Origin of the sequence: Cellulophaga sp. BC115SP (assembly GCF_009905545.1) — a bacterium.
Taxonomy (GTDB): Bacteria; Bacteroidota; Bacteroidia; order Cytophagales; family Spirosomataceae; genus Flectobacillus; species Flectobacillus rivi.
Window position 1 is genome coordinate 1 of the sequence record NZ_JAAALB010000048.1, and the last position, 43,854, is coordinate 43,854.

Below are 43,854 nucleotides of genomic sequence, written 5' to 3' on the forward strand. Positions count from 1 at the left end.
AGCTTGGTAACTACAAAACTCTTGCTTCCCTTTCTTTTTACCTAATTTGTCCCATTTTTTAGTAGGGTAGAGTACTCATTTTGTATACTTACTTATTTTTTGGAAGGCATTTTTCCTACTTGCTAACCTGAATGCTTAAATTTATAGCTAATGAATAATACACTAAAGCACATCAATGAAATAGTCCTTACACAAGGATCATTAACAAAAGAGGGTATTAGTTCGATTCCTACCGACACTGAAAAGTTAATATTTTGGGATTTGTTTGACAATTTTGCTCCGTTATCTATTGACAAACAAAGAGATTTTGCCGATTTGACAGAAGGGATACCTTGGTCGTTTAATCTCGAAAAAGGTATCATTATGTTTGAGGATTATACTTTCCCAATGCAGGTGTATGGTTCTTTTTCAAAATCGAGTGGAACATGGCTATGGGCTTGGGAAAATCAGCATTTACAACAAACACCTAAAATCATTGCCAACGCAGTTCTGTTAAAACAGCTCGGAGAAAGATTTGATATTTCACACCTTACGGTACCTCAGTATGATTCAAATCAGAATGAACTTTACGACTTGGGCTTAATTGCTTGTGGAATGTTTGGTCAAGATGGTTATTTCTTAGCAGATTATGGCCAAGGTATTATGCTGTTAACAGTGACGTTTTCTGATGAAATTAAGGAAGAATTTGAGGAAATTGGCATTGAGCGAGAGGTAACCGTTATAGGAGAGTTTTTGGAGCAATATGAGGTATCCAACCAGATAGATGCAATTGAGGCATATCTTTATCTGAAAGGTTTTAATGTCACCATTGCTAACAAAGAAATGTTTGCCGAGGCTGATGGGAAATTCATGAAGATTGGTTTTAACGAAGATAATTTCTTAACATCGTTAGATACTGAGTTATAAAAAGGCATTTAATTTAAAAACCAATGACTACAAACTCGCCATCTGATATACAGGAAATTATTCAACAAATTATCAAGTTTAGAGACGAGCGTGACTGGGAGCAGTTTCATGATGCACGCAACCTAGCGATGTGCCTCAATGTAGAAGCCTCTGAACTTTTGGAAGTATTTCTATGGAAAAAACCTGAGGAAGCCAAAATTGAAAAGATCGAGGAGGAACTTGCTGATGTCTTTTATGCGGCTTTTTTATTAGCTGAAAAATATGGTTTTGATGTAAAAGAAATCGTTACTAAAAAGCTCATGAAAAATGCTGAGAAATACCCAATCGAAAAGGCATTGGGTAGCAACAAAAAATATGATGAGTTATAAAAAAAACGGCTAGCAATTGCTAGCCGTTTTCTGATTATTTAGCGTTGGTTTTTAACCGAATTGTGGTAAATGAATACCCACCAATTGCTAAATCTACATTTTTCCCTGATAATGTAATGGTACTTTCAATTGCTTGAATCTCATTTGGACGTTCTAGCGTATTGAGGGCTTCTAGATTTTCATTTTCTAGTTTTATCAAATCAGCAGCTTTGGGTAATTTACTGAGCCCTTCAATTTGAATAGAAATTTGACGTTTGTCTTTGGATTGATTTACAATCTTAAGAATCAATTCTTGACTATTTTTATCAATTACGGCAGAAGCAAACAAACTGTCTTGTCCTGCCGAAATTTGTTTGTCTTTATATAGCATCGAAACCGTATGTGTTCCTTTGTAATTACTATAGATTTTTTGAACATGATAATTGGGCGTAGCCATTGATTTTAGATTATCGACCCAAATTAAATTCGGTGTCCATTGCCAACCATCAATATGTGCAAACAAAGGAGCATAAGACGCCATCTGTACAACTCCAGCATTTCGCTCCATACCTGTCATAAATGCCGCTTCTGATAATGCGGTAAGCCAGTTGTTTTTATTTTCAGGACTAACCATTCCAACACTTTGCGAGGCATATTCACCTGCAAACACTTTGGTTTTAGTCTTCTTGTCGTAGCTGTCATATCTTTTGGCATTAGCAAAAAACCATTCTGGACGACTATAAAAATGTTCGTCGACAAAACCAACCTCCATTTTTCGTAGTGTTGGATTCAAGTAATCGAAAAGTGGTCCGTTAGGTAACGGTCCTGTACTACAAACCAATTTGATATTGGGATAAATAGCTTGAAGTTTTTCCTTGAAAATCTCTAATCTTTCAATGTATTGCGTGCCCCAGTTTTCGTTGCCAACACCAAGCATTTTTAGATTAAAAGGCTTTGGGTGTCCAAGATTAATACGAACTTTTCCCAAAAAGGTCGTTGAATCGCCGTTGGCAAACTCAATCAAATCGAGGGCATCTTGTATATAAGGCTCAAGCTGATTTAATGGTGCTAACTCTCCAGAATTAAATTGACAAGCCATTCCGCAGTTGAGTATTGGTAAGGGCTCAGCACCTATGTCTTCTGCCAACTGAAAGTATTCCATAAAACCTAAACCAAAAGTCTGGAAATAGTCAGGAGCTAGTCGATGTGCCATTTCATAATTCCAACGATTGACAATCAGTTTGCGATTTTCGATGGGACCTAATGTTTTTTTCCATTGGTATCTAACCGACAAATCATGTCCTTCGACAATACACCCGCCAGGAAATCTAATAAATCCAGGTTTCATGTCGGCTAACATTTGTACCATATCTGCTCTTAGTCCTTCTTTTCTTCCTTTCCAAGTATCACTCGGAAAAAGAGAAATCATATCTAAATCAATTTCTCCATTACCTTCAAACCATATATTGAGTTTGGCTTTGGCGTCGGTTTCATTGGCGGTAAAACTAGTTTCTAGTTTTTGCCATTCGTTACTGGTATCATTGGGCGAAATTTTAGTTTGTCCTATTACTTGCCCGTTAGATGACACCAATTCTATAACTAATACCGTATGGGCAGTTTTCTGTCGATAAAAAACAGAAAAATCATATCTGAGTCCTTTTTTGATACCCATTCCTCTGAAACCTTCATTCGAAATACCAAGACTTTGAGGGTTCGGGTTCTTTAAGTTGACATGAAGATAACGTGGGTTTGTCGATGCTTTTTCAGGTTGATTTACAATCGTAATTTCGCTCCCAAGATAGAATCCTTGTAGCGTATTGGGACTGGTTATTTTCCATCCCATGAGTGGTTTGAAAAATTCAAATGAACGATTTTTTACTAATTCAGCATAAATGCCACCATCAGCGCCCATATTGATATCCTCAAAAAATATCCCCCACATAGTGGGAGATACTTCTGATTCAACTTGGCTGACGTTTACCTTAAAAGTAGGTTCTTGCTTTTGAGCGATACATTCGAAAGCAAGAAAGAAAGCGATAAGTTGTATAAATTGTTTCATTGGATAATAATTTAGGTAAATATAAATATTTTATTGTATTAAAGTGATACAATAATAAAAACTTTCTTTTGTCACTTATCAGTGCTTACTCCCTACAAACCTGTGTAGTCTGTTCTAGGATTTGAATAAATTAGTGGAAAAAAGATGCTACGAAAATTACACTTCATTTTCCTATTTAATTTACTCTCTTTGACAATCCTTGGACAAACCAACCAATGGATACGAATTAATCAATTAGGATATTTGCCCAACTATCCCAAAGTGGCAGTTTGGGTCAGTAAAGACATACAATTGCCAAGTAGGTTCGAGCTAATTGATGTTAAAACGCAAAAAGTCGCCTATCAATCAAAAACGGTAGTTTCAACAGGCGCTTACGGTCCATTTCAGTCAACAGCTAGATTAGATTTTTCAGGGTTCAAAAAAACGGGTAGTTATTACCTAAAAACGCCTAGTGCTCAATCTCCTGTCTTTCGGATAGATGCGGAGGTTTTTAGAGGCTCTGCTGATTTTATCCTGAAATATATGCGTCAGCAACGAAGTGGATATAACCCTTTTTTGAAAGATTCTTGCCATCGAGAAGACGGATTTATCGTTTATCATCCTGACCCTAAAAAAGATTCAACCCATCTTGATGTGTCTGGAGGCTGGCATGATGCTTCGGATTATTTGCAATATGTGACGACCTCTGCCAATGCTACTTTTCAGATGTTATTTGCCTATCAACAAAATCCTAAGGTATATCAAGACCATTATGATGCGTGGGGAAATGCAGGAAAAAATGGAATACCTGATATTTTGGATGAAGCCAAATGGGGCTTAGATTGGCTAGTAAAAATGAATCCTGCACCTCATGAGTACTACAATCAACTAGCCGATGATCGTGACCACCGAGGCTTGAGATTGCCCAATCTCGACAAAGTACAGTACGCTACAAATCAAGGCTTAGCGCGCCCTGTGTATTTTATTACAGGTAAAATCCAAGGATATAAACACAAAAACCGTACAACTGGAGTGGCTTCCTCTGTTGGGAAGTTTGCCTCTACATTTGCCCTAGGAAGCGAAATTTTAGCCAAATATTATCCTCAATTTGCCGAATCCCTAAAAGCAAGAGCCTTGGATGCTTACACTTTTGGTAAAGAAAAACCTGGGGTATCTCAAACAGCGCCAGGAGGAGCACCCTATTTTTATGAAGAAGACAACTGGGTTGATGATATGGAATTGGCGGCGACACAATTAGCCAAAATAACCCAGAAATCTGAAATTTGGCAGGAGGCATCCAATTTTGGTCATCAGGAGCCTACTACGCCTTGGATGGGTGCAGATACCGCACGACACTATCAGTGGTATCCTTTTGTCAACTTAGGACATTATTTCATGGCAAAAGAAGCAAAGGACAAGGCTTTTGCCAGTTATATAGAGCTAGGTTTGGAAAAGGTTTTTCAGCGAGGGAAAAATACCCCATTTCTCAATGGCGTGCCCTTTGTGTGGTGTTCCAACAATTATGTGGCAGGTATTTTAACACAAGCGATTTTGTTTCGACAACTGACTGGCTCAACCAAGTATCAGGCTATGGAAATGGCGCTATGTGATTGGTTGATGGGTTGTAACCCATGGGGAACCAGTATGATTTGTGGATTTCCGACGTCTAAACTCTCACCGACTGACCCTCATTCGGCTTTTACGCATCTATACAATTACAAAATTGATGGAGGCTTGGTCGACGGTCCTGTTTATGGCTCTATTTGGAGTAAATTGATAGGGATAACCTTATATCATCCAGATGAATATGCAGATTTTCAATCGAAACTGGCAGTTTATCATGACGATTTTGGCGATTATTCTACCGATGAACCTACGATGGATGGAACCGCTAGCTTGTCTTTTTTACTTTCTTTTTATGAAAAAGAAGGACAAAAATTACAACCTCAAAACAACCTTCAAGCACTGGGGGGAATTGTACGAATGGATACTACCAAAAAAGAGATATATCTGTGCTTTACGGCACATGAATTTAATGAGGGAGCTTCGACTATCCTGAGTGTTTTACAGAAAAAAGGGATCAAGGCCAACTTCTTTTTGACTGGTGATTATTTGAGAAATCCATCTTTTCAAACTACTGTCAAGCAGATGATTCAACAAAAACATTATGTAGGACCACATTCAGATAAGCATTTGTTATATGCGCCTTGGGAAAAACGGGATTCGCTATTGGTTGATAAGACAACCTTTATGAATGATTTACAAAATAATTTAAACGAGCTCAAAAAGTTTGGATTGTCATCTGCTCAAATCAATTACTTTATGCCAGCATACGAATGGTACAACCAAAGCATTAGCGATTGGACAGCTGAAATGGGATTGAAGCTTGTCAATAATACAGGAGGAACATCTTCACAAGCAGATTATACTACTCCCGATGCTAAAAATTATTTGAGTTCAGAGGAGATTTATCGGAGAATTTTCAATTTTGAAGAAAAAACAAGCACAGGGTTAAATGGAGCTTTGTTGCTTACACACCTAGGCGTAGGAGAGAAGCGAACCGATAAATTTTATGACAAATTGGAAAAGCTAATTTCTGAATTACAAAAGCGAGGGTATAAGTTTGAAAAGCTAAAATAAGAGATTCATCTTTTCCAAAATAGGGTGTGACTCAAGTCGCACCCTATTTGTATTATACTTGAATCATTATTCTTGCGAGCCAATTTTGCCGATTTCTTTATCTAAGGCAAATTTTCCTGTAGCGCTTTCTACATCAATCAAATCAAACAATTCCAAGGCACGACGAGCATTTTTCTCTTCCTCTCTTTGTTCTACCACATACCACATCATGAATTGCTCGGTTGCGTAATCGTTTTCTTCACGACATTTTGCCACAATCTTGTTGATAGCATTTGTGACAGAAATTTCGCTTTGAAGTGCAGCCTCAAATACACTTTTAAATGAAGGGTATTCTTGAATCACTTCGCCAATAGTCGGTGTGATTGCAGTACCACCAACTTCATTGATATATTTGAAAAGTTTTAAAAAATGTTCACGTTCTTCCTCTGCTTGAGCATAAAGATATTCAGCAGATTTCTCAAATCCATTGCGGTCGAGCCACGAAGCCATCGCCAAATACTTTTGCGAAGCTTCGGCTTCCATTTTACATTGTGCGTTTAGAGCGATTTCTATTTCTTCTTTCAAAGAAGTTCTTTGTCTCATTAAATCTTTCATCTTCTATGTAGCTTATTTAGTTGTTACAATATTAGCAACATATTGTACAAAAAAGTTTTAAACTTGAGGAATTTTGATAAAATTTGGAATTATTCTAATTATATTAGACCTCCAGCCAACAATTGCCTCTCTATTTGACCTTATTGCCAAAGATATATACCAAATAAGTTTTGAATAAACCACTAAGTAACAATACCTTATTTTAATTGTATGAGAACTAAAGATGAATTAAAAGAAAAAATGATTTTGGAAAAAGCGCTAACAATGATTTCCAAAATTGGTCTTTCTGGATTAAAAATGAGCCTTCTCGCCAAGGAAGTTGGCGTTGCAACTGGAACAATTTATATCTATTTTAAGGACAAAAAAGACCTAATCAACAACCTTTATGTCTATTTGGTCAAAAAGGAAACAGAGCTTTCTTTTGAAAACCTCCCCAAAGATGTGCCATTCAAGGATAGGTTTAAGGCTGCCTTGAGAAATTACATCAATCGTGTAGCTACTCATCCAGAAGTGCAAGTGTTTTTTGAACAATATGCTCGTTCTCCTTATAATGAAGGCGATAACGAAGCCATAATTGCGGAGGAGGATAAGGCACTAAAGCCCCTTTATGAATTAATAGAGACTGGACAAAAAGAGTCACTAATCAAAAACTTTTCCTCTCATCTAATTATAATGATGTTGTGTGGAGCTGTAGGTGAGCTTTCATGTCAGGTACACAACTTGAAAGACGAGGAGGTGACAGTTTGTATTGATATGATGTGGGACGCTATTGCGATTCATTGATTTGTCACGAAAGATGATAAAGAATACATCAACCCAATTAAATTCCTTAAAAGTTTAAATGGGTTGATGTGTGAATACTGAAAATATATTGCCGAATGTCTATTTTTTATTGCCAAAAGCACCCACCGAGTTAATTATTTCTTTGTGCTTTATTGACGATAGTTTTTACCACGTCGTCTAGCTCCTGAGCCGAGCCTTTCAGGTCTGTTAGTAGCTGCATAGTTTCCTCATCTAATGCTGCTTCCGTCACTTCCAAAAAATCAACAATACCAAGAATCTTGGCCAATGGCTGTCTTACTGCATGAGATTGAAACCAGGCAATTTCTTTCAGCTGGTTAGATTGTTGGTCGATAGTTTCCATTTTCTGAGTTAGTTCAGAAATGTCTTTTGCAAAACATGCTACTCCTGTAACGTTACCTTGATGGTCATAAATGGGATTGAAATTTACAATGGCTCTCAAGCGTTTTCCAGAAGGGTGGTAGGTAGCCAAGTCCTCAATTACAGAGTGTGGTTCTCCTTTCATACAACGTTCATAATAGGCGTACCACTTTGCTTTAATGGCTTCGCCAAGGGACTTACGTGCGGAAGAAGTATCTAAATTGATAGGGTTACCAACCAAATCTGATAACATATCAACATAAGCTTTATTGGCAATGGTCAAGTTATACTCTTTATCAACCGACCAAATCAATTCGGTTGTAGCGTTAATAATGGCTTCTAAATTCTTTTGCATAGTGGCAATTGCGAGACTGTGTTCTTTTGCAAGAGTTATGTCACGAATATACACTGATATTCCTTCATTTGAAGGGTATGCGGTAGATTCTATCCAAATATTTTGCTTTGAAAGGTATGTTTCTAGAAATAAAGAGGTATGCTTTTGACTAGCCTCCTCAATCATGGTGGCTAGTTTGGGAGATAAGTCTTGTAATAATACTAAACAATTCTGATTCAGAACTTCCTCTTTAGCAATACCTAAAATACGTTCTGCCGATGCATTCCAATAGTTTACATTCCATGATTTATCTACCGAAATGAATCCATCAGTGATACTTTCTAGCATATTTCTGGTTTGCTCGGCATTTTTCAGAATCAAGTCCGTTTGAGCTTTTAATTCCGTTACATCCCGCCCAATTACAAAAACTTGTTTGCCATTGGGGTCAGGCACTGCCACCCAAGCAAAGTGACGATAGGTACCTGCTTTGGTCCGATACCTATTAGCATGTGCACGAATAATTTCCCCTTGGTAAAGCTTGGCAATTTGATGGGATGAAGTTTCGAGATCTTCAGGATGGATCAAGTCTGTAAACTTTTTAGACTTTAATTCCTCCGCAGAAAATCCTAGTACATTGGTAAAGGCTGGGTTAGTTTTTACTAAATAGCCATTTTTATCGGCGATACAAATTAAATCTGCTGAATAGTCAAATAGGTTGGAAAGTTCTTCTCTAGCTTTGACTTTTTCGATAAGATTACCCAAACCTGCAGCCACCTTCGATAAAACTCCAATGAGATAGGAATCGTATGAGACTTTTTGGTCGGTCATTAATATAATAATGCCAACAATCTGCTCGCTGTTTGGAGCTTCGAAAATTGGAATCGAAACGGCAGTATAATCAAGTTTGGGGTCTAAAAGCTCTTGGCGACTAAAACTTTCATGATGATATAAGTCGCTAAACCAATAGGCAGATCTACTTATCCAAGAATTATTGGAGATACTTTTTTCTTTGAAACCTCTCGTTCTGTTACGAGAAGCTTCCGCGAAATTTACAAACTGAGCATTATTAGGATTGGCTGATGCACTAGCAAGAAATAAAACCTGATTTTGAGAATCGGGAAGCCAAAATTCTACATTTTCCCAACCAGTAAATAAGCGAATATTGTTACTAATGGCATTGAGCGTAGATTTGAGTGTAAACGAATCTTTGATAGAAGAGAGAATCCTACTGTTTAATTCATCTTCTCTAGCTTTGAGTTCAGATTCAGTAACATCATTAAAAATATGCAGATGAATCCCTTCTCTGATATTGGCGAGTGCACGCCAAGAGGCAATTTTCGTATCATTATGGCTTGATTTTAACGAAATTTTACCTTCATGCTTTCCAATCGTATGAAATTTTTCCCATAAACTTACAAAAGGGGTATTGAACTCAGGCTTGACAATTTCCTCTAACGATTTGCCTTGAAGAAATGCTTTCGAAGCATTAAAGAGTTCTTCGGAAGCGCTATTCGACTCTAGGATTTTTCCCTCACTATCAGTCAGTAAAATAGCATCGGAAGAATGCTCAAAAATGAGGAAGAGTTGTTTTGAGGCAACGTTTTTTTCTTGTTCAGCTTTGACTTTCGAAGTCACATCATGCGCCAATACCAATACTGCATCAGTGCCTTTATAGATGGTTGGGTGCGAAGTGAGCTCTACGTAAATAACCTCTCCAGACTTAGTAAGATGTGTGACAACATGATCTGAAATGATGACATTTTTGTCTAATGAACTTGCCGCCAAATCATGAATAGAACGTTGGTAAAACTCCTTTGGCGTATATCCGTACTTTTGACAAGCAGCATCGTTTACCTTAATAAACTGCCCATTCTCAGCATTATACACCCACATAGGAAGTGGATTCGCATCAAAAAGTTGCTTATAATCATTTGCTATTTTCTTGAAACGACTTCTTAGTATCTGTCTCTCTCGTGCAAAAAATAAGTTTTTTTCTATATCACTTTGTAAAAAATCATTCCACAAAATACAATCCTGTGCACCTGCTTGTATAAAGTTTCGCTGGATAGTAGAGTCAAGAATTTTACATAAAATAATGATTGAAGAACTTCCAAATAAATGACTTAAATACTCTGTTTGGGAGAAAATATTAAATTCAGATGTTTCAAAATAAGAAGCGTCAACAAAGATAAAATCAGGCTTGGATTTAATGAGTGATTTGGAGAAAGTATGCTCAGTTACAGCAAAAATCCCCAAAGTACTTATTTCCATACTTCTCAGTTTTTGCTCTATTTGATCGATAGTTTCTTGATTATCACTAAAAGTAAGGGCTTTTCGTAACATAATATTGGCGGTGATTAAGTATGAAGCCTATACGTCAAATATACATTATTTTAAGGAAGAAAGCGTCGTTTACAGTAAAATTACTTTCAATTAGTGAAGATTTTTTTGTGTGAGTGTCAAAAAAACACATTATCTATCTGCATGGCTTTTTATTCACCTGCAAAAACTCATAAAAGATTCCTTGATAATCAGTATATTGAGATTTTAACCCTTCAAAAACTATGAAAAGACGAGATTTTATCAAATATTCTTCCTCTGCAAGCCTTTACTACTCAAGTTTGCCTTTGCTACCCGCATTGTCCTCAAAAGTCAATAGATATAAGACCGCCCTTATTGGCACAGGTTGGTGGGGTATGAATATCCTCCGAGAAGCCATCAGAGCAGGAGAGTCGCAGGTGGTAGCAATGTGCGACGTCGACGAAAATCAATTAAACAATGCGCTTAAAGAAGTTTCTACGCTATGTAGTGATAGTCCTAAGCGTTACCGAGATTTTAGAGAATTGCTTCATCGAGAAAAACCCGAAATCGTAATTGTAGCAACGCCCGATCACTGGCACCCGTTGATTGCTATTGCGGCAATGGAAATTGGTGCGAATGTTTATGTCGAAAAGCCAATTGGGCATACCATTATGGAAGGTCGAGCTATGGTAAATGCTGCTCGTAAATACGACCGAATTGTGCAAGTGGGAACACACAGGCGAGTTTCTCCACATAATATTTCAGGAATGAATTTTATTCGTTCTGGAAAAGTTGGACAAATTGGTATGATTCGGGCATTTGTGCACTATGGCGGAGGCGCGGGTACGGTAGTTCCTAATTCGGAAGTCCCCCAAGGATTAGATTGGGATATGTATTGCGGTCCAGCGCCTTTGATTCCGTACAACAAAGTAATTCATCCGAAAGGATTTAGACAATTTCTCAACTTTTCAAATGGACAACTTGGCGATTGGGGAATACATTGGATGGATCAGATCCTTTGGTGTATGGAAGAAAAATATCCTCGAAAAATTTACTCAACCATGGCACGACATATTCGCAAAGACAATACGGATGCGCCAGATATGCAATTGGTAAATTATGAGTTTGAAAACTTTCACGTTTCATGGGAGCACCGATTGTTTGCTGCCAACGAAGCTGAGCATACCAATGTAGGTTGTTATTTTTATGGAACAGAAGGGACTTTTCACATGGGGTGGCAAGATGGCTGGACTTTTTATCCTGCCAATAAAAACAAACCAATTTTGCATGAGGATCCAGTCCTTAACAAACCCGATGACCAGAATATCCGTGAATTATGGCAAAATTTCTTGGTGTCTATCAAAACCCATAAACCACCTCTTTGTGATATTGAAGTAGGACACCGTTCAACCAATATGAGTTTGTTGGGTATGCTTTCTGCTAAAGTAGGTCGCAGTATTATTTGGGATGGCGAGAAAGAAATTATTCTTAATGACCCCGAGGCCAATAAGTTATTAAAAAGAGAATATCGCAAACCTTGGGAATATCCTTCGGTCTAATATTTTCAATTCCCACAGGCGTGTAACTGAAGTTGCAAGCCTGTGGGAAATTGAAAATAAGCTCAAAGTAAAATTGCATTAACATGCTTTAGGCTATAAGCCGTAAGCCTTAGGCACAAGCTTCTATAAACCTATTAGATATATTAAAAGCTGATTGTGAAATTATTGTAAATGCAAAGTGTTGATAGTTAAAGTCTTATATTAAAAATTAGAGATATAAGAAGGATTCCAACTATTTCCGAAATCCAACATCCGACATCCGAAATAAACAGTTTTAGAATCCTTCGTACGCTACTAATTCATAGTTAATTCTTAAGCTGTTTGTCCAAAATGCTTTTCCAGTTTGCATATACAGATTGATACTGTTCTTGTAACTCTTTTTCTGGCTCTACGCTTCCGATTGATTTCATATTTTCGAATGCTTCTTTTGGCTGAGCAAAGAATCCTTTTCCAATACCTGCACCCAAAGCTGCACCTTTTGCACCATCCGTATCATATAACTCAACTGCCACGCCGATAGTATTAACTAACGCTTTCGTAAATACGTTACTTAAGAACATATTGGCCTTGCCTGCACGAATAACGGTAGGAGCTGTGCCTGTTTCTGCCATAATATCAACACCATATTTTAAGGAGAATGCAATACCCTCCTGCGCAGCACGAATCAAATGAGCAGTGGTATGCACATTAAAGTTAAGCCCAGTTATGGTTGAATGAATACTTTTGTTTGAAAGCACTCTTTCTGCTCCATTGCCAAATGGTAAAATTGTCAGACCATTCGCACCTGCTTTGATGGCTGATGCCGCCTCATTCATTTGGCTATATGACCACTGTGGCGCAACTTGATCACGCATCCAACGATTCAGAATACCAGTCCCATTGACACATAACAATGTTCCCAAACGATTGAACCCATCTAATTGGTGATTGACGTGTGCAAATGTATTGACACGTGAAAGTGGATCATAACTAACTTGGTCAGAAACTGAATAAACTACACCAGAAGTGCCAGCAGTAGCTGCTACTTCACCAGGTTCTAGAACATTCAACGACAAGGCGTTGTTTGGTTGGTCACCTGCTTTGTAACATACAGGCGTTCCTGCCTTTAAGCCAGTCAAGTCTGCCATAGAACTGCTCACCTCGCCATGATTTGAAAATACAGGTTTTAATTCAGGTAAAACAGTTTTAGGAAAACCATAATATTTAAGTATATCTTCAGAAATAGCATTTTCTTTAAAGTCCCAAAAAATACCTTCTGAAAGTGCCGAATTTGAAGTCGTAATTGAATTGGTGAGTTTCATCGCTATAAAATCACCTGGCAGCATAATCTTGTAAACAGAACCATATACTCTTGGCTCGTTTGCTTTTACCCAAGCTAATTTTGAGGCTGTAAAATTCCCGGGAGAATTGAGTAAATGAGATAAACATTTTTCCTCTCCAATTTCTTGAAATGCTTTATTACCAATTTCCACCGCACGACTATCACACCAAATAATCGATGGGCGAAGCACACGGTGTTCTCTATCGACCATAACTAATCCATGCATTTGATACGCAATACCGATCGCTTGAATATCTTTGGGGTTGTATTTGCCCGAATCATTACAACGCTGGATGGCATTTACTGCGCAATTCCACCACATTTCAGGGTCTTGTTCAGCCCAATCAGAGAAGGGTGAAGAGATAGTGTTCTCGGTATCAGGGTATTGTGCTGAGGTCACCAATTGACCTGTGTCGCCATCTACAACCGAAGCTTTAATGGAAGATGTACCAATGTCGATTCCTAGTAAAAGCATAGAGGAATATATTAAATGATTGCTTTATTTTTATAAGATATAGGATAAATGATATGATTTATCCATTTAGCAAAGATAGAAATTTTTCCGTTACTGTTCTAATCTGTTCTATGTTTTACGGTATTTTTTCATGAAAAAATATACTTTACAAAAAAGTAGATTAACTTTAATGAAATTTTCACGAACCACAATTTTAATAGAGTAGAGAATTTCTAACCCCTGATAATAATGAATATTGATTGCCCTGTGATAGAGATTGAAAATTTGAGTATGAATTACGGTGAAAAGGAAGTTCTAAAGGGACTAAACCTCACGGTAAATCATGGTCAAATTGTTGGATATATCGGACCTAACGGAGCAGGGAAAAGTACTACGCTGAAGACATTGATTGGAATGGTAACTGGATTTTCGGGTATGGTTCGTGTACTTGGGTATAATATCCGAACACACTCGCTTGAAGTAAAGCAGAAAGTCGGCTATGTTCCCGAAAATGCACAATTGTACGAGCAATTGACTCCGCTGGAATACCTGAGATTTGTAGGACGCTTGCATAAAATGTCTGATCATAAGATTGCCGAAATTTCGCCCAAAATGCTTGAAGTATTTGAGTTAGGGAATATGGCTGACAGACGTATGAGCGTATTTTCGAAAGGCTCAAAGCAAAAAGTCCAATTGATAGCTGGAATGATGCACAATCCCGATTTGATTATTTTGGATGAACCACTTTCTGGATTAGATCCGAATGCAGTATTGCTAGTAAAAGAGATCTTGGGTAAGCTCAAACTCCAAGGAAAGACGATTTTTTATTCATCGCATTTGATGGATGTAGTAGAAAAAATTTCAGACAGAATTATCGTAATCAACCAAGGCGAAATAATAGCTGATGGTACTTTCGAAGAATTGCAACAAAATGCAACTGGCTCTTTAGAATCGATTTTTAGTAACTTAACAGGAAACACTTCACATATTAAAGACAATGCAGAGTTGTTTGTTTCGGTGTTGGATGATATAAAGTAAATGACTGGGGCGATCCCTCATTTGCTAACGCATCGAAATTGCATAGGATGGCTCGCTATCCCTATTTTACTCAACTGAACTATGGTTAAATTTATATTATACTTATTAGATAAATTTCGTTGGTTTTTTATAAATATTGGTGTTGATTACACCTCACTTCGTGCTATACTCGAAGTAAAGTTATTAATTGAAACAAGAGGTTTTTGGATAAAAAATCCACGTGCTGCTGAAATTTCCGAAAATCCTGAGGAAGATGAAAACTCCGTTTTCGAGTCTGAAATAGAGGAGGAATCCAATCATAGAACATTCCTCAAAACCTCCATTATTCAAGCAGTTTTTAGTTTCTTGTACGCAATCGTGATATTCTCAGTAAAGCAAACAGTATTTAATATGCTACTGATGTGTTTTACTTATATGATGTTTATGATTTGCTTTAATATGTTGGCGGATTTTGCAGAAGTACTTTTTGATAATCAGGACAATTCAACTTTATTGTCCAGACCAGTAGACCCCAAAACAATCTGGATTTCTCGACTACTTCATTTATTGATATTTCTTGGGCTGTTGACGTTTGCGAACGCGATTGGGCTCGCTGTTGTATTAGCCCTAAAAATGGGTTTTGTAGTAGGTTTACTCTTTCTGATAGGGGTAAGTTTTCTGTGTCTAATTTCAGTCTTTATCTCTAGTGGACTCTACATTTTTTTATCCAAACTGGTTAATCCTGAACGCTTTAAAGATATTATCATTTATGTGCAGATTTTCTTTACGCTCAGTCTTTCAATAGGCTATCAGTTTATTTCTGGACAATCAAAAATTTCGGTGGAGGATATTTTTCAGCCTTCTAGCGTAAAGTTTTGGCACTATTTTGCACCTCCTGCATGGTATGCCCATATCTTGGATAGCTATGTTTATCACGTGAAAGATTGGCATCACTTGAATTTTATTTTTCTGGGAATATTGTTTCCCATCATCGCAATGGTGTTGATTAATAAATACTTGGCTCCTTTTTTTGCAAATAGACTCACTTCTATCCAATATTTTGCAACGGTCGATACTCGAACGGCTTCAGCTAAATTCCTGATTCGTGATTTCTTCAGTAAGATTCACAAATTGTTCAAACACTCTATTCTCGAAAAATCTGCTTTTGAGCTTGTCTGGACGATTGTTACGAGGGATAGAAGGTTCAAGCTAAGAGCTTATCCCTCTTTGGGCTTGTTGATTCTTTTTACCATTCGCTATTACAATGATACTTTGACAGTGGATGTAAACCGATTAATGATTCTGTATTACACCACATTTACGCTTAGTATGATTGTGCAGCAAATCTTTTTGTCGGACAACTGGAAAGCTTCTTGGATTTATCAAATTATGCCAATAGAAAATCCAGGGGAATTACTCGTTGGGGCTTATCGCTCAGTTATTATTCGTTTTATTGTGCCGCTTTATATTTTGATTACTACGATCATGTTATTAAAGGAAGGTATCGCTTGTTTAAAAGATGTGTACCTCAATATTTCAGTAACATTACTGTATATCGCCATCAGTGTTTTTAAAGAAAGTTTCAGACTACCATTTTCTGTAGAGGCTACCAACTCGAATGCAAAAGGGAATAATTGGATAAGATTTTTTAACCTTATCTTTGTCATGCCAACCATTGGCTTGATCCATTATTATATTGCAAAGACCTTGGTGGGAACTTTAGTGATTGCCACAGCCTTTTCTATAATAGCAATCATTTTATTTCAACAGTATAAATTTATTTCTTGGGAAAGAATTCGACATTCGTAAGAGTTTCCCTCTACAAAGGCATGGGTATTTTGAAAATCACTAATTTGACAAAAGTATATGATGAACGAGTAGTCGTAAACAATATTTCGCTTGAAGTAGCACCCGCAGAAATTTTGGCGATTGTGGGTGAAAGTGGTTCTGGAAAAACTACTTTATTAAACATGATTTCAGGAAATATTCGTCCTGATGAAGGAAAAATGTGGCTGGATGACCAAGAAGTTGACCTATATTTTAATCGACTCATTCGTGAGTTACCTGATATAAAACTTGTTCCGCAAGACTACAAACTTAAACCCGAACACAAAATTTGGGAAAATATTGATTTATCTCTCACAAAATATACCCGTGAATATCGAGTAGAACGAGTAGCTGAGCTGTTGGATTTATGTGGAATTACACATATCAAAGACAAAAAGCCCAAGGATGTATCGGGTGGCGAAAAACAGCGAACAGCCATTGCCAGAGCCATCGCCGAGGAACCTCAAGCCTTATTACTCGATGAGCCTTTCTCTAATTTGGACTCTATCAACAAGCAACATTTACGACAAAATCTGGTTTCTTTAATCAAACATGAAGAAATAGCTTGTCTTTTTGTGACACACGATATGATTGAAGCCTTGTTGGTTGCTGACCGAATAGGCGTGATGCATAAAGGCGATTTGCTTATGTTGGGTACACCAAAAGAGATTTTTTCACAGACCACAAATCCTTATATTATCTCATTTGTGCAGGCTGCAATAGCGCCAATCAAAGAATTTTCTCAACAATATCTAGACAAATAATAAATCTTGGTCGATTGAATTGACAAATAAATCTAAAATCTATTGTCAATTCGAATTTCCTTCTCTAATTTTGGACCGAAATACATATTTGGTCGAATCGTATGACTGACACACTTCAAAAAGACGAAATCATCATCAAAGAGGTGATTGAAGCCGCAAAAGTTTTGTTTCAACGTTATGGTCTCAAAAAGACCACGATGGAAGATATTGCCAAATTTGTAGGTAAAGGGAAAAGTACGTTATATTATTATTTCCCAAGTAAGATTGAAATTTTTGAAGCAGTAATTGAAAATGAAATTCGAGAACTGTTCGAATCTATCGAAATAGCTGCCTCGAAAGAAGTTACTGCAAGACAAAAATTGAAAGTGTATTGGTTGACCCGTCTCCAAAAACTTGAGAAGATGTGTAATCTTAGTCAGGTACTCAAGGAGGAGATTATGGATCATGCCATTACTATTTTTAATCTAAAAAGAAAACACCTTCAAGAGGAATTGACCTTAGTAAAAGGGTTTTTGATTTTTGGTATCGAAAACGAAGAATTTCGCCCCGAAACAGAGGAGCATATTGAGTTACTCTGTAGAGTTATCGTAGCCTCTTTACGAGGATTTGAATTATCAAATATGGAAGTATTCGAAATAGAGAAGGACTACATTCGCCATATCGATTTCTTGATAGATACCTTTATTGGTGGTATTGGTATTAAAGTAACTTCTGTTTAAGCTTACCAAGAATAAATTTTAGGAAATTATGATTTTAGTTGAAACTTTTTTTAATAAATACTGTTTTCATTAAAGATTCTTCTTTATTTCCAACATATATCCTTCCACTAGATACAATTAGGCTTTTATACAACAGCCTGATTTTTTTGAATGAAAATTAGACCGAAATACGAATTCGGTCGATAAGTTTTACGTTTTCGTCTCTAAATAACTTTTTTTAGTCGACATTTGAGATAGTACTTAAAGTAAAATGTAGGTTAAGATTGTCCTAGCTTTAAGGACAATGTCTTGGAATTTACTAAGTTGCATTTATAAGAACAATTCACCATATATTACAAATAGATTATGAATATGAACCCTACGGTTTCGGCTGCTACAGGAAAGCTTGGTATTTTGATGCCAGGAATGGGAGCGGTTGCTACAACGTTTGTAGCAGGCGTTATTGCTTCTAGAAAAGGATTAGCGCATCCGACAGGTTCTCTTACTCAAACCGCAAACATTCGCTTGGGTAAAAGAACAGAAAAGCGTAATCCAAAAATTAAAGATTTTGTACCCTTGGCTTCGTTAGATAGCATCGTTTTCGGAGGATGGGACGTATATGGAGACAATATGTTTGATGCAGCGCTTAAAGCAGGTGTTTTGGATCGTGGAATGGTGGAGTTGATTCGTGAGGATTTGGAAAAAATCGTTCCTATGAAAGCGGTTTTTGATAAGCGTTACGTAAAAAACTTAGAAGGAGATAACGTTAAGCCTCAAACAAGCAAATTAGAACTGATTGAAGAGTTGATGGCAGACATCGAAAACTTCAAAATCGCTAATGATTGTGAGCGTTTGGTAATGGTATGGTGCGGTTCTACAGAAATCTACCATGAAGCAAAAGAGGTACACTCATCATTGGCTAATTTCGAAGCTGGTTTGGCAAGTAACGACCCAGATATTGCGCCTTCAATGATGTATGCGTATGCTGCTATCAAGTCTGGAGTACCGTTTGCCATGGGTGCACCAAACCTATGTTTGGACATTCCTGCCCTCGAAGAATTAGCTACATTGACTCATACGCCTATTGCTGGAAAAGATTTCAAAACGGGTCAAACCTTGATGAAAACTATTGTAGCGCCAGGTTTGCGTGCTCGTGCATTAGGTGTACGTGGTTGGTTCAGTACCAATATCTTAGGTAACAGAGATGGCTTGGTGTTGGATGCGCCAGAGAACTTCAAAACCAAAGAAGTGTCGAAAGGAAATGTGTTGGACGGTATCTTAGACGCAGAGCAAAATCCTGAATTATGGGGAGATATTCATCACAAAGTTCGTATCGAATATTATCCGCCACTTGGTGACAACAAAGAGGGCTGGGACAATATCGATATCTTTGGTTGGATGGGTTACCAGATGCAAATCAAAATCAATTTCTTGTGCCGTGACTCTATTTTAGCTGCCCCAATTGTATTGGATTTGGCCTTATTCCTTGATGTTGCAAAACGTGCAAACTTGTCAGGTATTCAAGAGTGGTTGTCATTCTACTGGAAAGCTCCACAAACGTTACCAGGCTTAGAACCAATCCACGATTTGTTTAAGCAATTGGAAAAATTAGAAAATACACTTCGCTATTTAATGGGCGAAGAATTGATTACAAATCTAGGAATGGATTACTACGAAAATGTAGAAGAAGACGTAGAATTGTAATTTTCTAAAAAGTTGAAAGTAAGTCTATTAAACCAAATAGACTTACTTTCATCCAAACACAAATTAGGTGCTGTAGATTTCCTTTCTTCCTTTGTACTAAGGCAAATGGCACTCTTTCCAATGAATCATCAACGATTACATATTATCATAGCGTCAGCGCTTGGGATTGGTTATATACCCAAAGGTTCTGGTACGTTTGGAGCCATACTTGCTTGTTTGGGCGTTATTGGGTTAAATGCGCTTTTCCCCACAAATGCTTTAGGCTATCAAGCTGTCTTAGTGGGACTTACTATTATTTTTCTCTTTATTGGTCGCAAGGCATCTGAGGTTACAGAACAGATTTGGGGCGAAGATTCATCCAAAATTGTGATTGACGAGGTGGTCGGACAATGGCTTAGTTTATGCCTAATTCCATTCTCGTGGACCAATTTGGTATTAGGGTTAGTACTATTTAGAATTTACGATATTTTCAAACCTTTTAATATTCGCTCTTTTGAGAAATATGAAAATGGTTGGGGAGTTATGCTAGACGATGTAGCCGCTGGAATTTGGGCCAATTTAACCTTACAAGTAATACTTCTTCTCTTTAATTTTTATGTATAAATATCTCAGGATATTTCTCAAGTTTATGTCAGCGTCGGGTATTGCGACGACCGTTGACTTTAGTGCCTCTTATTCACTTGTTTCAGGATTTCAGGTTAATGACGAATGGGCTACCTTGGTGGGTAATATCCTTGGTGCTATCATTGGTTTTTGGGTAAGCCGAACATGGGTTTTTCAGGCAAAAGATACGCAATCTTTAACATGGCAAGGTATCAAATATGCTATAGTTGCTGTAGGAAACTCCGCTATGAATGTAGGTGGGGTGGCCTTACTGTCACACTTTGGCTCTTGGCATTATCTTACCGTTCGAGTAGTAGTTGGAGTGATTGTATTTGTGGTGTACAGCTACGGTCTAAATCAGTGGTTTGTATTTAAGAATAAAACGTATGAAAAGGTATCTTTATAGTCTCCCTCAAGAAATAAAATTTCTCAATAACATATTCTTCTTTCTGCTGTGCTCATGCGCTTTTGTGGCACAGTCGCAGACTATTATCAAAGGTAAAATCTCTGAAAATAAAACGAATGAAGCGATTCCATTTGTCAATGTAACTATTTTGGGTACGTCCCAAGGGGTACAGTCGGACGTGAATGGAAATTTTACGATTACCGTAAAAGAATACGGCTCGGGTAAAGTGCAGTTTTCGTCAGTAGGTTATAAGAATGAGGTAAAATCTTTCAAAAAGGATATTACCCAAACTATTTCTATTCGCCTGACTTCAACTACACAGAATCTATCAGAAGTTGTAGTAAAAGGAAAAAAAGATAAATATCGCAACAAAGACAATCCTGCGGTGGCACTTATCAGAAAGGTGATTGATCACAAGGACGATAACAGAAAGGAAGGCTTGGATTATTATCAGTATGAGAAATATGAAAAACTTCAGTTGGATTTGAGTAATATCGACGATGCTTACAAGAATAAGAAAATCTTTAAGAACTTTCAATTTATCTTTGATAACCTCGACACTGCAAAGCTCACAGGAAAGGTATCCCTGCCTCTGTATTTGAAAGAAACAGTTTCGGATGTCTATTTTAGGAAAAGTCCTAGGGAAGAAAAGTCTTATATCAAAGGAGAAAAGAAAGTGGGCTTAGAACAATTTCTTGATAATAATGGCATGGGGGCTTACTTAAATAGAATGTATGAAGATGTGAATATCTACGATAACAACATCAGTCTGCTTTCGCAACAGTTTATTAGCCCAATTTCGCCACTTTCTCCAACATTTTACCGATTTGTCATTTTGGATACGCTTCAACATGATGGCGTAAAATGTATCAATTTAGGTTTCTCGCCACGAAATCAAGCTGATTTTGCCTTCGTGGGAACGATGTACGTAGCGATGGATTCGTCTTATGCTGTACGCCGTATCAAGATGGGAGTGCCTAAAAACATCAATCTCAACTTTGTGATGGGAATGGAGATTGAGCAAGAATATCAACCAACCGCTGAGAAATTTTTGATGCTAGCAAAAGATGAAATCATGATTGAGTTTAATCTTTTCAAGACAGAAAATTCTCGGGGCGTGATAGGAAAGCGTGCGGTTTCTTTTCGAAATTACAAATTGAATAATCCAATTGATAACGAATATTTTAAGCCAATCCAGAAAAATGTTCTGACCGAAAATGCCTATGTAAGAGATGAGGGTTTTTGGAATCAAGCACGTCATCAACAGCTCAGTAGGGTCGAAACCAATATCTACCAAATGGCAGATAGTATTCAGAAAGTCCCTGCCTTTAAAAGAGCCATGAAAATTGCTGGATTGTTTTTATTCGGATATTCTGATTTTGGTACTTTTGAAATAGGACCTGTTAACACTTTTTATAGTTTCAACCCTGTTGAAGGATTTCGTTTACGTCTTGGAGGGCGAACCATGGCAAAGCTGAATCCGAGATTGTATTTTGAAACTTACATGGCTTACGGATTCAAAGATGAACGCTGGAAAGGTTTTGGGGCGTTAACGTATAATTTAGGAAAAAATTCAATTTATGAATTTCCTAATAATTATCTACGTGTATCTTATCAGGATGAAGTACGTATTCCTGGACAAGAGTTACAGTTTATTCAAGAGGATAACTTTTTGTTGTCTTTCAAAAGAGGAGTAAACGATAAAATGACCTATAATAAAGTCCTTCGTGTTGACTACCGAAAAGAATCTCGTTCAGGCATTAGTTATGAAATAGGTTTGAAAAACTTGAGTCAAGAAGCAGCAGGGAGTTTAACATTTCAAAAAGTAGGAAAACTTGATGGCATTGTGATTACAGATAGAACAGTGACTTCTACGGAGCTCTCTTTTAATTTAAGATTTGCGCCAAATGAGCAGTTTTATCAAGGTAAAAATTATCGTATTCCAATTATTAACAAGTATCCAATTTTTCAGGCAAGATATACTTTGGGTATTGCCAATATTTTGAATAGTGGTTATAATTTTCATAATATCACCTTGCGTGCCAATAAACGTTTCTTTATTTCACCGATTGGCTATACCGATGTAACAGCTGAAGGTGGTAGAATTTTTGGAAAAGTGCCATATCCTTTGTTGATGATTCACCGTGCAAACCAATCGTACTCATACCAATTAGAGTCATATAACTTGATGAATTTCTTGGAGTTTGTAAGTGACCAATACGCTGGTTTGTTTGTCGATCATTATTTCAATGGATTTTTCTTCAACAAAATACCATTAATCAAAAAATTGAAATTTCGTGAGATTATTACTTTCAAGGCACTCTATGGTAGTTTGAGTGATAAAAATAATCCGAATCTCAACCCAGATTTGTATAAATTCCCAACCAATGAAGAAGGGCAAGTGCTCACACATTCGCTCAACAATGGTCCCTACATGGAGGCTAGTATTGGTATAGGCAATATCCTGAAGTTTTTCAGAGTAGACTTTGTCAAAAGGTTGAGCTACTTGGACAACCCTCAGGTGTCTGAATATGGTATTAGAGGACGATTTAAAATGGATTTTTAGCCTAAACAAGTATTAATAAATCACTTAGAACTATGTATGCACTTAAATCAGCAGGGCAACAATTGATATACAAATTGATTAACCCTTTTATAAATTTATTGATTGCCTTAAAAATTACGCCCAATATGATAACCACCACTGGCTTAGTGTTGAATATCGGAGCGGCAGGAATCTTTATTTATGGCGCTGAGGCATCTCATCGTGGCGACTTAAGTATCGTAGGGTGGGGTGGAGCTATGATTCTTTTTGCTGGAGTATTCGACATGATTGATGGTCGTTTGGCACGTGTGAGTAATACCTCCTCAAAGTTCGGGGCATTTTATGACTCCGTATTGGATCGCTACAGCGAGATGTTTATGTTTTTGGGAATATGCTATTACTTGGTAGCACATCATTATTTATTTAGTTCATTTTTTGCCTTTTTAGCACTTATTGGCTCTTCAATGGTGAGTTACACTAGAGCTAGAGCAGAAGGATTGAATATTAAATGTGAAATTGGTTGGATGCAAAGACCCGAAAGAATTGTAATTATTGGAGGTTCTGCGTTGTTATGTGGTTTGTTGGCGCCAGTTTTTGGTGCAGATTTTAGAATAGAGGGTCCTAGCGAAAGAATACCTTGGTTTGAATCTATTTCTGTATTTACCATTCCATTAGCCATCGTGGCAATCTTGTCCAACTTCACCGCTATTCAGCGAATAGAATATACACAAAAGGAGTTAAGTAAAAATGAAACAAAATAAGCTCTTGTGGTTGTTTGTTGGCTTACTATTAGTGAGTTTTTCACCCGCTCATTACCCCAAAGTTCCTGATTCAAAAGTAAGACTGTTTTATATTCAACGGAGTTCAAACGTTAATACTATCGTCTATGATGCACGTCTCAATCCTAAAGGTGGGTTTGATGAAGATAACCCCGTAGATGTGTATTGGTTGCGCTATCAAGAAGATGGACGTCGAAAAGAACTTTCATGGATACAGCGGGTATTAGCGTATGGAGTAGATACCGAAACCATTGAAGGGCAAGCAGATGCACTTCAAGCATGGGTAGTTTCTTATAAAAAACGTAAGCTTCGATTAGGCTTTGACAAAAACAAAAAGCCTTACGCTTCATTATTGATTAATAACCAATTAGCAAAACTCGACCATGTGTATGTACAAATCGAAGGGAGTAATTTACGCCCGAAAGTATTGTATGTAGAAGTATTTGGAAGAGATTTTTATTCAGGAGAAAATGTTTATGAAAAAATCAAACCGTAGTAGCGTGCTAAACATTGAGGATACAGGATTTGAACGCTTCTCAGTTAAGAATATTTTAGGTTTAGTTATATTCACACCCTTATTCTTTTTTTGGTATATCAAGTTCATTGGCTTGTTGCCAGAACATATAATATTGTATGTATTGTTTGTTTCTACCTACTTTGGCAATAAGTTTAGTCGTGAAATTATCTTATCTTTTGCCATTTATATAGTGTATTGGGCCATTTATGATTCTTTTAGGGTATTTCCGAATTATGAGTTCAACACAGTACATATTCAACAACCTTACGAATTGGATAAGGCTCTTTTTGGGGTAAAATACCAAGGACAACTACTTACACTGAGCGAATATTTTGCTAAAGTTCATGTGCCATTTTTTGATGTATTAGCAGGTATTTTTTATATCAACTGGGTTCCAATTCCTATTGCGTTATCACTGTATTTTTATCTTAAGAAAAGACCATTATTTTATTCTTTTGCTTACTGTTTTGTGTTTGTGAATTTTCTCGGTTGGATCGTCTATTATGCCTATCCTGCGGCTCCACCTTGGTATGTTGCAGAGCACGGATTTGCCTTAGATTTGCATACCCAAGGCAGTGAGGCTGGTTTGAGATACTTTGACCAAATTCTTGATGTAAACCTATTTAAAGGTATGTATGTACGAAACTCTAATGTATTTGCGGCTATGCCATCTTTACATTCAGCGTTTCCGTTAATTACACTATATTATGGATTGAAATCAAAATTAGGTTGGTTTAACATCTTTTTTGTCATATTCTGTTTAGGAATCTGGGGAGCGGCAGTGTACACCAGTCATCATTATGTTATTGATGTACTATGTGGCATTTCGGTGGCTTCTTTGGGAATATTCCTATTTGAGAAGTTTTTAGATAAGAAAGTTCAAGTAATGTTTGCCAAATAACCATAATATGATTTGACAAGCCCACAAAAAAAGCCTGAGAAACCTCAGGCTTTTTTTATTTCCCCAATCGTTATTTATAATGAATTTCGCAGATTTACTTCGAATAAATTGGCTACATGATCTTTTGATTTTTCAAGTACCAATCTAGCGGCAGTTTTTCCCATTTCTCTAAAATTTGTCGAAATCGTAGTGATACCATCAAGTATAATCTCTTTTAGAGGCGTTTCGTTATATGAAATGATACCTACTTGTTTTCCTATCACAAGGTTATCATTCATAATTTTTTTGATAAGTATAACTAAATCATCCTCCATCAAATTTATATAGACTGACCCCTCCGTAACGCTTTCAGTTTTGATATTATCAATAATAGTTGCCTCAAAAGCAAAATCTTGACAGAAGTTTAAAAACCCTTTTTGGATTTCTTGAGGATAGCAACTTTGCTTCGGAAAAATTAATTTCAGGCTTGTATAGTTTCTTAATTTTTCGAGCATTTGGCAAAGCGCCATATAAATATCTTTCTCAAAATTTTCATATACTGCCCCAAATTCGCCGTTGACTCCTGCGACCATTTTGTCCAATATAATCAACTTTTCTTTTGGTATCATATTGACTACTTCCTGCACTTTATCGTTGTAGTCTAATAGATACGGGATAATGACAAAGTGAGAGTAATCTTCGTCTTTTTTGGCTGTAATGAGTTTTTTGAAAAGAGCAAAGTCGTTGTTATATACATAAAAATCAATTGCTACTTGTTGACCCAACTCTTTCACAAACGCATCAAAAATGATTTTTTTATGTGCTGAAAGTTTATTGAAAAGCAATAAAACCTTCATTGGCTTTTCAAAATCCACGTTTTTGATGTAGTAACCCTTACTAGGAACAGATTCAAGAATACCCATACTTTTGAGTTGTCGATATGACTTCTCGACAGTATCACGAGAAACATCCAACTCGAAACTCACTTCATTGATGGAAGGCAAGCGATCATTGACCGTAATTTGCCCCGCCTCAATGCCCTTGAGTGTCGAATGTACAATCTGTAGATATTTCGGTGTTGCCGAAATATCGTCGACTCTAATTACATCCCAGATTCTATGTTTTTTCGCAATCATTATATTATGGATAAATAAGGTTGAAAAGGTTTTTCTAGGCATTCTAGAAAAAAACTTAACATTAAAACTTATACTTTTTTTAGACAGGCTAAAACCTATCTCATCAACTTATATTTTAATTCTAAACAAAGGTTAAGATTTGAATAATTCATATTCAATTTTTCAAGAATATTAATTTATGCAAACGATGTCGGGAACGTTGCCATGTCGCCAAAATCCAACCTTTGTCCTATTTTTTTTGTGCAAAATCCAGTTTTAGTAGTGTCAAAGTAGACTAATTTCATTGTACGATTTTTGTATTTTTTTAATATATCTTACCATATTTTATTCTCAATTCAAACCAGTTTTTGATTTCAACAAGGATGCTACAGGACGGCTAACCCATAAATGACATTTATCTTTGAGGAAGTTGTACAAATCGAAGACAATTTTGCAAGTAGATTTTCTTCTATTTTTACTTCTGAGAGTAAAACAGATTATCCAAAAATCCCAAAGCCGATTATGAAAAAGTACTCATTTGATAAAGTCGCATTGTTAGGTTTTTTACTGCTTTCAGGTGCAGAAGGTTTTGCCCAAAAAAACGTTACAAAATCTAATGACTCCAATACGCCTTTGCACTTGATTCAGCCTGACTATCCTGTTCCTTATGGAATTGTGAAAGCAGAGGAAGTTGAAAAAACCTTGCAAAGAGTTCATGCGTATTTAGAAAAGGTGACTCCTACAAATTTTATCAATACCAAGACAAATGAGGTAGTGAGTGATTTGTCAAAAATTGATGAAAATACGGCTTTACAAAAAGGTGATTTTCGTTTGGTGAGTTACGAATGGGGTGTGACTTATCAGGCTATGATGCTGGCTTCGCAATACACAGGTGATGCACGCTATAAAGAATACACAGAAAAGCGCTTGAAATTTATCAACGATGCTGTTCCATTCTTTAAAAAGTCATCAGGTGCGAGCGAGGATTGGGGTACAAAAGGACCATTGAAGGGATTGTTAAACCCACATGCATTGGATGACTGTGGAGCTATGTGTGCTGCTATGATTAAATCTTCCGTAGCTGGCACGCAAAATAACTATCGTCCTTTAATCGATAGCCATATCAATTACATTATGAATAAGGAGTTTCGTTTGAGTGATGGAACTTTGGCTCGTAATCGCCCGCAAGCAAGTACTTTATGGTTGGATGATATGTTTATGGGTATCCCTGCGATTGCTCAAATGGGCAAATTGACAGGCGATAAAAAATACTATGACGAAGCCATTAAACAGGTTCGTCAGTTTTCGAAAAGAATGTTTAATCCTGAAAAGGGTGTTTATATGCATGGCTGGGTTGAAGGTATGTCAGAACATCCTCAGTTCCACTGGGCACGTGCCAACGGTTGGGCTATTTTAACGAAAATTGAAGTTTTGGAAGCTTTACCAGAAAACTATCCAGGTCGTGAAGAGGTCTTGAATTTGTTGAAAGCACACGTAAAAGGCTTGATGAAATACCAATCAGGTTCAGGCTTTTGGCATCAATTATTAGATAGAAATGATTCGTACTTGGAAACCTCCGCTACTGCGATTTATGCGTATTGTTTTGCCAAGGCGATTAATAAAGGTTGGATTGACAAATTGGCATATACTCCTGCTACCATGTTGGCTTGGAATGCTGTGAGTACCAAAGTAAACGAGCAAGGGCAAGTAGAAGGTACTTGCGTAGGTACAGGGATGGGATTTGATCCAGCATTTTATTACCACCGTCCAATCAGCCCATTTGCGGCACATGGTTACGGTCCAGTGATTTACGCAGGAGCAGAAATGTTGAACTTGCTAAAATCAAATCAGTTTGAAATAAACGATAGCTCTGTACAGTTGTTGATTAAAAAGAAATAAACTGTTTCCGATTAGAACCGTAAGAAGGATTCAAAAAATGTCTATTTCGGATATCGGATGTGAGATTTCGGAAGTGTAATCATCTATATTTTAAAAAAAATAAATGTATTTTACTTTATTTCCGAAATCAGAAATCCCAAATCCGTAATTATTGGAAATCCTCCATACAGTTCTAACTAGTAATCACAAAGTCTAATTTCTAGTAAACAGGACTCCATTATCATTAAATACTGAACGAATGAAAAAAGTACCCTTATTGCTATGCATATTGTTAGGCGGTATGTCGGCAGTAGCTCAAAAATTACCGAGCAAAACCGAAGTGATAGCCTCAATGCGTAAAGCAAATGACTATTTTATGCAAAAATGGCCAGATACTGGCAAACCTATTGTAACCAACAAAACTCGCCCAAGTAATATCTGGACTCGTGCGGTGTATTATGAAGGATTGATGGATTTGTATAAAGTAGACCCTCAACAGCGCTATATCGATTATGCCGTAGCTTGGGGTGAGAGTCATAAATGGGGATTACGTTCGGGCTTATTGACACACAATGCCGATGACCAATGTTGCGGACAGACCTATATTGATTTGTACATGATGGACAAAAAGCCAGAGCGTATCCGCGATATTAAAGCCAATATGGATAGCTTGGTAAAAAATCCTAATTGTACTTATTGGACATGGATTGATGCGCTACAGATGGGTATGCCAGTATTTGCTAAATTGGGCGTTTTGTACAAAGACAATGCTTATTTTGAGAAAATGTACCAAATGTACAACCACTCAAAAACGATAGAAGGAGGAAAAGGCTTATTTAATCCAGAAGATGGACTTTGGTGGAGAGATAAAGACTTTGTGCCACCCTATAAAGAGCCAAACGGACAGGATTGTTATTGGTCTCGTGGAAATGGTTGGATTGTGGCTGCTTTGGTAAGAGTGTTAGAAATTATGCCGAAAAATGCACCGCATCGTGACGAATATTTGCAAATGTACAAAACTATGATGAAGGCATTGTTGCCACTTCAGAGAGAAGATGGATTCTGGAATGTGAGTTTACATGACCCAACCAATTATGGTGGAAAAGAAGCCACAGGAACATCATTGTTTGCCTACGGTATGGCTTGGGGAATCAACCATGGTTATTTGAATACCAAACAATACAAGCCAGCTTTAGTAAAAGCTTGGAATGCATTAGCAACAGAGAGTGTACAACCAACAGGATTTTTGGGTTGGGTACAAGGCACAGGGAAAGAACCAAAAGATGGTCAACCATTGGCTATTGATAAAATTCCAGATTTCGAAGACTATGGTTTAGGATGTTTCCTATTAGCTGGTAGTGAAATCGTGAGAATGAAAAAATAAAATAATGAGTATATAAGTGGACAAGATAACTCTTCGTTATTGAAACACTTGTTACTTCGAAGATTACAACACAAGTAATTTGTAAGTAAACAGTTGATTAGGGGAGATTTAGGTTAAGTTCCTTATGGTAGCATGAGGAACTTCCTTTTTTATAGAGGGGCTAGTTTCTTCAGAAATCAACTTTATCTCGAAATCTATTCTGTCATTCAAAATTTTACTTAGATGAAAAACAAGTTTTTGGTACTTTGTGCATTTGTGTTAGCATGTTCATTTACGATGCTAAAAACAAAACCTACGATTTATATCATTGGAGATTCGACCGTTAGAAATGGCTCAGGAGCTGGTTCTGATGGTTTGTGGGGTTGGGGAAGTTTTATGGGTAAACAATTTGATACCGTAAAAATACATGTAGAAAATCACGCCATAGGCGGTCGTAGTAGTCGTACATTTTTGACTGAAGGACGTTGGGATAAAATTATGGCAAAATTGAAAAAAGGCGACTATGTTATTATGCAATTTGGACACAACGACGGTGGTGCTATCAATGATACAAGTCGTGCAAGAGGGTCAATCAAAGGCATTGGCAACGAGGTAGAGGAGATAGATAACCTTTTGACCAAAAAACATGAAATCGTACATTCGTATGGCTGGTATATGCGCAAGTATGTACAAGAAACACAAGCCAAAGGTGCAACCCCAATTGTATGTTCTTTAGTACCAAGAAATGTTTGGAAAAATGGAAAAGTTGAAAGAGCAGGTCAGTCTTATGGACTTTGGGCAAAACAAATTGCAGAAGAAAACAAAGCCTATTTCATCGATTTAAACGAGGTAGTAGCCACAAAATACGAAGAATTAGGAAAAGAAAACGTGGAGAAGTTTTTTCCAAAAGATCATACCCATCCTAATTACGAAGGCTCGAAATTAACCGCTCAAATTGTGAGCGAACAGATACAACAACTGAAGAAATGTAAGTTGAAAAAACTTTTGAAATAGACAATTTATTATTCGGTCAAGGGCTTCCTCAGGGCATATCGCTAGAAGGAGGCCCATTGATTTTATACTAATTCCTGTTCCAAAATTCTTTTTCGATGTTCAAATCCCCATTCGGCGATTACATTAGTGATTACTTTCAATGAACGTCCGTACTCAGTCAACTCATATTCTACACTGATAGGCTGCGTATTTATTACGGTTCTAGTAATAAGAAGATTTTCTTCCAAATCCTTCAATTCTCGACTTAATACCTTTCCTGAAATACCGTTTACTTCTCTCAACAAATCCGAATATCGCATCTTGCCATAACACAAGCAGGCAATAATGGAGATTTTCCATTTTCCTCCAATAATATCCATTACATCATGAATGGCTTGAATCGATTTACCACACGCCGTGGATTTGTGTATTGGGCTAATTTCCGTCATTTGTCATCTGGTTACCTAAATGTCACTATTACTATATGACACAAAGTTACTTTTTGTCACCAAGTATTGCTAGTTTTGTGATATAAAATTAGAAAATAATATTCGTTATGACATTATTAGAATCTTTGGAATGGCGTTATGCTGCCAAAAAAATGAACGGTGAGGTTGTTCCTCAAGATAAATTGGATTATATCTTAGAAGCAGCAAGATTGGCTCCTTCTTCGTCAGGTTTACAACCATATAAAGTGTTTGTGATTTCAAACAAAGAAATCCTTGAGCAAATCAGACCAGTGGCTTGGAATCAAAGCGTTATTACAGAATGTTCTCATTTGTTGGTTTTTGCAGCTTGGGATGGTTATTCTTTGGAAAAAATCACAGCGGTATTCAATGAAATGATGGAAGTTCGTGGGTTGCCATTGAACACAATGGATGCTTACAAATCTACACTTTGGGGAATGTACGAACCTCTTGGTCAGGAATGGCATGCAACTCACGCAGCAAAACAAGCTTATATCTCATTTGGTTTGGCGATTGCTGCTGCTGCTGAAGTTGGTGTAGACGCTACTCCAATCGAAGGATTTACTCCTCCAGAAGTTGACAAAATCTTAGGTTTGGCAGAGCAAGGCTTGAAAAGTGTTGTATTGCTTCCTTTAGGTTACCGTGATGCTGCTAATGACTGGAATGTGAATTTGAAAAAATATCGCAAAGCGAAAGAAGAATTGATCGTTGAGATTAAATAATTGAGTGAATGAGTGGGTGGTGATTGAGTGATTATTTTAAAATTTGTATGCTAGCAGTAGAGACGGAATGATTGCGTCTTAATCCTAGTCATATCTAGCATAGTAGTATCAAAAAAGCGGTTGGAAAATATTTTCCAACCGCTTTTTTGATGAAAATTTGGAGAATAATCCCAACCCTAAAATTCGGGATGACTCATGTTTATGCTATAGCTCGTAATTATGCATCGCTAGATATAAAGTATTACGTCTCTACATTTAAAAAAATCACTCATTCACTCAATCTTAATCCACTCATTAATATTTGGCTGGTTCGCCAGGTTTTGGAAGAGATTTTTTAATAAAAATTCTTAAATCTTCGTTCGATTTTTCAAGATCTTCCTTACGCAAATACATCATGTGACCCGATTTGTAGCCTTCCCAGAACAAGCGATCCTTGAATTTACCACTTGGATCCATTTGCCACATCGAGTACTTAGCATTAAAATAATCACAAGCTCCATCATAATAGCCCGATTGTACCAATACCTTTAAATAAGGGTTTGTTGCCATTGCTTTACGCAAATCATAGCCCGTATGGTCATTACTTCTGTCCCAAGGGTGAACAGGACCAAACATATTATATTTCAAATCGGTTTTGTACTTCAGTTCCTCTCTCAAATACATATTGATAGGAGGGGTAAATGAGTGTAACCAAGAGTTGAGCTCCGCATTATAATCAACTTTTTCACCACCATCGCGGGCGTCTACACCCAAATAACGAGAGTCCAAACGACCAACAGTATAGCCTTTATCACGAAGAAGCTCTTTCCAGAATAAATCCAAGGAGATATCTAGGTTATTTTGAAGAATGACAGTTTCTTTCAACCCTGAATATCTCGCAAACTTTTTCGCTATCGCCTGACGCTTTTCTGGAGCGATAAATCCGCCTTGAGTAATAGCAGGCAATAATTCCTCCACCGTAAATTTTTCAACTTCTGGAAGCATATCTTCCAATTTTTTGTTTTGGAGACTTGGTTCTAAAACTTTGTGATGCCAAGCAGTTGCCGCAAAATAAGGGAGTTTTAAACTAGTTTCCACTGGACCTTCACGTGTGATACCTAAGTCTGTTGGAGAAACCAAAATAACCCCATTCAAATACATCCACTGAGATTCTTGAAGGGCATTTGCCAAACCTGAAACACGTGTTGTACCATAACTTTCGCCAATTAAAAACTTGGGAGATGCCCAACGATTGTTGCGATTGACAAAAGTGCCAATCCATTCTGCTAAGTATTTAATATCTGCATTGATCCCAAAGAAATTTGATTTTGGAGCGTCTTTGTCAATGATTCTCGAAAAACCTGTATTGACAGGATCTACAAAAACGATGTCAGCAACATCCAAAATAGAATAAGGATTGTCTTTGATGCCATACGGTTGAACAGGATAACCTTCATCATCAATCTTCAAGATACGAGGGCCTGTGTAAGCAATGTGCATCCAAACCGAAGCAGAGCCAGGGCCACCATTGAAAGAGATAATCAGAGGGCGAGTGGACTTATCTTTTACATCAGTTCTTTCATAATAAGTATAGAACAAAGACGCCTGAATTTTGGCATCATCATTCCATACAGGAATTGTACCCGCTAAAGCCTTGTAGGGCACTTTTTGACCTTTGATAGTTACTTCATTGGTAGTAACAACATACGAATCAGGATTGAGCGTGCGACTACCATTGTTGGGCTTGTCTTCTACCGTAGTAAAGAGAGGAGCATTTTCTTTCGGAGCAGGTTTTTGTTGAGCTTGGACAAAAAGGGATGTCCCCAAGCAAAAACTCAGGAGGTAAAGCGTTTTCTTCATAAGGTTTGTTGAATGTGAAAAAATGGGTTTCTAACAAAAATACAAAAGATTAGCAGAATGACAAGTAGGATTTGTGTTTTGTAGGATATAGTCTTATTTGGGATAAGTATAGTTTGGTACAAGGATTATTTTGAAATAGCCATTAACTAACTTCTCCTCAAGTAGCTAAACAAAAACTAATTTTTAAAGGTGTTTCATTTGAACATTAAACTTTTTTCACAAATTACTTTTCTTTAAAAATACGTATAAATTGCAAATCAGGCTTGCAAAGGTTAGGCTCTATTTTCCACTCTTTTCAAAAATATGTATGAAAAACAAAAATCAATTACTTGTATCTCTTTTAGTTATGCTTGTCTCGGCGTTTGGAGCGATTGCCCAAACCCAAAAGGTTCCTTACCGAATAGGGGATAATTATTTTATTAATAATACGGTTAAAGAAGAAAAATTGACCAATCCCATTATTACGGATGCTTTAAAGTTTTCAGAAATATTTGGGATGGCAACTGTTATGGGTTCCAAAGGAGCTCCAACGCCAATAAATTTTAAGAAAGAATTCGTTATTGCTATTTTTCAAGAAGCATCCGATATTGACTTGAGTTATAAAGCAGTGAGTTTATTGCAAACAGCACCTAAAAAGTTACAGTTAACCTATGAAGAAAAATGGGGTAAAAAACTCAGTTTTACGATGCGACCATTTTTGTTGCTCATAGTCGATAAAAAACATTTGGGAGATTTGAAGCTGAAAGTAATAAAGAAGTAAGATTAGCGGAAAACTCATTTCAAAAGCTAACATTTGTCATTATTTATAGGTACTTCGAGGGGTAATTTTGAGCCAAAAGGATCAAGATTGCCCTTTTTGATTTTCTGATATAAACTCACGAGTTATGACACGTTCTAATACATTTAACTGGGGTGGCGCAATTGTACTGTCCTTTGTAGTTTTTGCTGGATTTATAGGCACAATGGTTTACCGAATGATTTCACAAAGAGTTGACCTTGTGGCAGATAATTATTATCAACAAGAAGAAGTATATCAAAAACAGATAGAAAGAATACAACATACTTCACTTTTAAAGCAGAAATCGTCAATGACTTATTCAATTCCAGATCAAATCATTCGAATCGCCTTGCCAACTTCGGTCAAAAAAGGGGAGGTGACTTTTTTCAGACCATCTGATAAAAATCTCGATTTTTCGGTGCCTGTATTGGCACAAAGTAATTCGTTGGTGACCATTCCTACAACGAATCTTAAAAAAGGACTTTGGAAAATCCAAACGACATGGACGGATGGTCGTGAGGAGTATTATTTAGAAGATGAAGTAGTGATAAAGTAAGTACATGGTGGTTACTTATGGGAGCTTGATTGGACAACCTATTTTAGACAAGGACAATTCACCTGTCAGAACTAGGACTATCCGATTGATTTCTAACTATTTCAGATTTGGGATTTCTGAAATAAAGTAAAACACCTTTGTTTTTATGAAATACAAAAGATTACACTTCCGAAATCCAACATCCGATATCTGAAATAAACAGTTTTTATAATCCTCAGTACAGTACTATTTCATAATTCATCATTCACACGTATGTTGTCATCAACCTTATTTTCGGTCGCATTAATTACAGGCTTTGTGGGAAGTTTGCATTGTGTAGGTATGTGCGGACCAATAGCAGTTGCCTTACCAATAGGAGGAATGAGTCCGCCTAAGGCATTAATGGCACGAATGAGTTATCATGTTGGACGACTATCTGCCTATATGAGTTTGGGATACGTTTTTGGATATTTTGGTTGGGGCGTTCGTTGGGCAGGTATGCAACAGTGGCTATCCATAGCGATAGGTTTATTGATGTTGACCTTAGTGTTTTTTCAACATAATTTGGGTATATCTGCGATGCAGGGCTTGTGGGGAAGATTGAAAAAAGTAGCATCAAAAGTAATTCAGCAGAAATCGTTGGTAGGTTTTGGAACGCTAGGTTTGCTAAACGGCTATCTGCCTTGTGGAATTTTGTATATTGCTTTGGCTGGCGCTGCTGCAACATCTACGCCAATTCAAGGTAGCATTTATATGTTGATGTACGGACTAGGCACAGTTCCCGCGCTACTTTTAGTAAGTTATTTACCACATTTGTTAAAAGGAACTTTTCGGTTGAAGTTTCAGAAAATTGTTCCCATTTATACTTTTGTGCTTGCCGTATTTTTTGTGGTAAGAGGCTTAAATTTGGGGATTCCGTATCTGAGTCCGCATTTTGATAAAAATCCAGAATCCAAAGAAATACCTATTTGCCATGGGCAAAGTATGAATAAGTAGTAAAGAGATTTAGTGCCATACAAACCTTTAGGGTAATACAACCACTAAATCTCAACTATTTTAGAAAAATGACGGAATAAGCTCTTGTTTCCGCAATCCCAAATCCACTATCGTTTGGCTACATTTCAGCAGCAAACGCTTCTTGAATTCGCTTGATACCTTCTTCTAAGGTCGCTCTTGTGCAACCAAAGTTTACTCTAAAGAATCCTTGACCCTTAAAAACAGGTCCATCTACTACACGGATACCATGTTTGAGTAAATGCTCGGCTAAGTTTTCAATGCCCGTTTCTCTAGCGTCTACCCAAGCCAAGTAAGTGGCTTCTAATTTATTCATTTTTAAGCCCGGAATGGCATTCATGGCGGTGTGCAATATATCGTGATTGGTTTTTAGATACTTGACAAGTTCTTTACGCCATGGTTCACAATCTTTATAAGCAGCATACGCCGCACGGATACCAAAGCGATTGAGTTCAGGAAAAACACCCGCTTTAGCAAAAATAAATTTATCTCTTAGTTCTTTATTAGGAATTATCGCTACCGAACAACCCAAGCCCGCAATATTGAAGGTTTTACTTGGTGCCATCAACGTAATCGTCATTTGTGCAGCCTCAGGACTTAAACTTGCTGTGGGCGTATGACGAAGATTTTCCTCCAAAATTAAGTCACAGTGAATTTCATCAGAACAAATGACCACGTTATGTCTTTGGCAAATTTCTACTAGTTTGGTAAGTTCTGTTGGTGTAAATACCGTTCCTCCAGGATTATAAGGATTACACAGCATGAATACTTTTGTTCTTGGAGTCATCGCTTTTTCGATAGCTTCAAAATCCATCACCCAGCGCTCACCTTCAAGAAGTAAAGGAACTGTTACTAGCTGTCTATCTGCCCAATTTGGTGCCAAATGAAAAGGACCATATACTGGAATCGTTGTCATGACTTCATCGCCCGACTGACCAACAGCTTTATAGCTTGTTGTAATACCTGGTACTAAGCCCGGAATCCACACTTGCCATTCTTCTTGAATCTCCCAATCGTAGAGGTCTTTCATACGTTGAGTAAACAAGGTTTTTAATTCTTTTGGCACAAAAGAATAACCCATTACTGCGTGTTCTGCCACCTCAAGCATAGCCTTAATGATAGGCTCTGGACAACGGAAGTCCATGTCTGCCACAGGCATAGGAATCACATTTTCGGGGTCGTTATTAAAATCCCATTTGGTAGAATCAGTATTGTGTCTGTTGATGGTTTCGTCGAAATTAAACATGATAGTCTTTGGATTGTTAAGGTAATGGGCAAAATTAAAATAATTTTACCCGCTTTAAGCTCTGGGCTATATGCGGTAGGCTAAAAGTTAAAAAGTATTTCTCAAGAAGTAATTAAGACTTTTTTGCCTAATGCCTAAAGCTTATACCTTCAGTTTTAAATGAGTAACAAAGATATAAAACTGGTTTAGACTATCTTGATTTTATTTTGAAAACACTTTAATCTAAGCTTGGGAAGGTGATTGTTTTTTAGCAGAAAATAAAAAAGATAGCAATGTGGCAAAACCCATAATACAAGTGATAATTAAGAAAGCTAACTGATAGGAGTGAGTTTTATCGAAGATAAATCCTGTAAAAATTGGTCCACAAAATGCCCCCGCAGATTCAAACATATTGATGGTTCCATTGATTTTTCCAGCCGATTTTAGACCAAATGTTCGAATAGTTAGCACATTATACATGGAATAGATACCACCCCAACTCAAAGCCATTCCTGCCGTAGCCCAGTAAACAAGGTCTTTTTCCATAGTGGTAAAACCTAGCACCGAAATCGTCATGAGCATACAGCAAAGGGTAAATACCCGATAAGTATTAAAATAATCAGATACAGAAGTGATGAGCAATTTTCCTCCAAAAGCTACTCCAAAATATAAAGTTAGCGCAAAGGTGGCATCTTTGGCCGTAAAGCCTAAGTCGGTAATGTGTAAAAACAAATTGGCGACCACTCCCAATAAGCCGTAAAAAGTGAGAAAACCACAAAGACATATCAACCAAAAAGTAGGTGTTTGTAAGGCTTGTTCAAAGCTTAACCCTTCGGCTAAGGGTTCTGATAAATTTCCTCCAACTGAGTCAGACGCGTCTTCACTACCAAATGCTTTAAGATTGAGTTCGGAAGGGGAACTTTTGATAAATAGAAAAATAAAAGCAAACAAAATAAGAGGAAAAATAGCCAAATGTTGAAAGGTGCTTCGCCAGCCCCATAGCTCTAACCAATGATGGATGAGATTGGGAAATACAAAACTACCTAGACTTGTTCCAGCCAAAGTAATGCCCAGAGCCAAGCCCTTATGTTTGTGGAACCAGCTAGATACCAGAATGATAGCCGAAACAGACCCTGAAAGTGTGTAAGCTACACCAAATAAAAAGTGAATAAAGTAGGCTTCGAATTTGGTGTGAATCAAGCTGTAAGAGTAAAGGGCAACACTTAAAACTAAGCTCCCAACTAAGAGTAATCTTCTAACTCGAAATTTATCTATCAATAATCCTGAAAAAAAAATCAAAACAAAAGCTGTGGCATTGGGTATCGAATCTCTCAATTTTAGCTCCGAACGTGTCCATTGAAATTCATCCAACAACACTCTATCGAATACTGAAATGGTAGTTGATGTAAGACCATTGATTACTACCAAAATCAGCAAACCTGCAAAACAAATGAGGAAAGGGTAATATCGTTGAATCCACCAATGCTGTAAAAGATGTTTCATAGGCACAAATTGAGCATGTTGAAATTTATTGTATATACATTAAATACAAAAAATGGTATCGTCAAGTTCCTTAAATGCCGATTGCTCGATTTATTTAATACAGAACTCACAAAATCTTGAGAATCGGATATATTTTCTTAGTTTTGCATAAAACTACCCTACTTATTTTGGGCACTTCTAGCTGTTTGTTACCATCAAAATACAAACACCGTGTTCGTATTAGTTTGGGAGCTGTTTGCTACGTTTGATAAAATACTTCTCTCGACCTTAGGAATTTGATATCTGACTTGACTAAGCCGTTTTAAGTAGTGCATCACAGACTCCATTAAGTACTAGTTTATGATTAAATCTAAGATTGCCTTAACTGCTGCTATTTTCTTCTCAATAATTGGTTCTGCATCTGCGCAGTACCTTGATAATTCTTTCAATAAAGCTCCCGATAATTGGTTTAATTTGGATTTTCAGCAAGATGGTGTGCTAGGAATAAGTACAGAACGTGCCTATCGTGAAATTCTTAATAAAAAGAAATCCAAAACTGTAATAGTCGCTATTATCGATTCTGGGGTAGACACTAATCATGAAGATTTGAAGGATAATATTTGGGTGAACCCCAATGAAATTCCCAATAATGGAATTGACGATGATCAAAATGGATTTGTAGATGATATTAATGGATGGGACTTTTTAGGGAATACAAAAGGTCAAGACCTTGAACGTGAAAATATGGAGCTCACGCGTGAGTATGTCCGCTTGAAAGCCAAATATGGTAGTTTTCGGGATAGAGATATTACTGGGCTTTCGTCCAAACAAAAGTCAGAGTATGATATTTACAAAAAAGTAAAAGCTAAATACGATGATAAAATCAAAGAGCTTAATGAGCAAGGGGCATTTGTCATAAAACTCTACAATAAGTTTGTAGAGGCAAAAAAAATCATCTTAGATTATACTGCTTCAGACCAAGTAGGAAATGCTGAATTAACCAGAATTGGCGTTACAGCTCCAGAGGAGGTTAAAGCTGCCAAACGAATGTACGAAGTGCTAGCCAAAGTAGGGCAGGACGAGGTATCGCTCAAAGAAGGATTTGATTATTATGATGCCCAAATGAAGTTTGGTATCAATATGAATTACAATGCGCGTCAAGAAATTATAGGTGATGATGTAAACAATATCGCTGATAGAAACTACGGAAACAACGAAGTAAAAGGACCTGATGCGCGGCATGGTACACACGTGGCAGGAATTATCGCCGCCAACCGACGTAATTCTTTGGGTATATTGGGCGTTGCTAACGACGTAAGATTGATGATTTTGCGTGCTATACCCGAAGGGGATGAGCGTGATAAAGATGTTGCCAATGCCATTCGTTATGCCGTGGATAATGGTGCCAAAATTATAAATATGAGTTTTGGAAAACCATTTTCTCCTCAAAAATCGGCTGTAGACGAGGCTGTTCGCTATGCAGAATCAAAAGATGTTTTATTGATCCATGCGGCAGGAAACGAAAATGAAAATATAGATATAAATGATAATTTTCCTTCAAAAAGATATTTGGATGGAAAAATTGCAGAAAATTGGATTGAAGTAGGAGCAACCAGCTGGCTTCAGCCACCAAGTGCCATTGCTGAGTTTTCGAATTATGGAGGAAAAACGGTAGATGTTTTTGCCCCTGGTGTTGATTTAAAATCAACAGTGGTAGGTTCAAAATATGAGGATTTGAGTGGCACAAGTATGGCCGCACCAGTAGTAACAGGCTTGGCAGCCATCATCAAGAGTTATTATCCTGAACTTTCTTCCAAGCAAATCAAGAAAGTGATTTTACAATCAGCGACAAAAATGCCTCATACCAAAGTAATGCAACCAGGTACTGGCGATTTGGTTGAGTTTAGTAAACTATCTATTACTGGTGGCGTTGTAAATGCCTATAATGCGATTCGTTTGTTGGAAGACGGACATCAGCCTTAGAAAGAGATTCTGCTAAATCGCACGATTTTTGAGGGATAAAAGCGTAATCATTGGAATTTTTTCGAATAATCTCGTAAATTTCCATCAAAAGTATTCATCTAAAGGAAACGGCTTATTCGTGCAGAAAGGAAAAAATCATGTCGATTGTAAGTAACAATATCAAATATCTTCGTAGACTCAACGGTCTTACTCAAGAGCAGTTTGCTCGCCGAATAGGAATTAAGCGCTCTTTGTTGGGTGCTTACGAGGAGGCTCGTGCCAATCCGAATTTGGAAAACCTCAAAATGATTGCTCAGGTATTTGGTACATCAGTTGATGCACTCATTAAAACAGATATACGCAAGATTAGAGACACGCCAGGTATTGCTGGTATGTCGTCGGGTGGAACAAATCCTTACAAGACAGCTGCACCTCCGATAGACTCAGAGCCAAGTTCGATTGGGGCGCTTATTTCTAATACTTTTCCTACAACTACTTCCTCGGTCAATCCCATTCAGAGTTTTTACCAAGGTAGTCCAACCGTTGCGCCAACCGAACCGCAAGTTGCCATTCCAGCATTGCCAATACAACAGGTAGTAGAAAAGTATTATCGTACCGAAAATCAAGTAAATTTGGTCTCTCAGAGAGTTGTTCCCAAAAAATATCACTCGGTAGAAGGTGATAAACAGTTTGTCAATTCAATTGCGCCATCTGTTCCAACACCAAGTCCACGAGCGAATACAATTCCTGAGCCATCAAAAACACCAATTTGGGCTGGAGCAATTCGATTAGTGACTAAACAGACCTCAAAGGAATATGCTGCGAATTGTCAACGACAGGATTTTATCGCTGCATTACCCAATATGCTTTTACCGAATATCCCCTCCAATAATTGCCGTGCATTCGAGTCAGGTGATGATTTTGTGCTTGAAAATTCAATTATTGTAGGTAGCCAAATCAGAGATTGGGCAGATATAAAAGATGGTCAGCATTATATCCTTGTTTCTTCACAATACGGTATTTTGTACCGCCGAGTTTACAGTCAAGCCAAAATAAAAGGTACTTTATTGTTGAGTTCAGACAAAGCTAATATTTCGAGTAAAGAAGTAAGCCTAAAAGATATTCAAGAGATTTGGGAATGCTTGGCTTTTGTTAGCTACCAAATGCCAGAGCCACAACCATCACTGGAACGTATAAAGGATTTGGTGGAAGATTTGAAAACTGAATTAGGAAGAATTTAGAACAAAGTAAGGATATAAAGTTTATCAAGGATTCAAAAGTAGAGCTCTGCCAAAGCGGCTGAGCTTTTTTTATATCATTTTGAGGGTCTTTAACAGATGCAATGCTTCGTTTGTGTCCTGCATTTTTAACTTTTGTAAAATATTCTGACGGTGTTTATACACGGTTGTCAGTGCAATACTTAGCAACTCTGATATTTCTTCGCTTTGAAGTCCCTTTCCCATAAATTTCGCTATTTCGAGTTCACGGGATGTGAGGAGTTGAAGTTCTGTACAATCATTGGTGATCTGGTCTATTTCGAGAAGCATTTCTTTGGAAGCTCCTGTCAAAAAGAGATGTTGTTTTCCATCTCTTTTGACATTACTTATATTTGAGATACATGAGAGAAAATATTGTACTTTGCTATTTTTATCGAGTGTGAATATGCTGTTTTCTTGACAAATTCGCCTTATTTTACCATCCTTTCCGATAAGTTCATAATCATAAATTGCCTTGAAATGAGGAAGTTGGCTTTCAGAAATGCTCATCAGATAGGTATTCATGTGCTTTATGAGCGAACACAAACCTTTGAAACTTGAAGATACCAAATGAGAGAGAAAAGCCTCTGGTCCTACGTTTTTTAGATAGTCATTTGACCAACCACAAACGTTTTGTAAATCTCCCAAAAGTAATCCATATTCATCGCTATCGGGACTCCAAATAACAAGCCCAAGTTGTTGAATTCTTAGCACTTCATCGAGTAAAGCATTATTCAAATTAAAATAACTGATCTTCGAGTGTTCGGCATCTCCTAGACTTGACCGCCAAATACTATTTAATGGAGAAATATTAAGAGGAAAGGTAGTACTTTTCATGGTGTGAGGGTTGTATATAGCAATAAATGGTATCGATATATACAAATATACCCCCTAACCTTATCAGTAGAAATACCACATTTGTGGTATAATTTGTATTCAAAAAAGATTTTGCGGTATTATGCCTTCGGTCTAAACTCTTTCATGACATCTTGATTACAAATCAAAAATGGACCTTCTATTAAATCGATGCAATATGGAACCGCTGGAAATACAGCATCCAAGCATTGACGAATAGCTTTAGGTTTGCCTGGCAGGTTGATAATTAGCGACTTACCTCTAATGCCAGCCGTTTGTCTAGAAAGTATTGCGGTAGGCACATACTTCAAACTTTCGGTACGCATTAGTTCGCCAAAACCAGGCATCATTTTTTCACAAACAGCTTCAGTTGCTTCTGGAGTTACATCTCGTTTGGCTGGACCAGTACCGCCTGTTGTCACAATAAGACAACAGCCTTCGGTATCAGACATATATTTTAGCGTTTCAGAAATAAGCTCTTGCTCATCAGGAATGACTTTGTAAACAGTTTCAAATTCAGAAACAAGGTACTCTTTTAGTGTTTCGACAACAGCTTTTCCTGGAATATCTTCATAAATACCTGCACTTGCACGGTCAGAAACATTGATTACGCCAATTTTGATTGGTTCCATGAGTATAAAATAATGTTTTAAAAGATAATGTATGGTTATTGAAGCCAGCTTGTGTATTTTTGATGTGTACAATTCACTATACTTTCAACAACCAAAAATATGTTATATCTGCAATCAAAGTTACCAGATGGTTTGGAAAAAATCATGACATTGGTCTTTTTCGGTCTGATTCTTTTGGGTCTATATTTTGCAATGAAAAAGTTTAATAAGAATCATTAGACAAAACAGCGCTATAAATTTTGAGTTTAAAGTTGCGATCGTATACCTGTCCTTGCCTAAAATAGGTTGCCCTCAAAAATCAACTAATGATGGCAACTTCAAAATCTAAAACTGGAAAAAGTAC

At 37.2% G+C, this 43,854-nt stretch carries 36 protein-coding genes; 25 read left to right on the forward strand and 11 right to left on the reverse strand.

Going from position 1 to position 43,854, the window contains the following annotated elements; translation table 11 throughout:
* The first annotated feature begins 150 nt into the window (after positions 1–150).
* Both GVN22_RS22845 and GVN22_RS22850 read left to right on the forward strand, forming a co-directional pair.
* Positions 151–906, forward strand: coding sequence for a DUF6882 domain-containing protein (locus tag GVN22_RS22845; protein ID WP_166553329.1), 756 nt, complete (start codon positions 151–153; stop codon positions 904–906).
* A 23-nt stretch (positions 907–929) separates the two neighbouring features.
* Positions 930–1,274 (forward strand): nucleotide pyrophosphohydrolase, encoded by a 345-nt coding sequence (locus GVN22_RS22850; RefSeq protein WP_166553330.1) that lies wholly within the window; start codon positions 930–932, stop codon positions 1,272–1,274.
* 34 nt (positions 1,275–1,308) lie between these two features.
* On the opposite strand, the gene GVN22_RS22855 is transcribed toward GVN22_RS22850, so the two are convergent.
* On the reverse strand, positions 1,309–3,312 hold the full coding sequence (locus tag GVN22_RS22855) for an alpha-L-arabinofuranosidase C-terminal domain-containing protein (RefSeq protein ID WP_166553331.1): 2,004 nt from the start codon (positions 3,310–3,312) through the stop codon (positions 1,309–1,311).
* Positions 3,313–3,456: 144 nt separating this feature from the next.
* On the opposite strand from GVN22_RS22855, the gene GVN22_RS22860 reads away from it, so the two are divergent.
* Positions 3,457–5,931 carry a glycoside hydrolase family 9 protein gene (locus GVN22_RS22860; protein ID WP_166553332.1) on the forward strand — a complete coding sequence of 825 codons (2,475 nt, stop codon included), beginning with the start codon at positions 3,457–3,459 and terminating at the stop codon, positions 5,929–5,931.
* 66 nt (positions 5,932–5,997) lie between these two features.
* Here the strand turns inward: GVN22_RS22860 and GVN22_RS22865 are convergent, their stop codons facing one another.
* Positions 5,998–6,525, reverse strand: coding sequence for a ferritin (locus tag GVN22_RS22865; protein ID WP_166553333.1), 528 nt, complete (start codon positions 6,523–6,525; stop codon positions 5,998–6,000).
* A 210-nt stretch (positions 6,526–6,735) separates the two neighbouring features.
* Here GVN22_RS22865 and GVN22_RS22870 point away from each other — a divergent pair, with 210 nt between their 5' ends.
* On the forward strand, positions 6,736–7,308 hold the full coding sequence (locus GVN22_RS22870) for a TetR/AcrR family transcriptional regulator (protein ID WP_166553334.1): 573 nt from the start codon (positions 6,736–6,738) through the stop codon (positions 7,306–7,308).
* Positions 7,309–7,438: 130 nt separating this feature from the next.
* On the opposite strand, the gene GVN22_RS22875 is transcribed toward GVN22_RS22870, so the two are convergent.
* Positions 7,439–10,363, reverse strand: a complete 2,925-nt coding sequence (locus tag GVN22_RS22875; protein ID WP_166553335.1) for a PAS domain S-box protein — start codon at positions 10,361–10,363, stop codon at positions 7,439–7,441.
* A gap of 221 nt (positions 10,364–10,584) precedes the next feature.
* Here GVN22_RS22875 and GVN22_RS22880 point away from each other — a divergent pair, with 221 nt between their 5' ends.
* Positions 10,585–11,880 carry a Gfo/Idh/MocA family protein gene (locus GVN22_RS22880; protein WP_166553336.1) on the forward strand — a complete coding sequence of 432 codons (1,296 nt, stop codon included), beginning with the start codon at positions 10,585–10,587 and terminating at the stop codon, positions 11,878–11,880.
* Between the two features lie 305 nt (positions 11,881–12,185).
* Here GVN22_RS22880 and GVN22_RS22885 read toward each other — a convergent pair whose 3' ends face one another.
* Positions 12,186–13,676 (reverse strand): xylulokinase, encoded by a 1,491-nt coding sequence (locus GVN22_RS22885; RefSeq protein WP_166553337.1) that lies wholly within the window; start codon positions 13,674–13,676, stop codon positions 12,186–12,188.
* 228 nt (positions 13,677–13,904) lie between these two features.
* Here GVN22_RS22885 and GVN22_RS22890 point away from each other — a divergent pair, with 228 nt between their 5' ends.
* The 11 genes from GVN22_RS22890 (at position 13,905) to GVN22_RS22940 (ending at position 25,416) form a co-directional block, all read left to right on the forward strand.
* Complete coding sequence (locus tag GVN22_RS22890; RefSeq protein WP_166553338.1) at positions 13,905–14,693, forward strand: ABC transporter ATP-binding protein; 789 nt, start codon at positions 13,905–13,907, stop codon at positions 14,691–14,693.
* 81 nt (positions 14,694–14,774) lie between these two features.
* The gene (locus GVN22_RS22895; RefSeq protein WP_166553339.1) at positions 14,775–16,481 is read left to right on the forward strand and encodes a hypothetical protein; all 1,707 of its coding nucleotides are present in this window, start codon (positions 14,775–14,777) and stop codon (positions 16,479–16,481) included.
* A 20-nt stretch (positions 16,482–16,501) separates the two neighbouring features.
* Positions 16,502–17,263 carry an ABC transporter ATP-binding protein gene (locus GVN22_RS22900; protein ID WP_166553340.1) on the forward strand — a complete coding sequence of 254 codons (762 nt, stop codon included), beginning with the start codon at positions 16,502–16,504 and terminating at the stop codon, positions 17,261–17,263.
* Between the two features lie 101 nt (positions 17,264–17,364).
* Positions 17,365–17,982 (forward strand): TetR/AcrR family transcriptional regulator, encoded by a 618-nt coding sequence (locus GVN22_RS22905; RefSeq protein ID WP_166553341.1) that lies wholly within the window; start codon positions 17,365–17,367, stop codon positions 17,980–17,982.
* Positions 17,983–18,327: 345 nt separating this feature from the next.
* Complete coding sequence (locus GVN22_RS22910; protein WP_166553342.1) at positions 18,328–19,665, forward strand: inositol-3-phosphate synthase; 1,338 nt, start codon at positions 18,328–18,330, stop codon at positions 19,663–19,665.
* A gap of 120 nt (positions 19,666–19,785) precedes the next feature.
* On the forward strand, positions 19,786–20,268 hold the full coding sequence (locus GVN22_RS22915) for a phosphatidylglycerophosphatase A (RefSeq protein ID WP_166553343.1): 483 nt from the start codon (positions 19,786–19,788) through the stop codon (positions 20,266–20,268).
* Entirely contained in the window at positions 20,261–20,674 is a 414-nt protein-coding gene (locus tag GVN22_RS22920; protein ID WP_166553344.1) for a GtrA family protein, read from the forward strand. Before GVN22_RS22915 ends, GVN22_RS22920 begins: the two co-directional genes overlap by 8 nt.
* The gene (locus tag GVN22_RS22925; RefSeq protein ID WP_166553345.1) at positions 20,655–23,240 is read left to right on the forward strand and encodes a DUF5686 and carboxypeptidase-like regulatory domain-containing protein; all 2,586 of its coding nucleotides are present in this window, start codon (positions 20,655–20,657) and stop codon (positions 23,238–23,240) included. The genes GVN22_RS22920 and GVN22_RS22925 overlap by 20 nt, the downstream gene beginning before the upstream one ends.
* A 32-nt stretch (positions 23,241–23,272) precedes the next feature.
* Positions 23,273–23,980 carry a CDP-alcohol phosphatidyltransferase family protein gene (locus GVN22_RS22930; RefSeq protein WP_166553346.1) on the forward strand — a complete coding sequence of 236 codons (708 nt, stop codon included), beginning with the start codon at positions 23,273–23,275 and terminating at the stop codon, positions 23,978–23,980.
* Positions 23,967–24,494: a DUF4833 domain-containing protein gene (locus GVN22_RS22935; RefSeq protein WP_166553347.1), complete on the forward strand. Its 528-nt coding sequence runs from the start codon at positions 23,967–23,969 to the stop codon at positions 24,492–24,494. Before GVN22_RS22930 ends, GVN22_RS22935 begins: the two co-directional genes overlap by 14 nt.
* Entirely contained in the window at positions 24,475–25,416 is a 942-nt protein-coding gene (locus GVN22_RS22940; RefSeq protein ID WP_166553348.1) for a phosphatase PAP2 family protein, read from the forward strand. Before GVN22_RS22935 ends, GVN22_RS22940 begins: the two co-directional genes overlap by 20 nt.
* 74 nt (positions 25,417–25,490) lie before the next feature.
* On the opposite strand, the gene GVN22_RS22945 is transcribed toward GVN22_RS22940, so the two are convergent.
* Positions 25,491–26,531, reverse strand: coding sequence for a GntR family transcriptional regulator (locus tag GVN22_RS22945; RefSeq protein WP_166553349.1), 1,041 nt, complete (start codon positions 26,529–26,531; stop codon positions 25,491–25,493).
* Between the two features lie 387 nt (positions 26,532–26,918).
* Here GVN22_RS22945 and GVN22_RS22950 point away from each other — a divergent pair, with 387 nt between their 5' ends.
* From GVN22_RS22950 to GVN22_RS22960, 3 genes are all read left to right on the forward strand, one after another.
* Entirely contained in the window at positions 26,919–28,409 is a 1,491-nt protein-coding gene (locus tag GVN22_RS22950) for a glycoside hydrolase family 105 protein (protein ID WP_240915750.1), read from the forward strand.
* 238 nt (positions 28,410–28,647) lie between these two features.
* Positions 28,648–29,772: a glycoside hydrolase family 88 protein gene (locus GVN22_RS22955; RefSeq protein WP_166553350.1), complete on the forward strand. Its 1,125-nt coding sequence runs from the start codon at positions 28,648–28,650 to the stop codon at positions 29,770–29,772.
* 222 nt (positions 29,773–29,994) lie between these two features.
* Positions 29,995–30,765, forward strand: a complete 771-nt coding sequence (locus tag GVN22_RS22960) for a rhamnogalacturonan acetylesterase (protein ID WP_166553351.1) — start codon at positions 29,995–29,997, stop codon at positions 30,763–30,765.
* 62 nt (positions 30,766–30,827) lie between these two features.
* On the opposite strand, the gene GVN22_RS22965 is transcribed toward GVN22_RS22960, so the two are convergent.
* Positions 30,828–31,193, reverse strand: a complete 366-nt coding sequence (locus GVN22_RS22965) for a helix-turn-helix domain-containing protein (RefSeq protein WP_166553352.1) — start codon at positions 31,191–31,193, stop codon at positions 30,828–30,830.
* Positions 31,194–31,300: 107 nt separating this feature from the next.
* On the opposite strand from GVN22_RS22965, the gene GVN22_RS22970 reads away from it, so the two are divergent.
* Positions 31,301–31,933 carry an NAD(P)H-dependent oxidoreductase gene (locus GVN22_RS22970; RefSeq protein WP_166553353.1) on the forward strand — a complete coding sequence of 211 codons (633 nt, stop codon included), beginning with the start codon at positions 31,301–31,303 and terminating at the stop codon, positions 31,931–31,933.
* A 294-nt stretch (positions 31,934–32,227) separates the two neighbouring features.
* On the opposite strand, the gene GVN22_RS22975 is transcribed toward GVN22_RS22970, so the two are convergent.
* On the reverse strand, positions 32,228–33,772 hold the full coding sequence (locus GVN22_RS22975; RefSeq protein WP_166553354.1) for a S10 family peptidase: 1,545 nt from the start codon (positions 33,770–33,772) through the stop codon (positions 32,228–32,230).
* A gap of 307 nt (positions 33,773–34,079) precedes the next feature.
* Between GVN22_RS22975 and GVN22_RS22980 the strand changes: the two genes are divergently transcribed.
* The 3 genes from GVN22_RS22980 (at position 34,080) to GVN22_RS22990 (ending at position 36,081) form a co-directional block, all read left to right on the forward strand.
* Positions 34,080–34,532 (forward strand): hypothetical protein, encoded by a 453-nt coding sequence (locus tag GVN22_RS22980; RefSeq protein WP_166553355.1) that lies wholly within the window; start codon positions 34,080–34,082, stop codon positions 34,530–34,532.
* A 124-nt stretch (positions 34,533–34,656) separates the two neighbouring features.
* Complete coding sequence (locus GVN22_RS22985; protein ID WP_166553356.1) at positions 34,657–35,106, forward strand: FixH family protein; 450 nt, start codon at positions 34,657–34,659, stop codon at positions 35,104–35,106.
* A 252-nt stretch (positions 35,107–35,358) separates the two neighbouring features.
* Positions 35,359–36,081 (forward strand): sulfite exporter TauE/SafE family protein, encoded by a 723-nt coding sequence (locus tag GVN22_RS22990; protein ID WP_166553357.1) that lies wholly within the window; start codon positions 35,359–35,361, stop codon positions 36,079–36,081.
* Between the two features lie 118 nt (positions 36,082–36,199).
* Here the strand turns inward: GVN22_RS22990 and GVN22_RS22995 are convergent, their stop codons facing one another.
* Both GVN22_RS22995 and GVN22_RS23000 read right to left on the reverse strand, forming a co-directional pair.
* Entirely contained in the window at positions 36,200–37,345 is a 1,146-nt protein-coding gene (locus GVN22_RS22995; RefSeq protein ID WP_166553358.1) for a MalY/PatB family protein, read from the reverse strand.
* A 222-nt stretch (positions 37,346–37,567) separates the two neighbouring features.
* Positions 37,568–38,827 (reverse strand): nitrate/nitrite transporter, encoded by a 1,260-nt coding sequence (locus GVN22_RS23000; RefSeq protein ID WP_166553359.1) that lies wholly within the window; start codon positions 38,825–38,827, stop codon positions 37,568–37,570.
* 339 nt (positions 38,828–39,166) lie between these two features.
* On the opposite strand from GVN22_RS23000, the gene GVN22_RS23005 reads away from it, so the two are divergent.
* Together GVN22_RS23005 and GVN22_RS23010 are read left to right on the forward strand one after the other, a co-directional pair.
* Positions 39,167–40,789, forward strand: coding sequence for a S8 family peptidase (locus GVN22_RS23005; protein WP_205691012.1), 1,623 nt, complete (start codon positions 39,167–39,169; stop codon positions 40,787–40,789).
* A gap of 137 nt (positions 40,790–40,926) precedes the next feature.
* Positions 40,927–42,009, forward strand: coding sequence for a helix-turn-helix transcriptional regulator (locus tag GVN22_RS23010; RefSeq protein ID WP_166553360.1), 1,083 nt, complete (start codon positions 40,927–40,929; stop codon positions 42,007–42,009).
* Between the two features lie 69 nt (positions 42,010–42,078).
* Here the strand turns inward: GVN22_RS23010 and GVN22_RS23015 are convergent, their stop codons facing one another.
* Positions 42,079–42,861: a response regulator transcription factor gene (locus GVN22_RS23015; protein WP_166553361.1), complete on the reverse strand. Its 783-nt coding sequence runs from the start codon at positions 42,859–42,861 to the stop codon at positions 42,079–42,081.
* Between the two features lie 119 nt (positions 42,862–42,980).
* Positions 42,981–43,511 (reverse strand): molybdopterin adenylyltransferase, encoded by a 531-nt coding sequence (gene mog / locus GVN22_RS23020; protein WP_166553362.1) that lies wholly within the window; start codon positions 43,509–43,511, stop codon positions 42,981–42,983.
* Positions 43,512–43,854: the final 343 nt, after the last annotated feature.

What these genes read in the sequence shown, in the direction of transcription:
- GVN22_RS23000 (WP_166553359.1), bottom strand. Translation starts at nt 38,827, where the DNA reads ATGAAACATCTTTTACAGCATTGGTGGATTCAACGATATTACCCTTTC.
- GVN22_RS22935 (WP_166553347.1), top strand. Translation starts at nt 23,967, where the DNA reads ATGAAACAAAATAAGCTCTTGTGGTTGTTTGTTGGCTTACTATTAGTG.
- GVN22_RS22920 (WP_166553344.1), top strand. Translation starts at nt 20,261, where the DNA reads ATGTATAAATATCTCAGGATATTTCTCAAGTTTATGTCAGCGTCGGGT.
- GVN22_RS22860 (WP_166553332.1), top strand. Translation starts at nt 3,457, where the DNA reads ATGCTACGAAAATTACACTTCATTTTCCTATTTAATTTACTCTCTTTG.
- GVN22_RS22875 (WP_166553335.1), bottom strand. Translation starts at nt 10,363, where the DNA reads ATGTTACGAAAAGCCCTTACTTTTAGTGATAATCAAGAAACTATCGAT.
- GVN22_RS22905 (WP_166553341.1), top strand. Translation starts at nt 17,365, where the DNA reads ATGACTGACACACTTCAAAAAGACGAAATCATCATCAAAGAGGTGATT.
- GVN22_RS22980 (WP_166553355.1), top strand. Translation starts at nt 34,080, where the DNA reads ATGAAAAACAAAAATCAATTACTTGTATCTCTTTTAGTTATGCTTGTC.
- GVN22_RS22845 (WP_166553329.1), top strand. Translation starts at nt 151, where the DNA reads ATGAATAATACACTAAAGCACATCAATGAAATAGTCCTTACACAAGGA.
- GVN22_RS22915 (WP_166553343.1), top strand. Translation starts at nt 19,786, where the DNA reads ATGAATCATCAACGATTACATATTATCATAGCGTCAGCGCTTGGGATT.
- GVN22_RS22850 (WP_166553330.1), top strand. Translation starts at nt 930, where the DNA reads ATGACTACAAACTCGCCATCTGATATACAGGAAATTATTCAACAAATT.
- GVN22_RS22885 (WP_166553337.1), bottom strand. Translation starts at nt 13,676, where the DNA reads ATGCTTTTACTAGGAATCGACATTGGTACATCTTCCATTAAAGCTTCG.
- GVN22_RS22990 (WP_166553357.1), top strand. Translation starts at nt 35,359, where the DNA reads ATGTTGTCATCAACCTTATTTTCGGTCGCATTAATTACAGGCTTTGTG.
- GVN22_RS22870 (WP_166553334.1), top strand. Translation starts at nt 6,736, where the DNA reads ATGAGAACTAAAGATGAATTAAAAGAAAAAATGATTTTGGAAAAAGCG.
- GVN22_RS22900 (WP_166553340.1), top strand. Translation starts at nt 16,502, where the DNA reads ATGGGTATTTTGAAAATCACTAATTTGACAAAAGTATATGATGAACGA.
- GVN22_RS22955 (WP_166553350.1), top strand. Translation starts at nt 28,648, where the DNA reads ATGAAAAAAGTACCCTTATTGCTATGCATATTGTTAGGCGGTATGTCG.
- GVN22_RS23010 (WP_166553360.1), top strand. Translation starts at nt 40,927, where the DNA reads ATGTCGATTGTAAGTAACAATATCAAATATCTTCGTAGACTCAACGGT.
- GVN22_RS22930 (WP_166553346.1), top strand. Translation starts at nt 23,273, where the DNA reads ATGTATGCACTTAAATCAGCAGGGCAACAATTGATATACAAATTGATT.
- GVN22_RS23015 (WP_166553361.1), bottom strand. Translation starts at nt 42,861, where the DNA reads ATGAAAAGTACTACCTTTCCTCTTAATATTTCTCCATTAAATAGTATT.
- GVN22_RS22895 (WP_166553339.1), top strand. Translation starts at nt 14,775, where the DNA reads ATGGTTAAATTTATATTATACTTATTAGATAAATTTCGTTGGTTTTTT.
- GVN22_RS22945 (WP_166553349.1), bottom strand. Translation starts at nt 26,531, where the DNA reads ATGATTGCGAAAAAACATAGAATCTGGGATGTAATTAGAGTCGACGAT.
- GVN22_RS22890 (WP_166553338.1), top strand. Translation starts at nt 13,905, where the DNA reads ATGAATATTGATTGCCCTGTGATAGAGATTGAAAATTTGAGTATGAAT.
- GVN22_RS22965 (WP_166553352.1), bottom strand. Translation starts at nt 31,193, where the DNA reads ATGACGGAAATTAGCCCAATACACAAATCCACGGCGTGTGGTAAATCG.
- GVN22_RS22950 (WP_240915750.1), top strand. Translation starts at nt 26,919, where the DNA reads ATGACATTTATCTTTGAGGAAGTTGTACAAATCGAAGACAATTTTGCA.
- GVN22_RS22960 (WP_166553351.1), top strand. Translation starts at nt 29,995, where the DNA reads ATGAAAAACAAGTTTTTGGTACTTTGTGCATTTGTGTTAGCATGTTCA.
- GVN22_RS22940 (WP_166553348.1), top strand. Translation starts at nt 24,475, where the DNA reads ATGAAAAAATCAAACCGTAGTAGCGTGCTAAACATTGAGGATACAGGA.
- GVN22_RS22855 (WP_166553331.1), bottom strand. Translation starts at nt 3,312, where the DNA reads ATGAAACAATTTATACAACTTATCGCTTTCTTTCTTGCTTTCGAATGT.
- GVN22_RS22985 (WP_166553356.1), top strand. Translation starts at nt 34,657, where the DNA reads ATGACACGTTCTAATACATTTAACTGGGGTGGCGCAATTGTACTGTCC.
- GVN22_RS22880 (WP_166553336.1), top strand. Translation starts at nt 10,585, where the DNA reads ATGAAAAGACGAGATTTTATCAAATATTCTTCCTCTGCAAGCCTTTAC.
- GVN22_RS22995 (WP_166553358.1), bottom strand. Translation starts at nt 37,345, where the DNA reads ATGTTTAATTTCGACGAAACCATCAACAGACACAATACTGATTCTACC.
- GVN22_RS22925 (WP_166553345.1), top strand. Translation starts at nt 20,655, where the DNA reads ATGAAAAGGTATCTTTATAGTCTCCCTCAAGAAATAAAATTTCTCAAT.
- GVN22_RS22970 (WP_166553353.1), top strand. Translation starts at nt 31,301, where the DNA reads ATGACATTATTAGAATCTTTGGAATGGCGTTATGCTGCCAAAAAAATG.
- GVN22_RS23005 (WP_205691012.1), top strand. Translation starts at nt 39,167, where the DNA reads ATGATTAAATCTAAGATTGCCTTAACTGCTGCTATTTTCTTCTCAATA.
- GVN22_RS22865 (WP_166553333.1), bottom strand. Translation starts at nt 6,525, where the DNA reads ATGAAAGATTTAATGAGACAAAGAACTTCTTTGAAAGAAGAAATAGAA.
- GVN22_RS22975 (WP_166553354.1), bottom strand. Translation starts at nt 33,772, where the DNA reads ATGAAGAAAACGCTTTACCTCCTGAGTTTTTGCTTGGGGACATCCCTT.
- mog (WP_166553362.1), bottom strand. Translation starts at nt 43,511, where the DNA reads ATGGAACCAATCAAAATTGGCGTAATCAATGTTTCTGACCGTGCAAGT.
- GVN22_RS22910 (WP_166553342.1), top strand. Translation starts at nt 18,328, where the DNA reads ATGAATATGAACCCTACGGTTTCGGCTGCTACAGGAAAGCTTGGTATT.